Genomic DNA, 47,387 nt, shown 5'->3' with positions numbered 1-47,387 from the left:
CCATCTTCTTCCAGAACGAGCTGCCCTACGACCCGCCGTCGGCCGCCGCCTGGTCCCACGACGGGATCACCGGCTACGCCGCCTACAAGGTCGCCGAGAACGTCACCTCGCACGAGGCGTGGGGCATGGGCAGCTACTGCGTCTTCACGACCGACTCGTCGATCGCCGCGTACCACTCGTTCGAGGCCCCGGTGAACCCCGGCGTCAAGTTCCACAGCATCCTGACCGTGTCGCTGGGCAAGGGCTCCATCACCCACGTCATCAACGACACCGGCGACGCCGCCCTGCCGAGCAAGGTGACGCCGCACACGGTGGTCAGCTACCCGTGATCGTCCGGGCGCCCGGCGGCCGTGCGGCCGCCGGGCGCTCATCGTGCTTCTCGCCCGCGCGGGGTGACCAGGCCGGACTCGTACGCGATGACGACGAGCTGCGCGCGATCCCGGGCGTGCAGCTTGGTCATGGCCCGGTTGACGTGCGTCTTGGCCGTCACGGGGCTGATCGTCATGCGGGCGGCGATCTCGTCGTTGGCCAGGCCGTGCGCGACGAGGGTGACGGCCTCGCGCTCGCGGGCGGTCAGCTCCGCCAGCGCGGCCGTGGCACGGTCCAGCGGGGGCTGGGTGACGTACCGGTCGATGAGCTTGCGGGTGATCGAGGGCGCCAGCAGTGCGTCGCCGCGCGCCGCGACCCGCACGGCGTGCAGAAAGTCCTCGGGCAGGATGTCCTTGACCAGGAAGCCGGCCGCCCCGGCGCGCAGGGCCGTGAAGACATACTCGTCCAGGCCGTAGTTCGTGAGCACCACCACGTGCACCCCGTCCAGGCTCGGGTCGGCCGCGATGCGCCGGGTCGCCTCGAGCCCGTCGACCACGGGCATGCGCACGTCGATGAGGACCACGTCGGGCCGCAGCCGCGCGGCGAGCGCCACCGCCGCCCCGCCGTCGCCGGCCTCGGCCACGACCTCGATGTCGTCCTCGGCGTCGAGCAGGGCCCGGAACCCGCTGCGGATGAGGGGCTGGTCGTCGACCAGCAGCACGCGGATCACGCGACGGGCAGTTCGGCGTGCACGGCGAAGCCGCCCTCGGGGCGCGGCCCGGCGTGCAGCGAGCCGCCGAGCGCGGTCACCCGCTCCCGCATGCCGAGCAGGCCCACGCCGGGCGCGACGGGCGCGGCCGGGGTGGCGGTGCCGTCGTCGACGACGCGGATGCCGAGCTGGCCGGGGCGGTACTCGATGGTGACCGCGGCGGTCGCGGCCGCCGCGTGCCGGGCGACGTTCGTGAGCGACTCCTGGACGATGCGGTAGGCGGTGCGCTCCAGCGCGGCGGGCAGCCCGGCCCGGTCGCCCTCGATCGTCAGCGTCGCCTCGACCCCGCTCGCCCGGGCCCGTTCGACCAGCTCGGGGACGTGCTCGAGGCCGTTGGGCCCGGACGCGTCGTCGTCGCGCAGCGCCTCGAGCGTGGCGCGCAGCTCGCGGGCCGCCTCCCGGCCGGCCTCGCGGATCGCGAGCAGCGCGTCCGGCACCGCCTCGCCCCGCTTGCGGGCCACGTGGACGGCGGCCTCGGCCTGCACCTTGATCACCGAGATCTGGTGGGTGAGCGAGTCGTGCAGCTCGCGGGCGATGTGCAGCCGCTCCTCGTCGGCGCGGCGGCGGGCGATCTCCTCGCGGGTCCGCTCGGCCTCGTCCGCGCGCCGCTCGGCCTGGCGCAGCGCCTCGCCGGCCGCCCCGGCGGCGATCAGCCACGCGATCTCGAGCACGCCGCGGGACTGGGCGAACGCCGCGGCGGTGCTCTGGCCCGCGGCCAGGGCCGCCAGTGGCAGCGCGGCGAGCATGGCCACGCTGACGGCGACGGTCGCGGCCCGGCGACCGGCGCGCATCGCGGCGTACACCGCGACGAGATAGGCGACGGCGAACACGTCGAACCCGGCCGCGTGGTAGCCGACCGCGCACAGGCCGGTCGCGACGAGCACGACCACCGGCGCCCGCCGGCGCGCGGCCAGGGCGAGGCCGCCGGCGACCAGCAGCGCGTACCCGACCTCAGGGCCGGGGCGGTGCTCGGAGACCCCGGTGATCAGCAGGATCGCCGCGATGCCGACGGCGATGCCCCAGTCCGAGATGCGGCCCATGCGGGCACCTTAGCCGGGCCCGGGCTCGGGCGACTCGTCCACGCGGACCGCATCGGCCTACTGCGCGCGCAGCAGGCGCCCGGCATCTGCCGCGGCCGCGGCACCCCGCAGAGCCGTCCCCCGGCGTCCGCGCCGGCCTACTGCGCGCGCAGCAGGCACCCGGCATCTGCCGCGGCCGTGGCAGCCCACAGAGCCGTCCGCGAGCCGATGCGCCGCGACCGCCGCGGCGGCCAGGATCGGTGGCATCCCATTCGCACAAGTGAAGGAGTCGACCATGACCGTCGACCGGGCCGTGGCCACCCTGGCCGCCATCGTCGCGCTGGCCGCCATCGTCATCGGCGCCCGGCCCTGCGCCGGGCCGGCCGGGGCGCGACCGTCGCCCTGGCGGCCGGAGCGGCCGGCCTGTTCACCGGCGTCATCGTGCTCGCGACCGCGGACGGCGGCCCGGGCACCGGCAACGGCGTCATCGGCGCCGGCGCGGCCGTGGCGCTCGGGCTGGCCGCGATCGCCCTCGGCGTCCTCGCCCGACGCCGACGATTCGCATAAAGCCGGCGCTCGCCCTCGGCCGGCTCGCCCGGCACCGGCGCTCGCCCCCGCCTGCTCGCCCGACACCCGCGATTTGCATAAAACTGATTTGATGTATTCTGCGGGCGTGGAGGAGTTGCCCCCGTTCCTGCAGGCCGCGGCGCACCCGCTGCGGTGGCGGCTGCTCGGCGAGCTGTCCCGCAGCGACCGCCAGGTGCACGAGCTGACGGCGCTGGTCGGCGAGCAGCAGAGCCTGGTGTCGTACCATCTGGGCCACCTGCGCCGCGCCGAGCTGGTCCGGTCCCGCCGCAGCGCCGCCGACGCCCGCGACATCTACTACCGCCTGGACCTCACCCACTGCGGCGAGCAGCTGGCCGCGGCGGGAGGCGCGCTGCATCCGGCCCTGCGCTACGTCGCTCCGGAGCCGGCCGCGCCGGAACCGACGAGCGTGCTGTTCCTGTGCACCGGCAACAGCTCCCGGTCCCAGATGGCCGAGGCCCTGCTCCGCGCCCGCTCGAACGGGACGATCGCCGCGCACAGCGCCGGCAGCCGCCCGAAGCCCATCCACCCCGACGCGATCGCCGCGATGGCCGCCCGCGGCCTGGACCTGAGCGCCGCGCGCCCGAAGCACCTGGACGAGTTCGCCGACCGGCGCTTCGGCCACGTCATCACGCTGTGCGACAAGGTCCGCGAGGTCTGCCCCGAGTTCCCGGGGCACCCCGACACGATCCACTGGAGCATGCCCGACCCGTCCGCCGAGCCGGACGGCCGCCCCGCATTCGACCGCGCCGCCGACGAGATCGCCGAGCGCCTCGACCACTTCCTGCACACATGCGCGACGACGTAAGCCTCGCCACCGTCCTGAAGGAGTGGGGCCGCATCGGCTGCCTCGGCTTCGGCGGTCCCCCGGTCCACATCGCCCTGCTGCGCAAGCTCTGCGTCGAGGATCGCCGGTGGATCGACGCGCAGGAGTTCGAGGACGCCATCGCGGCGTGCAACCTGCTGCCCGGCCCGGCCTCGACCCAGCTGGCCATCTTCTGCGCCTGGCGGGTCCGGGGCCGCGTGGGCGCGCTCGTGGGCGGGGCCGCGTTCATCGTCCCGGGCCTGATCGTGATCCTGGCCCTGGCGGTGCTGTTCCTGCGCGGCGACCCGCCCACGTGGGTGAAGGCCGCCGGCGCGGGTGCGGGCGCCGCGGTGGCCGCGGTCGCCGTCCAGGCCGGGGTCAGCCTGATCCCCGCGGGATGGCAGCGTGCACCCCAGCAGAGCACCCGCGTCAGATGGATCCTGTACCTCCTGGCCGGCACCGTCGCCGCCGCGACCATCGGCCCCTGGCTGGTGCTGCTCCTGGTCGTCGCGGGCATCGTCGAGCTCCTGGCCCAGCGGGTCCCCGCCCCCCGCCGGCCGCTGACCCCGGCCCTGGCGATGACCGGTCTCGGCGGCGGGGTCCTGCTGTCCGTGGCCTGGGTCGCGCTCAAGGTCGGCGCCCTGTCCTACGGCGGCGGCTTCGTCATCATCCCGCTCATGCGCGCCGACGCGGTCGACAACTACCACTGGATGACCGGCGCCCAGTTCCTCAACGCGGTCGCCCTAGGCCAGATCACGCCGGGCCCGGTCGTGCAGACGGTGGCGGTGGTCGGCTACGCCGCGGCCGGGCTGGGCGGCGGCCTGCTGGCCTCGGCCGTCGCCTTCAGCCCGTCCTTCGCGTTCATCCTGCTGGGCGCCCACCGCTTCGACCGCCTGCGCGGCAACCGGGCCGTGCGGGCCTTCCTGGACGGCGCGGCCCCGGCCGCGATCGGCGCCATCCTGGGCTCGGCGATCCCGCTGGCCCTGACCCTCACCCAGACCTGGCAGTGGTTCGTGCTGGCCGCGGCCGCGGTGCTCCTCCTGGCCCTGCGCCGCGGCCCGGTCCTGACCCTGCTGAGCGCCGCCGCGGCCGGGACGGTCATCGTCCTGTCCGGCGGCCCGCTGGGGTGATCCAGTGCCCGTCGGCCGCCGCCACCATCTGATCCTCGACTGCCCCGACCCGGCCGCCGAGGCCCGCTTCTGGAGCGCCGTGCTCGGCGACCCGATCACCCACGACGACGGCGACTTCGTGGTCGTCTCCCCCGACACGGCGACGTCCGGCCTCGCCTTCCAGCGAGCACCGGACCACCGCCGCCCGACCTGGCCCGATCCCGCGGTCCCGCAGCAGATGCACCTGGACGTGATGGTGGACGACCTCGCCGGGGCCGCGGCGGCGGTCGTCGCGCTCGGCGCCACCCGGCTGCCCGGCGACCATGTGTTCGCCGATCCGGCCGGCCACCCCTTCTGCCTGATCCGCCGCCCGGGCTGGGCCCCGCCCGTGAGCTAGCGCCGAGCGCTTCGCGCGCTCGGCCTCTGCTAGCGCGGTGACCGAGAACCTCGCAGCGGCGGATCGGCCAGACGGTCACACATCCCCGCCGTGCCGTCCCGCGACAGCGGCGAAGCGTTCAGCGGTCCGCCGTCATCGACAACGTCGCCGTGACGGTCCCGGCGGCGGCCGACGCTGGTCGGCGGCGGCACGGTTGCGTTTGCCGTCATGGCGGCCTTGGGTGCACCAGCCGCCGTCGTCAGGGATGTTGCCGAGCTCCTTGACGTCGAGTGGACCAGGCCGCCGGGTGGAGATGCTCGACAAGATCTAGCCGCCGTAAGACCGGTCCCCGGAACCGGTCAGGACGACGGCCGCGGCGGGCGGACCGTCGCGGCGATCATCGCGGCCACGGCCAGCAGGACGGCCACCACGGTCAGGGCGCGCAGCACGGTGATGTGGTCGCCGAGGAAGCCGATGGTGGGCGGCCCGCCGAGGAAGGCGCAGTAGCCGATCGAGGCGATGACGCTCACCCGCCCGGCGGCCTTGCGGGGATCGTCGCCGCCGGCGCTCATGCCGACCGGGAAGCCCAGCGAGGCGCCCAGGCCCCAGAGCAGAGTGCCCGCGTAGGCGTAGACCGGGCCGGGGCCGAAGACGAAGAGCGCCACGCCGGCGATGCCGATCAGGGCCAGGACGCGCACGACCCCGGTGCGGCCGTAGCGGTCCAGGAGGCGGGGGCCGAACCAGCGGCCCGCGGTCATCGCGGTCAGGAAGAGCGCGAACGCGATGGTGCCGAGCGTGGCGGACACGTGGTGGCCGTCGATCGCGGCGACGCTGATCCAGTCGTTGCCGACGCCCTCGGCGAAGGCGAAGGCGAGCACGAACAGGCCGATCAGCAGCGTGCGCGGCTCCTTCCAGGCGGCCAGGGCGCCGCCGGGGGCGGACTGCTCGGCGGCGGGCTCGGTGGGGTCGTGGTCGGCGATGAAGCGCCGCGCCTGCCACGTGACCACGAGCACGACGAGCACGGCGACGGTCACGAGGTGCGCGGCCACGGGGACGTGCAGGGCGACCATGGCCGCGCCGACGAGCGCGCCGGCGACGGTACCGAGGCTGAATCCGGCGTGGAAGCGGGACATGATCGATCGGCCGAGGTGGCGCTCCACCACGGTGCCCTGGACGTTCATCGCGACGTCCCACGCCCCGTTGGCGAAGCCGAGCAGCGCCAGGCCGGCGACGACCGGCGCGATGCCGGCCTGCGAGCCGAGCGCGGCGACGGCGAGACCGACGCCGAGCAGCACCGCCATCGCGCCGACGACCCGGGACGAGCCGAAGCGGGTCACCAGGGGGCCGGACAGCGGGAGCGCGACCAGGGAGCCGGCGGCGATGGCCAGCAGGACCAGGCCGAGGGCGGCCGAGTCGAGCCCGAGGCGGTCACGGACCTGCGGGATGCGGGCGGCCCAGCTGGCGAACGCGAAGCCCGACCCGATGAAGGCCGCGTAGGTCGCGGTGGTGGCGGTGCGGACCGCGGGCGGGGTGGGCGCCGCGACGATGGTCGAGGGGAACATGGCAGCGAACATAACAAACAAGATCCGCGTTTGAAACGTTGTCTTTACCGCGCCAGTGGTGTTCAATGGCGGGCATGACGCTCAGCGACCGCCACCGGCGGATCCTTGACGCGGTGCAGCAGGCCGGGCAGCTCGGCGTCCCGCGGCTGGCCGAGCTGACGGGCACCTCCGAGATGACCGTGCGCCGGGATCTGGAGCAGCTGGCGGACCAGGGCATGGTCGAGCGCTACCGGGGCGGCGCGCGCAGCCTCACGCTGCGCGGCGAGGAGCCGCCGTTCGCGGTGCGGACGCACGAGGGGCTGGACGCCAAGCGGCGCATCGCCGAGGCGGTCGCGGACCTGATCGCCGACGGGGAGGCCGTCGTCCTCGACAGCGGGACCACCTGCCTCGAGGTCGCCCGCCTGCTCGCCCCGCGCCGGCTCACCGTCATGCCGCTGTCGATGCACGCGGCCAATGCCCTCACCGGCGCCCCCCAGCTGCGGCTGCTGCTCCCCGGCGGCGAGCCCCGCCCGGACGAGCTCGCGCTCACCGGCCCACTCGCCGAGGCGTCCCTGGCCGCGCTGCGCTTCGACACCGCGATCCTCGGCTGCTGCGGGCTGACCGCCGCCGGGTTGACCGCCTACGACCTCGCCGACGCGGCGATCAAGCGCGCGATCATCGCCTCGGCCCACCGCGTGATCGTGGTCGCCGAGCCGGCCAAGCTCGCCCGCACGGCGCTGGCGTTCGTGGCGCCCGTGTCCGCGTTCAGCCTCGTGGTCACCACCGGCGACGCGGCCGAGGACGACACGAACGCGCTCACCGCCGCCGGCACCGTCGTGCGGAGGGTCTGAGCGCCGTGCCCGACGTCATCCTCTTCGACCTGTTCGGAGTCATCGCCCGGCACCAGTCGCAGGCCGGTCGCGACACCCTCGTCGAGATCGCCGGTCTCCCCGAAGCCGATTTCTGGCAGTCGTACTGGCACCAGCGCGTCGCCTACGACACGGGCCACGTCACCGGCGCCGAGTGCTGGCGCCGGGTCGCCGGGTTCACCGAGGAGCGGATCGCCGCCCTCATCGAGGCGGACATCGCGAGCTGGAGCGAGGTCGACGAGGAGATGGTCGGCCTGGTCGAGCGGACCGCGGCCGCGGGGGTGCGCCTGGCGCTGCTGTCCAACATCCCCGAGGAGCTCGCGGCCCACTACGAGCGGCACCACCGGCGGTGGCTGCGCCACTTCGAGCTCGTGGCCTTCTCGTGCCGGATCGGGCTGGCCAAGCCGGACCCCGCGGCATATCGCTGGTGCTGCCGCGAGCTCGGCCTGGCCCCCGATCAACTGCTGTTCGTGGACGACCGCGACGAGAACATCGCGGCCGCCCAGCGCGTCGGACTACACACGCACCTGTTCGTCGGCCTCGGCCTGGACCTCGTCCAGCGAGTCGGGGATCTCGGCACCCGCTGAGGCGTCCGGCAGGTCGTCCTCCATCCGGTGCAGGGGCCGGTAGGCGAGGCCCAGCGCGCCCCAGACCACCAGCAGCACGCCGCAGGCAAGCAGGATCAGCCCCGTACCGCGGGCATCCCCGACCCCCACGACCCGCCCGACCGTGTCCGCGAGCGCACCCCCGGGCCGCAGCAGCGGCGCGACCGCGTCCGTGAACGGCGGCGCGGTCAGGAACGCGACCGGCGTCATCGCCACGGCCAGCATCTGGTTCGTGGCGAGCACCCGGCCCTGCAGCTCCAGGCCGACCTTGACCTGGATGATCGCGAGCCAGTGGGCGTTGAGGATGGTGAGCGAGCCGTACCAGATGAGACTGCCCACCGCCGCGAGCGCCGTCGACGGCCGCAGCCCGACGAGCGCGGCCCCGAGGCCGACCCCGATGACGAAGCCCACCATGCCCGTGGCCCGGCGCTCGGCGCCGCCCCACAGCACCATGGCCAGCGCGCCGAGGCCGGCCCCGACGCCGCTGAACGCGGTGACGACGCTGACCCCCGCCGTGCCGCCGAACGCGTACACGGTCGGCACGGTCACGGCGAGGGCGAGCATCGCGAGGTAGTTCTCGACCACGAAGAACACGATCATGATCATGAGCGGGCGGCGCCGGACGAGGAACCGCCAGCCGCCGACGATCGCGCGGACGAAGGTCTCCTCCTGCCGGCGGAAAAGCCGGTCGGGCAGGCGCACCAGCAGCAGCGTGCCGACGCCGAGGAGCAGCGACAGCACGTCGACCGCGACCACCCACGGCATGCCCAGCGCCGTGATCAGTGCGCCGCCGGCCAGCGGGGCGATGAGCATGCCGATGCCCGGGCCGAGGTTCGCCAGCGCGTTGGCCTGGCCCAGGTAGGGCTTCGGCACCAGCTGCGCGACCGCGGCCAGGTACGCGGGCCGGTGGAAGGCGGTCACCGCGGACAGCAGCCCGGCCAGCAGCCCGACGCTCCAGATCTCCAGCCGGTCCAGCGCCAGCAGGGTGACCACGGCGGACATGACCACCGCGCCCGCGCCGTTGCAGGCCAGCATGATGCGCCGCCGGTCGATCCGGTCCGCCACGGCCCCGCCCACCGGTAGCAGCAGGATCGAGGGCAGCAGGGCGAGCATGGTGACGAGGGCGTAGTCGGCGACGCGGCCGTTCTGCTGGTACGCCCAGACGCCCAGGGCGAACGAGCTCAGCGCGGCACCGATCAGCGAGGCGGTCTGGCCGGCCGTCATGACGTAGAACTCGCGCAGGTCGCGGCGGGCCCGGCCGCCGGTGACCGCGGTGCTGACCTCCTCCGGCGCCCGGCCCGCGCCCCACTCCCGCAGCGCCCCGGCGATCTCGTCGGCCGCGGCCGCCGCCTGGTGCTTGAGGAAGTAGTGCCCGGCCCGGGGCAGGACCGCCAGCGCGACGCGATCCGCGAAGGCGCCCCATTCCGCATAGCGTTCCTGGTACAGCTCCGTCGAGCGGTCCCGCGCCCCGATCAGGCACAGCACGGGCGCCCGCAGCCGCCGCCGGTCGGGCCGGGTCAGCTCGCGGGTGAACCACGTCTGCGACTCGTCCACGTCGTGCCGCAGGCTGCGCAGGATCACGTCGGCGTCGAGGCCCTCGTCGTCGTCGAGCCCGCCGAGCGTGCGCAGGAAGTCGCGGTACGCCCGGTCGGAGGTGAACCACGTGGCGTGGAAGCGCCGGTGGAACCAGGACGACACCCGCCCCGGCAGCCGGGCCGCCGGGAAGCTGCCGGCCACGACCAGCCCGGCGACCTCGCGGCCCTCGGACTCCAGGCGCAGGGCGAGCTCGGTGGCGGCCGCCGAGCCGACGCAGTGGCCGTAGACCAGCACGGGGCCGGTCGGCAGGTCAGCCACCACGCGGTCGATCAGCTCGGCCATCGGCAGCGGCGGCTCGTCCGGCCGGGCGGGGTCGTGCCCGGGCAGCTCGATCGCCAGCACGGCCGCGCCCGGCAGGCGCTGCGCGAGCTCGGTGGCGAGCGGCCCGTACGCCGCGGCCGAGCCGCCGCCGTAGGGCACGCAGACGACCGTCAGCGTCGCGTCGGCCGGGCCCGCGAGGCGGTGCAGCAGCCCGGTCGAGCCGGTGTCGCCGTCGAGATAGGCGGCCAGCTCGCGCACGGTCGGGCGGGTGAACAGATCGATGACGCGCAGCTGCGGGTCGATGGCCCGCACGGCGCGCACGGCCTTGAACGAGTCGCCGCCGAGGGCGAAGAAGTCGTCGTCCAGCCCGATCTCGACGCCGTCGAGGACCTCGGCCCAGGCCGCGGCGACCCGCAGCTGCGTCGGGGTCTCCGGCGCGACCCGGGTGGCGGCGCCCGGCGGCTGCGGTGCGGGCAGCGCGGTCCGGTCCACCTTGCCGTTGGCGGTCAGCGGGAGCCGGTCGAGCACAACGAACGCCGACGGCACCATGTAGTCCGGGAGCCGGTCGCGCAGCGCGGCCCGCACCACCCCGGGATCGGCCGTCGCGGGCGTGATCCAGGCGGCCAGCCGGCGCGTGTGCGCCTCGCCGACGGGCAGCACCACGGCCTCGCCGACGCCGGGGACCCCGCGCACCGCGGAGGCGACCTCGTTGAGCTCGACCCGGAAACCGCGGATCTTCACCTGGTCGTCGACCCGGCCCAGGATCTGCACCAGGCCGTGGGCGTCGACGCGGACGCGGTCGCCGGATCGGTACCACCCCTGCTGAAAGCGGTCGTCGACGAGGTTCAGGTATCCGCGGGCCACGCTCGGCCCGCCGATGCGCAGCTCGCCCGGCACCCCGTCCGGCACCGGCCGGCCCGCCCGGTCGGTCACCCGGCACTCGACGTTCGCGAACGGGCGCCCGATGGGGACGGTGCCGATGCGGCGCTCGGCCGGAACCTCGCGCACGTCGCAGCCGAGCACGGAGACCGTCGTCTCGGTCGGGCCGTAGTGGACCTGCACCTCGAGGTCCGGCCGCACCCGCTCGATGCGGTCGACCAGCTCCCACGGGCACGGCTCGCCGGCGAGGATGAGCAGTTCGCGGGGCAGCAGCGCGGCGAGGTCGCCGTGCGCGGCCAGCAGCTCCAGGTGGCTCGGGACCAGCTTCATCGCGTCGACCCGGTGCTCGGCCAGGTAGGCCGCGAACGCCTCCGGATCCGTGGCGACCTCGCGGTCCACGAGGTGCGCCACGCCGCCGGTGGCGAGCGCCCCGAACAGGTTCGTCATGCCCAGGTCGGCCGCGTGGGTGGACACCAGGGCGTAGGACCCGTGGTGCCCGATGCGGTCCGCCACCGCGTGCAGGTAGTGCGCGATGTTGCGGTGCTCGACCATGACGCCCTTGGGCCGCCCGGTCGAGCCGGACGTGAAGATGAGGTACGCGAGGTGGTCCATCGGCACCACCACGGCCTCGGCCGGCTCGCCGGTCACGTCCGCGACGACGATCGCCTCGCGGCCCGGAACGCGGCACGGCTCGCGGCCCGCGAACGCGGCCTCGGTGAGCACGAACCGGGCCTGCGCCGCGTCGAGGATCTCCGCCACGCGGCCGTCCGGGTAGCCGGGGTCGACGGGCAGGTAGACGGCGCCGGCCTTGAGCGCGCCCAGCATCGCGACGGGCAGGGCCGTCCCGCGCTCGGTGAGCACCGCGACCGGCTCCTCGGGCCGCACGCCGGCCGCCAGCAGCCGGGCCGCCACCGCCCCGGCGCGCCGGTCCAGCTCCGCGTACGACAGCCGCCCGTCGGCCGCGACCACCGCGGTCGCGTCGGGCGCCGACCCGGCGTGGCGGGCGATGAGCTCGTGCAGCGGCCGGTCCAGCGGGTAGGACGCCGGTGGGCCGTCCGGGCCGGGCCGCACGCCGGGCTCCAGCGCCAGCTCGCCGACGGGGCGGTCGGGCTCGGTGACCAGGCCCGTCAGCAGCGCCAGGAACCAGTCCATCAGCCGCCGGGCGGTCTGCTGGTCGAACAGGTCGGCGCGGAACACCAGCGAGCCGCGGTAGCCGTCGTCCCCGCGCGACAGCGCGAGGTTGAGGTCGTACTTGGCCGTGTGGGTCGGCAGCTCCATGCCCTGCGCGTCCAGGTGCGGCAGGCGCAGCGGCGCGGCCGGCTGCTCCAGCACGTTGAGCAGCACCTGGAAGATCGGCGTGTGGGCGAGGTTGCGCTCGGGCTGCAGCCGCTCCACGATCCGCTCGAACGGGGTCTCGGACTGCGCGAGCGCGTCGATCGCCATCTCGCGGACCCGGGTCAGCAGCTCGCGGCCGGTCGGGTCGCCGGAGCAGTCGGTCCGCATGACCAGCGTGCCGATGAAGCAGCCGATCATCTTCTCGAGGTCGGGGTGGTGCCGGCCCGCGACCGGGACGCCGATCGGGATGTCGTCCGTGCCGCACACCCGGGCCAGCAGCGCCTGGAACGCGGTGAGCAGCACCATGAACGGGGTGGCCCCGCAGGACGCGGCGAGCCCGGCGATCGGGCCGGTCAGCGCCGCTGGCACGTGCACGTGCACCTGCCCGGCCCCGTGGCCGGCCACCGCGGGGCGGGGCCGGTCGGCCGGCAGGTCCAGCACCGGCGCCAGGCCCTGCAGCCGCTCGACCCACCGGTCCAGGGCCGCGGCCGACGGCTCGAGGCCGGCCTGCCAGCGGGTGTAGTCGGCGTACTGCAGCCCGGGCGCGTCCGGCGCCGGGCGGCCGTCGAGGCGGGCGGCGTACAGGTCGGCGATCTCGCTCAGGGCCAGGTCGATCGACCACGCGTCGAAGGCGATGTGGTGGACCACGAGCAGCAGCACGTGCTCGTCCGGCCCGTCGCGGCGGATCAGCGCCCGCAGCGGCGGCTCCTCCTCGAGCCGGAACGCCCGGTGCCGGAACGCGTCCAGGTCCCCGTCGGTCTCGACGGGCACGTCGTCCGCGCCGCCCAGCACCGCGGTCGGCACGCCGTCGCGGTCCACGAACCGGGTGCGCAGCACGTGGTGACGCATGGCCAGGTCCCGGATCGCGGCGGTCAGCGCGGCCACGTCGAGCCGGCCGGTCAGCCGCACGGTGGCCGTCACGTGGTAGGCGCCGCTGTCCGGCTCCAGCTGGTGCAGGAACCACAGCCGGGCCTGGGCCGGCGACAGCGGCGCCGGCGCACCCGGATCGGAGGACGCGGGAATGGTGCTCGCGGTGCGGGCGGCGTTGCGGCGCGCCCCGGCCAGCCGCTGTTGCAGCAGCGAGCGCTGGGTGTCGGTGACCGTCACGCCTGCGTCACCTCGGCCAGCAGCAGCGCCTCCAGCGCGGCGGCGAAGTTCGCCAGCACCGGCTGCTCGAACTGCAGCCGCACCGGCACCGCGAAGTCCAGCGCGTCGCGGAGCCGGCCCACGACCAGCGTCGCGGACAGGGAGTGCCCGCCCAGCGCGAAGAAGTTGTCGTACACCGACAGCTCATCGCGCTTCAGCACGGCGCTCCACACCTCGGCGACCAGCTGCTCCGCCTCGGTGCGCGGCGCGACCCGCTGCTGCACCTCGTCCCGCGGCTCGGGCAGCGCCGTGCGGTCGACCTTCCCGGACGCGTTGACCGGCAGCGCGTCCAGCGTCATCCAGCGGCGCGGCACCATGTAGTCGGGCAGCGCCGCCCGCAGCAGGGTCTCCAGGGCCTGCGTGTCCGGCGTCGAGCCCGGCCGCGGCACCACGTAGCCGACGAGGTGCGCGTCGCCGGTCGGGTCGGCGACGGTCACCACCGCCTCGGCCACGTCCGCCGCCGAGCGCAGCTGCGACTCGATCTCGCCGAGCTCGATGCGGTGCCCGCGCACCTTCACCTGGTGGTCGCGGCGGCCGAGGAAGTCCAGCAGCCCGTCGGTGCGCCAGCGCACCAGGTCGCCGGTGCGGTAACAGCGCTCGCCGGGCCGGACCGGGTCGGCGACGAACGCGGCCTCGGTCAGGTCGGGCCGGCCGTGGTAGCCGCGGGCCACACCGGCCCCGCCGATCCACAGCTCGCCGATGGTCCCGGGCAGCGCGAGGCGGCCGGCGGGGTCCACCACGTACACCCACTCCCCCGCCATCGGGGTGCCGATGGGCACGGTGTCGCCGACGGGGGCGGTGAGGCGGTACATCGTGGACACCACGGCGGTCTCGGTCGGGCCGTAGCCGTTCCAGGCCTCGCCGAGCCGGACCGTGAGCTCGCGGGCGAGCACGGGGTCGAGGGCCTCGCCTATGGCGATCCCGCGCACCTCCGGCGACTGCCAGCCGGCCGCGACGAGCATCCGGAACGTGGTCGGGGTCGCGGTCATCACGGTCACCTTGGACTCGGCGATGCGCTGCGCCACCAGGTGCCCGTCGACGGCCACGCCGCGCTCCAGCAGCACCAGGCGGGCGCCCTTGCCGAGGCCGCACCACAGCTCGAGCCCGGCCACGTCGAACGAGAGCGCGGTCAGGCCGAGCATCACGTCGTCGGGCGTCACCGGCACCAGCTCGCAGTTGGCGGCGACGAACGCGGCGACGGCGCCGTGGTTGAGCTCCACCCCCTTGGGGCGGCCGGTCGAGCCGGAGGTGTAGAGGATGTACGCGAGGTCGTCGGGGCCGGGCGCGGGGAGCTCGCCGGGCTCGGCGGCCAGCGCGTCGGTCAGGTCGACGAGGACGGCGCCGGTGCCCTCGACGAGCGGGCGGGCCACGTCGAGCGTCTCCGCGGCGGCGAGGACGACCTTGGCGCCGGAGTCGCTCAGCTGGTAGCGCAGCCGCTCGGCCGGGTGGTCGGGCTCCAGGGGCACGTAGGCCGAGCCGGCCTGCCAGACGCCGACCAGCGCGGCGGGCAGGTGCCGGTCGCGGGGCAGGCAGATCCCGACGGGCGCGCCGGAGCCGGCCCCGTGCTCGCGCAGCGCGGTCGCGATCCTGGCCGCGGCCGCGGCCAGGTCGCCGTAGCTCAGGGTGCCGTCGGAGGCGTCGACGGCGACGGCCGCGGGGCGGGCGTCGGCCTGGGCGAGGACCGCGTCGAGCACCGTCGCGGGCGCGCCGGCGGGCAGGTCCGGGCCGGTGCCGAGGGCCACCAGCTCGGCCCGCTCGGCCTCGCCCAGCAGGTCGAGCTGCGAGAGCGGGCGGTCGGGCTCGGCCAGCATCCCGTCGAGCAGGGCGAGCAGCCAGCGCGACCAGCGCTCGACCGTCGCCCGGTCGAACAGGTCGAGGCGGTAGTGCAGCTCGCCCTCGTAGCCGCCGTTCTCGGCCTGCAGCGACAGGCTCACGTCGAACTTGTTGAAGTCGAGCGGGGCGTCGAGCCGCTCGGCGCGCACGCCGGGCAGCACCGGGTCGCGCTGGGCGGCCTCGAGCAGGTACAGCATCGACTGGAAGATCGGTGTCGTGGCGGTGGAGCGCTCGGGCGCCACGGCCTCCACGACCCGCTCGAAGGGCGCGGTGGCGTGCGCGAAGGCCTCGAGGGTGGTCTCCCGGACGCGGTCGAGCAGCTGCCGGCCGGTCGGGTCGCCGGACAGGTCGGTGCGCATCACGAGCGTGTTGATGAAGCAGCCGACGACGCCCTCGGTCGCGCGGTGGTGGCGCCCGGACTCGGGCACGCCGACGGCGACGTCCTCGCTGCCGCAGAGCCGGCCCAGCAGCGCCTGCCAGGCCGCGAGCACCACCATGAACGGCGTCGCGTTGCACTCGTGGGCGGTCTGGCGCACCCGCTCGGCCAGGGCCGGGGACAGGTTGAATGGCAGGTAGCCGCCGCTCCAGTCGGCCACCGCCGGGTAGGGCCGGTCGACGGGGAGGGCGAGCACGGGGGCGAGCCCGGCCAGCCGCTCGACCCACCAGCCGACGTGGTCGTCCGCGGTCCGCGTGGCCTGCCACTCGGTGATGTCGGCGTACTGCAGCCGCGGCGGGGCGGGCGGCGTGCCCTGGCCGAGCCGGGCGGCGTAGAGCGCGCCGATCTCGTCGAGCATCAGGTCCCGCGACCACGCGTCGGTGGCGATGTGGTGCACGGTCAGGGCCAGCACGTGGTGCTCGGCGCCGAGCCGGAAGAGCACGGCCCGCATCGGCGGCTCGCGGTCGAGCTCGAAGGGCCGGCTCACCTCGGTCCGCAGCGCCGCGTCCAGCCCGGGTTCGCCGATGTCCACAAGGGACAGTTCGATCCGGTCGGCCGGGCCGGCGACGGCGTGCGCGGGCGGCGCGATGACGCTGCGCAGGACCTCGTGCCGGGCGGCGACCTCGCGGATCGCGGCCAGCAGCGCGTCGGCGTCGAGCGGGCCGGTCAGCCGCAGCACCGTGGGCACGTGGTAGATCGACGTGTTGGTCTCGAACTGCGCGTTGAACCACAGCCGGGTCTGCGACGGTGACAGCGGCTGCGGCGCGTCCGGGTCGGACCGGCGCGGGATCTCCGCGTCGGCCCGGGCGGCGGCGCGGGCAGCCGCGACCCGCCGCTCCATGAGGGCCCGTAAGCTGTCCTGGTCAGACAAGGTCATAGTCGTTCCCTAATTGCCGGTGGCCGGTTCGGCCACGATGTCGTCCATAACAAGCCGCTCGAGTTGCCCCGCGAAGTTCGCGAGGACCGGGTGGTCGAACAGCAGCCGCACGGGGACCGCGCAGCCGAGCGTCTCGCGCAGCCGGCCGGCGACCCGGGTCGCGGCCAGCGAGTGCCCGCCGAGACCGAAGAAACTGTCGTCGGCACCGATGCGATCGGTGGTGAGAATCTGGGCCCAGACGTCGGCGACCAGCTGCTCCATCATCGACTTGGCCGGCCGGTGCGGCCGGTCCTCGCCGGGTTCGGGCAGCGCGCCGAGGTCGACCTTGCCGCTGGGTGTCATCGGCAGCGCGTCGAGCACCACCCAGCGGTGCGGCACCAGGTAGGCGGGCAGGCTCGCCCGCAGGTGGGCGGCGGCCTGCTCGGCGGTGACCGGGCCGGCGACGTAGCCGACGAGGTGCGCCTCCGCGCCCTGGCCCCGCGCGGTGACGACCGCGTGCTCGACGCCGGGGTGGGCGCGCAGCACGGCCTCGATCTCGCCCAGCTCGACGCGGTAGCCGCGAATCTTCAGCTGGTGGTCGCGCCGGCCGCAGAACACGATCTCGCCGTCCGGCCGGCGGCGGACCAGGTCCCCGGTGCGGTAGCACCGCCCGCCGGGCACGACGGGGTCGGGCACGAACGCGGCCTCGGTCAGGTCCGGCCGGTTGTGGTAGCCGATGGCCGGGCCGGCGCCGCCGATCCACAGCTCGCCCGCGACGCCCGCCGGGACGAGCCGCTCCAGCGGATCCATGACGTAGAGCCGCTCGCCGAGCATCGCGTGCCCGATCGGCACGGCGTCGCCGACCTCGAGGACGCGGTACACGGACGACAGCACCGTGGCCTCGGTCGGGCCGTACACGTTCCACAGCTCCCGCACCACCGGCAGCAGCTCGCGGGCCAGGGCCGGGTCGAGCGTCTCGCCGCCGGCCCACACGCGCAGGTCCACCCCGCCCGTCCAGCCCGCCGCGAGCAGGGTGCGCAGGATCGTCGGCGGCACGTTCATCACGTTGACGCGGTGCTCGGCGATCTGGCGGCCGAGGCGGTACCCGTCCACCGCGCTGTCCCGGTCGACGACCACGCAGCAGGCGCCGACGCCGAGCGCGGACCAGATCTCCGCGCACGAGATGTCGAAGCTGAGCGTGGCCACGGCGAGCATCCGGTCCCCGGGCCCGAAGCCGGGCTCGAAGGCCAGCGCCTCGGTGAGCGCGGCGATGCTGGCCTGCGCGACGGCCACGCCCTTCGGCTTGCCGGTCGAGCCCGACGTGTAGAGCAGATAGGCCCGGTCGCCGGGCCCGACGGCGGGGAGCTCGGCCGCGGACGCGGCCGATGCCCGGTCTGAGTCCAGGTCCAGGTCCAGTGCGCCCGGCCCGGCCGCGGCGGCGGTCGTGGACCGGCAGAGCACGGTCTTCGCGCCGCCGTCCGAGGCGAGCCAGGCCAGGCGCTCGGCCGGCAGCTCCGGCTCCAGGGGTAGGTAGGCCGCCCCGGCCCGCCAGATCCCGAGCAGCGTCGCCGGCATCCGGTGGTCGCGCGGCAGGCACACGCCGACGACGTCGCCGGGCTCGATGCCCCGGCCCCGCAGGACCGCCGCGATCGCGGCCGAGTCGTCCCACAGCTGCCGGAACGTCATCTCGCCGTCGGCGCCGACGACGGCCATCTCGTCGGGGCGCTCCCGCACCTGCCGCTCGATCGCCTCGACCGCCGTGGCCGGCGCGCCGGCCGGGATCGGCGGACCGGCGGCCAGCTCGAGCAGCTGCGCCTCCTCGGCCGCGGTGACCAGCGGCAGGCGGTGCAGCGGGCGGTCCGGGTCCGCGGTGACCTCGGCGAGCATGCGCAGGAGCCGGTCCGCGAACGCCTCCACCCACTCGCGATTCGTGAGGCCGGTGTCGTACTCCACCTGAAGCTCGACCCCGTCGGCCGTCTCGTTCACGAAGACGGTCAGCGGGTTCTGCGCCCCGCCGCACCCCAGCTCGCCGAGCAGCTCCAGCCGCACCGCGCCCCGCTCGACCCGGACCGGCATCCCGGTCGGCTGGGCGGAGAGCACCACCGGGGTGAGCATCGCCCCGCGCGACTGGGTGCCGACGGCCGCGAACAGGTCCTCCGTGGACGGCCGGGGCCGGTCCAGCGCCCGGGCCGTCGTCGCCGACGCGGCCGCGACCGTGTCCCGGACGGTGGCCGCGGGCTCGAGCCGCAGCCGGATCGGCAGCACGTCGACGAGCGGGCCGATGACCCGGTCGAGCTCGGGCCCGGCGCGCCGGGCGGCGACCACGCCGACCAGCACGTCCCGGCGGGCGGTGAACCCGGCCAGCAGCAGCCCGAGCGCGGTCAGCCAGTCCGCGAAGACCGCGGTGGCGCTCGCCGGCGGGACCGGGCGGGTGATCCGCTCGCCGCGGAAGCCTGCGGTGCCCGAGAACAGCTCGCTCGGCGGCGACGCGCCGGCCAGCTCGTCCCGCCACGCGTCCGTCGCGCCGTCGGGGGTGAAGGCGAGGTCGCCGACCTGCACCGGCGGCGGCGCGACGGTGCCGGGCGCGGCCAGCTCGGTCGCGAGCTCGTTGAGGAACGTGCCGGTGGACCAGCCGTCGAAGGCCATGTGGTCGGCGACGACCACCAGCTCCGATACCGTCTCGGTGAGCCGGATCAGGTCGACCCGCAGAAGCGGTTCGGTGCCGCCGAGGTCGAAGGCGTGCCGGGCGGCCTGCTCGGCGATCGCGTCCGCTGGCCGCTCACGGGCGTCGTGCTCCGTCACCGGGACCGACGTCCAGGAGCCCACGACCGCGATCGGCTCGCCGTCGCGCTCGACGATCCGGCTGCGCAGCACCTCGTGCCGCGACACCAGCGCGGCCAGCGCCGAGCGCAGGGCGGGCGCCTCGACCGGCCCGGTGAGCCGGACCCGGAACGCCACCGTGGTCACGGCCGGCACCGAGCCGACCTGCCGCAGCGTCCACAGGCCGCGCTGGGTCGGGGTGAGCGGGTACTCCAGGACGCCCTCGTGCCGCACCGGGCCGCTCGCGACCGGGGCCGAGCCCTTGTGGACGAGGTTGGCGAGGGCGGCAACGGTCGGCTCGGCGAGGAACGCGGCCAGCGGCACCGTGGTCGCGAACTCGCGGCCGGCGAGCGCGCAGACCCGGGCCGCGGCGAGCGAGTGCCCGCCGAGGTCGGCGAAGCGGTCCTCGACCCCGATCTCGCCGATGCCGAGCACGTTGCCGACGATCGCGGCGAGCCGCTCCTCGGCGCGCGTGCGGGGCGCGACGAACGCGGTCTCGGTCCCGCGCCGGGCCGCGAGCGCGGGCAGGGCGGCCCGGTCGATCTTGCCGTTCGGGCTCAGGGGCAGCCGCTCGGTGATCGCGAGCCGGGTCGGCACCAGGTGCTCCGGCACCCGGCGGCGCAGCCACGCGCGCAGGCCGCGCTCGTCGAGGCCGGTCGCCTCCACATGCCCGACCAGGTAGGACACGCCGTCCTCGTCGGCGGCGGCGACGACACCGGCGCGGCGCACGGCCGGATGGCGCACGAGCACCGCCTCGACCTCGCCGGGCTCGACCCGGTAGCCACGGATCTTCACCTGGTCGTCGGCGCGGCCGGCGAACCGCAGCACGCCGCCGTCGGTGCGGACCAGGTCGCCGGAGCGGTACCAGCCGTCGCCGAACCCGCCGCTGTCGCGGTTGAGGTAGCCGCGGGCGACCACCGGGCCGCCGATCCACAGCTCGCCCAGCTCGCCGCCGGCGACCGGCTGCCCGTCGGCGTCGCGCACGGACATGACGGCGCCCGCGATCGGGTGCCCGATCGGCGGCTCGCCGGTGTCGTCGCGGCCGACCTCGGCGATCGCGCAGGTCGTGGTGCACTCGGTCGGGCCGTAGAGGTTGAGCACCCGGCGCACGCCGGGGTTGGCGTAGATCCGGTCGACCAGCGCCCGGGTCAGCGGCTCCCCGCCGGCGAACACGGCCCGCACGCCGCTCGGCAGCGGCTCGCGCAGCAGTGCCGCGAGCGCCGACGGCACGCCGTAGACGGTCGTGACCTCGTCGCGGGCCGGCAGCGCGGGCAGGGCGAGGACATTCTCGGCGAGGATGACCGTGCCGCCCGTGACCAGGGGCAGGAACAGCTGGGTGATCGAGGGGTCGAAGCAGATCGACGCGGTGGCGAGCAGGCCGCTCAGCTCCTCGGCGGTGTACGCCTCGGCCTCGTACCGCAGCAGGTTCATCGTGTTGCGGTGCTCGACGACGACGCCCTTGGGGCGGCCCGTGGAGCCCGAGGTGTAGATGACGTAGGCCGCGTCGGCGCCGTCACCGGGCCGGTCGAGCGGGGTCGCGTCGGCGTCCGCGGCGATCTCGTCGACCGGCACCGCGACGGCTTCCAGGCCGGGAAGCGTCGTGGCCCGGGTGGTGGCGACGAGCCGCATCTTCGTGTCGGCGGCGATGTACGCCAGCCGCTCGGCCGGGTACGCCGGGTCCATCGGCACATAGGCGGCGCCGGTCTTCAGCACGCCCAGCAGCGCCGGGAGCAGGTGCTCGTCGCGGCCCAGGCACACGCCCACGAGTTCACCGGCACCGGCCCCGGCCCGGACCAGCTCCCGGGCGATCCGGTTCGCGCGGGCGTCGAGCTCCGCGTAGCGCATGCGGACGGTGCCGGCGATCACGGCAACCCGGTCCGGTGTGCGCCTTGCCTGCTCTTCGACCTGCTCGTGGACACGCTGAAACACGCGCAGCCCTCCCCAATATCAGACGGCCGTGCGTTAGCCGTTTTCCTGCCGGAAATAATGCCGCACCAATTCAAGGCCATTCTCGTGTACATCCACCGAGGTCAAAGGGTCTTCGATCACGGGAAACGCGGCCCCACCTCGCAGAACCGGCGCCGATCGGCGCGCGGGGAGGGCAAACCCTACTCAGCACCCTAGGGATGATTTGGTGGGGATCGCCCGACGTGCGAGTCTGAGCGCATGGCACGAATTGGGGTTGTAGTGCCGCGGGATCTCCCCGCGGATCGGGTGCTGACCTATGCCCGCCGGGCCGAGCGGCTCGGATTCGACGAACTGTGGGTCGTGGAGGACCTCGGGTTCCGCGGCGGCGTGGCCCAGGCCGGCGCCGTGCTCGCGGCCACGGAGCGGATCACGGTCGGCATCGGCATCCTGCCGGCCGGGGCACGCAACGCCGCCTTCGCCGCGATGGAGCTGGCGACGCTGACCCAGCTGTTCCCGGGCCGCGTGATCGCGGGCATCGGCCACGGCATGCCGGACTGGATGCGCCAGGCCGGCGCGCGCCCGGCCAGCCCGCTCACCCTGCTGCGGGAATACACGATCGCCGTCCGCGCGCTGCTGCGCGGCGAGCCGGGCCCGGCCGCGGGCCGATACGTCGCCGTCGAGGGCGTGGTCATCGGCGAGATCCCGGCGGCGCCGCCACCGGTCGTGCTCGGCGTGCGCGGCCCGAAGTCGATCGCGATGGCCGGCGAGGTCGCCGACGGGCTGCTGCTGGCCGAGCCTTGCGCGCCGCCCTACGTCGCCGACGCGGTCTCGCGCTTCGCCGCGCCGTCGCCGATCGTCGTGACGTACGACGCCGCGGCCGTGGCCGACGACGGCCGGGCGGCCCGCGACCTGGTGCGCCCCGGCCTGGCCTGGATCGGCGAGCCGGACTGGGCCCCGCACCTGGCCCCGCTGCCCTTCGCCGCCGAGCTCGCCCGGCACCGCGCGGCGGCGGCGAGCCGCGAGGAGTTCGCGGCCACGCTGCCGGACGAGTGGGTGCGCGAGCTGTCCCTGGCGGGCACGCCGGACGAGGTCGCCGAGCGGATCGCGGCGCGCCATGCCGCGGGCGCGACGAGCGTGGTGCTGCTCCCGGCCGAGCCGGACCCCCTGGACGCCCTGACCCGCCTGGCCGGGGTGCTGCCCCGGGTCAGCCACGCTTGAGCTCCTCCAGGTACACGCTCTGATCGCCGGCGGCCCGGTCGATGACGATGTCCAAGCCGTAGCCGTCCCGGCCGCCGTTCCATTCCTCGTAGATGCCGTCGGGAACGAACGTCCAACCGTCGAAGGCCCGCCGGTCCTGCAGCAGTGCGCATCCCGGGAGCGCGACGGTGAAGGCATCGGCGCTCCGCTCAGTTGCAGGTCCAACTCGAGGCACCCAGACAATACCGGCCGACACCGATGAAGGTCGATCCGATCATCGGGAACTCCCGGACGATGCCGAGCTTCGGCATGCCCGCGAAGTAGGCGGTGGCCGTCGCCTGGCGGCGGGTCAACACCAGGGTGACGGCGTCGATGGCGAGGGTGCCGGTGCCGTGCTGGTCGGAGGCGATGTATCACCTACTCCGGCCACGTTGCGTGGTCCAGCAGATCGGCCAGCTCCTTCGGGCGGCCGAGGGCCGCGCAGTGGCCGGCGTCGAGCTCCGCCGGCGTGATCCCGAGCCGCTGCGGCACGAGCCGGCGAAACAGCGCCGCCGGGAAGCAGCGGTCCCGCCGCAGCAGCACGAATCGCGTCGGTACCGCCGGCCACCGCTCCAGCGGCCAGGGCTGCTCGTAGGCCACCGCGGACGGATGCTCGCGCTGGCGGCGGAGGGCTTCCTCGGCGAGCGGGCGCGGCACGTCGTGGTAGTAGGTGACGAAGGGGTCTTCCTCGCCGCTGCCGACGTAGCCGACGTTGTCCCACCAGTCCGAGGGCCGCTCGCCCGGCGCCGGAACCATACCCGCCACCAGCACCAGCCCGTCGGCCGCGAGCCGCCCGGCCACCAGCGGGGCCGTGAACGCGCCGAACGAGTGCCCGACGACGACGGCGTCACGCCGGTCGCCGACAGCCGCGATCACGGCGTCGGCGTAGGCGTTCAGATCCGCCGCCGGGTCGTCGGGCAGGTCGGGCGCGATCGCGTCGTGGCCGCGGGCGCGAAGCTCGGCGGCGACGAGGTGCCAGGCCCAGCCGGAGTCGCCAGCGCCGTGAATCAGCACGAAAGTGGCCATGCCCCTGACGCTAGCCACGCGAAGGCATGCGCAAAAGCGATCGTTTCCGATCATTTCCATCGTACTTCCCGATAGACTCGAGACCGTGGCCGACATCGACCTGCGCCACCTGGCCACCCTGGCCGCGATCGCCGACGAGGGGTCGTTCGGGCGCGCCGCGGCCCGGCTCGGATACACGCAGTCGACGGTCAGCCAGCACATCGCCGGGCTGGAACGGTCCGTGGGCGGCGCGGTGTTCGACCGGCCGGGCGGGCCGCGACCGGTTCGCATCACGCCGCTCGGCCGCGTCGTGCTGGACCACGCCCGGCAGCTGCTGGCCGGGGCGCGGGCGATGACCGACGCGCTCGACCGGTTCCGGGCCGGCGAGGGCCGCATCGACATCGGCACCTTCCAGAGCCTGTCGACCACGATCCTGCCGCGGCTCGTGCGGCGGCTGCGCGAGGAGCACCCGGACTGCGACATCCGCCTCTTCGAGGAGGAGACCGACCCGCCGCGCGTCGACGACCTGGACCTCGTGTTCTTCGACGGGCGCACGGCCGGCGAGGTCGAGCACCGCAAGCTGCTCGACGACCCGTACGCGCTCGTCGCCCGCCCCGGCGACTTCCCCGACGGGCCGGTGCCGCTGAGCGCGCTGGACCGCGCGCCGATGGTGGCCTGGCCCGCGGCCTGCGACCAGCCCCGGGTCGAGGACGCGTTCGCGGGGGCCGGGGCGCGGCCGCGGACCGTGTTCCGCACGACGAGCAACGAGGCGGTGCTGGCCATGGTGCGGGCGGGCATCGGCTCGGCGGTCCTGCCACGGCTGGTCCTCGACGACCTTTTCGGCCCCGACTCGACGCTGTCGGTGCACGAGCTGCGGCCGGCGCCGCCGCCGCGCGAGATCTACCTGCTCTGGCCGGCCGGGCGCACACACTCCCCGCTCGCCGCCCGCGCGATCGAGATCGCGCTGGAGGTCACGGCCGGCTACCGGTAGGGGCGGAAGTTTCACGGCGCTCCAGGCCGCACGCGCAGCCGTTGGCGAATCGTGTTATGCCGGCGGCCCGGCCCGCATCTGCAAGGCGACGCGACGCACACCCCCGTCAGAGAGGTCGCCATGTCTCCATCACGTTCCCGAACCCGCCGAGCGCTCCTCGCGCTCGGCACCGCCACCGCGACCGTCGCGGTCGCCCTCGCCGGCCTCGACCGGCCGGCCAACGCCGCGACGGTACCGGCATTCCCGGGCGCCGCCGGGCCGGCCATGTACGCCACCGGCGGCCGGGGCGGCGACGTCTACCACGTCACCGACCTCACCGACAACGCGAGCACCCGCAGGCCGGTTCGCTGCGCTACGGGCTCGCCACCGCCCCGAGCAGCGGCCGGACGATCGTCTTCGACGTGGCCGGCACCATCAGGCTCTCCCCCGCCGGCCGGCAGGGCTGGCTGTCCTTCGGCACCAGCAACGTCACGATCGCCGGCCAGACCGCGCCGAAGCCCGGCATCACGATCATGGGCCAGGCGACCAAGGTGACGGGCAACAACGTCGTCATCCGGCACGTGAAGTTCCGGCCCGGCGAGGACCAGGCGAACCCGGGCACGGCCACGAACGATGGGATCTGGATCACCGGCAACAACGTGATCGTCGACCACGCCTCGGTGAGCTGGGCCGACGACGAGGGCATCAGCTCCAGCGACGGGGCCGGGCAGGTCACGGTGCAGTACTCGATCGTCTCCGACGGGCTGAACTACAAGGGCCACAGCTACGGCGCCCTCGTCGGCAGCGACGTGACCGGGTCGAACATCGCCTACCACCACAACCTGTTCGCCCACAACCTGAGCCGGCTGCCGAGGCTGGGCAACGAGACCGGGGCGGTGAACAACGTCGACTGGAGCAACAACATCATCTTCGAGGGCAAGGGCTACAGCGGCGACAACCAGAACGCGTTCGGCAACTTCGTCGGCAACACCTACCTGCGGCACAACTCCAGCAGCCCGGCGGTCTACACGGGCGCGACGGGCACCAGCCTGTACCAGTCGGGCAACATCGTCGACTATGACGGCGACTCGAACCTGACCAACGGCCGGGCCGCGACGTGGACCGAGTACGCCTCGGTCCCGACCCACCAGTCCGCGCGCTTCAACGTGCCGAACATGACCTACGACTCGGCCTCCACGGCGGTACCGAAGATCCTGGACCGCGCGGGCGCCTTCTGGTGGTCCCGCGACGCCGTCGACACGCGCGTGGTGAGCGAGACCCGCACGACCACGGGCACGCTGATCGACTACCCGAACGCGACCGAGTGGAACAGCCTCTGGAACGCCGCGCCGGTCAACGCCCCGAGCGGCTGGGACACCGACCGCGACGGCATGCCCAACGCCTGGGAGATCGCCAACGGCCTCAACCCGAACGCCGACGACCACAACGGCGACGCGGACGGCGACGGCTACCGCAACCTCGAGGAGTACCTCGACTACGCGGCCCAGGGCGGCCAGACCACCCCGTCCACCTCTCCCAGCCCGTCCACGTCGTCTCCCGGCCCGACCCCGAGCATCTCCCCGACGGGCGGCGGCACCGGCGGGTGCACCGCGGCGTACGCGACCACGAACACGTGGGAGGGCGGCTTCCAGGGCGAGGTGACGGTGAAGGCGGGCGGCGCGGCCATCACCGGCTGGACCGCGAGGTGGACCCTCGCGAGCGGGCAGTCCGTCAGCCAGGTCTGGAACGGCCGGCTCACCACGAGCGGCTCGACGGCGAGCGTGGCGAACGAGTCGTACAACGGCGCCCTGGCCGCGGGCGCCTCGACCACGTTCGGCTTCCTCGCCACGGGCACGGCCACGACACCGGCGGTGACCTGCACGAGCGCCTGAGCCCGGCCCGCCGGGACCGCCAGTGCGGCCGCGGACGGTCGAGTACGGTCGCATGATGCGTACTCGCCCGTCCGCGCCGTTGCGCGGCGACGGCGTCGTGCGGCGGTGGGACGCCGAGGCCGGGTGGGGCGTGGTCGCCCTGGACCGCGACGGGCTCCTCGTGTGGACCCACTACTCCGCCGTCGTCGCCGAGCCCGGGGCGTACCGCTCGCTCGAGCCCGGCCAGCGGGTGCGCTGCTGGTTCGAGATCCCCGGCCAGGACGGCTACGCGGCGCGGGCACTCCGCGTCGAAGCCCGGGATTGACCCGTCCTCCGGCGTCGACGATGTCGCGTATCGTGACCGCATTCAACGCCGAAGGGCCCTCGCTTCTGGGGCCATGTGGCCCTACTATGGCGGCGCAACGACGAGAAGGGGCGGGGATGACGCGACCGGAGTGGGCACCGGAAGACATTGACATCAGCGTGCCGAACGCGGCGCGGATGTACGACTACTCGCTCGGCGGCTTCCACAACTTCGCGGTCGACCGCGAGATGGTCGAGCGAGTCGTGTCGATGTCGCCCAACGCCAGGCAGATCGGCCTGGCCAACCGGGCCTTCCTCGGCCGGGCCGTGCGCCGGCTCGTCGCGAGCGGCGTGCGCCAGTTCCTCGACGTGGGCTCGGGCATCCCGACGCTCGCCAGCGTGCACGAGGTGGCGCAGCAGGCCGATCCCGAGGCCCGGGTGATGTACGTCGACATCGACCCCGTCGCCGTCGCGCACGGCCGCGCCATTCTCGCGGGCAACCCCAACGCCGACGTGATGCTCGGTGACGTGCGGCGGCCGGACGACATCGTGCGTGACCCGGCGGTGAGCGGCCTGCTCGACTTCACCGAGCCGATCGCCGTCATGCTCATCGCGGTGCTGCACTTCGTGCCCGACTCCGACGACCCGGCCGGGATCGTGCGCCGGTTCCGCGAGGCCGTCAAGCCCGGCAGCTACATCGCGCTGTCGCACGGCTCCCCGCCGCCGCAGCACGAGGAGGACGCCGCGAAGGTCAGCACGGTCTACCAGCGCACCTCGACGCCGTTGCACCTGCGCAGCAGCGCCGAGATCGGCCGGCTGCTCGACGGCCTGGAGATCGTCGAGCCGGGCGTGGTGCCGGTGACCGCCTGGCACCCCGACGACACCGGCGTCGAGCCGCGGCCGGAGGTGCTCGCCGCGGTGGGACGTAAGCCGTAAAGCTGGCATTCAGCGCGGTCTTTGCCTCATAATCGTCCGCGTGATCCCGTCTGACGGCCGGACGGCCGGCATCGACGCGTTCACCCGGGCCTGGGCGCGTGTCGTCACCGGCCACACGGTCCTGCGCCACAGCCCCGACGAGGTGTATTCGCTGCTCGAGCGGTTCGCGCTGCGGCTCGCCGAGGCGCTGCTCGCGGAGCCGTTCTCCGCCGGCCCGGGCCGGCGTCTCGGCGCCGACCTGGTGGCGGCCGGCATCGCCACGCCCGAACTGCTCGGCCGGACGACGACGCTCATCGGGCGGCGGTTCCTCGAGGACATCCGCCTGCGGCGCCCCGACGGCCGGGCGCGCCTCGACGAGCTGCTCGGCGCGGTGGCGACCGGCTACACGGGCGCCCTCGTCGACCAGTCGGTCGGCGCGCAGGAGGAGCTGCGGCGGGCGGAACTGCGGCGGGACGAGCTCGCCCGGCAGTGCCGCATCGAGCGGACGCACGACCTGCCCAATCAGCGGGCCGCGCTGCTGCGGCGGCTCGGCGAGGCGCTGGCCGGGGACCCGCGGGGCCGGCTCGGGCTGTGCCTGATCAACCTGGACCGGTTCCGGACCGTCAACGAGAGCCTCGGCTACCGCGCCGGCGACCAGGTGCTGCGGACCGTCGCGCACCGCCTCGAGCGGCTCGCCCAGCGGGCCGGACACTTCGCCGCGCACCTCGACAACGATACGTTCGTGCTGCTCGTCGGGGACACCGGCGGGATCGACGAGGTGACGAAGGCCGCGGAGGAGGCGCTCGCCGCGATCGCGCACACGTTCCCGATCAACAACGGCTACACCCTGCCGATCCGGGCCAGCATCGGCGTGGTCGAGCGGGCCGCCGCCGACACCGATCCGGCGGCCCTGCTCGGGGCGGCCGAGCAGGCGCTCGGCTGGGCGAAGCAGGAGCGGCGCGGGCATTGGATGGTGTACGACACCGAGCGCGCGGCCGCGGAGACCGCCCGCCATGCGCTCAGCGCCGAGATGCCCGACGCGCTCACCCGCGGCGAGTTCGTCGTGGACTATCAGCCGCTGGCCGACCTGGCCACCGGGCGGATCGTCGGCGTCGAGGCGCTGGTGCGCTGGCGGCATCCGGTGCACGGGCTGCTGACGCCGGGGCGGTTCATCGACCTGGCCGAGCACACCGGCCTGATCGTGCCGCTCGGCGAGGACGTGCTGCGCCGCGCCTGCGTCCAGGCCGCCGCGTGGCGCGACGCCGACCCGGACCACCCGGTGTTCGTGAGCGTCAACGTCGCCGAGGCCCAGCTGCGCCGGCCGGGCCTGCCCGCGCTGGTCCGCACGATCCTGGACGAGACCGGGCTGCCGGAGGGCCTGCTGCAGCTGGAGGTCACCGAGAACGTCCTGCTCGACCCGGAGGGGCTCGGCACCCTCGACGACCTGGCGCGCATGGGTGTGCGGATCTCCCTGGACGATTTCGGCACGGGCAACTGCCGGCTGGCCGAGATCAGCAACCTGCCCGCCCACACGATCAAGATCGCCGGGTGCTTCATCGGCTTCCTGAACAATCAGCACGCGGCCGACGGCGCCGACCACACGGTGCTCACGGCCATGATCGAGCTCGGCCGCGAGCTGGGCCTGACCGTCACCGTCGAGGGCATCGAGACCGAGGTCCAGGCGCGGCGGCTCCTGGACCTCGGCTGCGACATCGGCCAGGGCTACCACCTGGGCCGCCCTCAGCCCGCGGACGACATCACCGGCCTGCTCACGGCCCGGAGCTGAACGGGATCCGGCGGTCGGTCCGCGACGCCCAGTAGGCCAGCTGCGGCGCGACGAACCAGCACGCCAGCAGCGGCAGCGACCACACCAGCGCCGGCGGGTTCTCCAGCTCGATGCCGACGGCCAGGGCCACCGACAGCGCGCTGGCCGGCGCCATCGTCCGCCAGCGGGCCGCCGCACCGCGACCGACGGCCCGCACGGCCGCCACGGAGCTGGTCCACTGCAGGATCAGGCGGCGGCTGACGAAGGTGCGGTAGATCGCCCGGGCCGTGGCGTCCAGCGTGAACACCGTCCGGTCGGCCAGCAGCACGACCCAGATCGGCGCGCGCAGGGCCTCGACCCGCAGCAGCCACCACGCCAGCGAGCCGCGCATCCGCAGCGTCCCGGCCAGCCAGGCGCGCCGGGACATCCGCGCCGGGCGGGGCGAGCGGCCCAGCAGGACCATCAGCGGCAGCACGAGCAGCGGCTGCAGGAGCAGCCCGGCGACGACGGCGGTGTAGACGCCGACCTGCGCGGCCGGGGCCGCGAGCCAGGCGAGGACGAGCAGCCCGGCCATGGCGACCGGCTGCAGGTGCGCGAGCAGGTCGTTGGTGAGCATCCAGCGGGCCATGAGCGGCAGCGCGCGGCGGCCCCGGGCGGCGATCCACGGCAGCAGGTGCACGTCGCCACGGATCCAGCGGTGGCAGCGTTTGCGGTACGCGAGGTAGTCCTCGACGTTGCCCTCGACGACCACGGCGCCGGCGATGCAGGCGGTGCGGGCGTACATGCCCTCGAGCTTGTCGTGGCTGAGCACGGTGTTGTCGGGGATGCGCCCGTCGAGCGCGGCCCGCACGGCGGCCACGTCGAAGATGCCCTGCCCGAGGAACAGGTCCTGGCCGAAGAGGAGCTGGCCGAAGGAGGCCTGCCCGGTCGGGGCGGAGTACGGCTGCCACGACCACTCGAAGAAGCTGCGCGGCGGGGACGGCACGTGGCAGGGGCGGACGTAGCCGAAGCCCGACGTGATCCGGCCGGTGCCGGGGTCGGCCTCGGCGCGGTTGTCCGGGTGGGCCATCGCGGCGACGAGCTGGCGGGCACCGCCGTTGGGCAGGCGGTTGCCGACGTCGATGGTGATGACGTACCGGATGCCGGACAGCGCCGGCGCCGGGCCCTCGAAGCTGGTCTCGGCGGCGGGGTCCTGGACGAGGGCGGCGAACTCGACGAGCTTGCCGCGCTTGCGTTCCCAGCCCATCCAGACGCGGTCGGCCTCGTTCCAGCGGCGGGAGCGGAACAGTGCCGAGAGCGGGGCGGTGCCGGAGGCGGCGGCGAGCTTGGCGAGCACCTCGGCGCGCAGGGCGGCGTCGGTGGCGAGCTCGGCGGCGGGGCCGTCGGCGAAGTCGACGAGCGCGATGTGCCCGGCGAATCCGGGGCCGCTGTCGCGGGCGGCGGCCCGCATGGTGTCGACGAGCGCGTCGACGTCTTCGCTGTCGTAGACGATGGCGGGGTACACCACACACGTCGAGCCGACGAGGGGGCCGGGCGGGGCCAGCGGCACCTGCGGCAGCGCCGCGGACGGGGGCAGCGCGGCCCGCAGGACGAGGTGCACGACGGTGCCGCCGAGCTGGAGGGCCAGCGGCACGCCGAGCGCGAGTGCGGTGACGAGGAACGCGGTGCTCGTGCCGGCCTCGGCCATCAGGAGGCCGGCGAGGATGAGCAGGACCGCCGAGACTGCGACGATGGACCAGACGTAGGCCGGGCCGGATCGTTTGCCGATGTTCTTCCGCTGCCGGCGGGCAGTCGTGGACACATTGGCCTCAGGCATGGGTCAGTCCAGGGCCCGCCTCATGAACCCGATGATGCCCACCCACGTGAAGACGACTAAGGCCGCGCCGAGCACGGAGATCGAGACCCACAGCGGCAACGACTCGACGGCCCTCGGCGCGATGATGGCACGCATGGCCTCGCTCATGTACGTGCACGGGTTGAGCCCGCACACGATCTGGAACCAGAGCAGGCCCTTGATGCCCAGGAACGGGAACTGGGTCGAGCCGGTGAAGATGAGCGGGGTCAGCGCGACGGTCAGCATGATCTCGATGCGCCGCGAGGACACCAGCGTGCCGAGCACCATGCCGAGCGCGGACGCGACCAGCGCGCCCAGGATCAGGACCCCGATCACCGGCAGGTACGTGTGCGCGGGCCAGCTCATGTGCAGCAGCCAGAAGCCGAGCGGCACGATGAACAGGCCGGCGACGAGGCCCCGGATGGCGCCGAACACGATCTTCTCGACCGCCACCAGCCCCATCGAGACCGGCGCCAGGAGGCGGTCCTCGATCTCGCGGGTGTAGGAGAAGTCGAGGACGAGCGGCAGCGCGGTGCTCTGCAGGCCGGCCAGGAACGCGTTGAGGGCGACGAGGCCGGGCAGCAGGATCTGCCCGAAGACGTTGTCGGTGTAGCCGAGGTCGGACAGCACCTTGCCGAAGATCAGCAGCGAGAACAGCGGCTGCACGATGACCTGGGCGAAGAACGGCAGGAACTCGCGGCCGGTGACGAAGACGTCCCGCCACAGGAGCGAGAAGAACGTCTCGATCTGGCTCGGCAGCGAAACCGAGCGCAGCCGCAGCGGTGGGGTGGCGACGGTCACCGAAGGTCCCTTCCGGTCAGGTGAATGAAGACGTCCTCGAGGCTCGGCTTGCCGACGGTGAGGTCGCGCACCTCGTGGTTGCCGTCGGCCATCGCCCCCAGCACCGCGGGCATCGCCGAGACCGGCTTGGACTCGGTGAAGACGCGGAACTGCACGAGCGTCTCGGCGTCGGGCGCGACCAGCTCGGGCGGCGGCGCCGGCGGGCCGACCCGCTCGACCCGCTCGACCTCCGGGACGTCGCCCAACAGGGTGCGGATCTCGTCGGTGGTGGCCGAGCCGAGGTTGACGGTCAGCGTCAGGGTGGTGTTGCCGGGCAGCATCCGGGTCAGCGCCTCGGGCGTGTCCAGCGCGAGGAGCTTGCCGTGGTCGATGATGCCGATGCGGTCGCAGAGCTTGGCCGCCTCGTCCATGTCGTGCGTCGTGAGCATGATGGTGACCCCGGCGGAGCGCAGTTCGGCCACCTTGTCGTGGACGAAGAGGCGCGCCTGGGGGTCGAGTCCGGCCGAGGGCTCGTCGAGGAACATGACCTTCGGCTCGTGCATGAGGGCCCGGGCGATCATCACGCGCTGGGCCATGCCGCCGGAGAGGTAGTCGACCCGGCCCTTGGCGTGGGCGGTCAGCTCCATCTGCTCGAGCAGGTCGTCGGCCCGCTTGGCGCGCTGCGCCCGCGGCATCCGGTGGTAGGCGGCGTGGAACATGAGGTTCTGCCGCACGGTCAGCGACCGGTCGAGGTTGTTGCGCTGCGGCACCACCGCCAGCAGCTGCCGCGCCGCGGTCGCGTTCTTGACGACGTCGACGCCGTGAATCACGCCGCGGCCGGACGTCGGCCGGACCCTCGTCGTCATCACGCCGATCGTCGTCGTCTTGCCGGCGCCGTTCGGCCCGAGCAGGCCGAAGATCTCGCCCGCGTTGACCTGGAAGCTGAGCCCGTCAACGGCCGCGGGCGTCTTCGGTCGATACGTCTTTACCAGATCCGTAACCACCATCGCGTCGTCCACGGGGCCTGACACTACCGATCCGCATATGCATCGGAACCGTTGTGCGGCCCCGCATTCCGGCCCCGGACGACATTGAGGGGGTCACCCCGAGAACTGGGGACCCGGTAGGGGCAGCGAGTCGTCGTCGAGGTGGGAGCAGGCCGCGCTGAGGGGCAGCCCGAGGGCCCGGGCGGCGGCGTCGACCTCGGCGAGGGTCAGCTCGGCGCGGCGCGGCGCCAGGTCGGACCACAGCCGCCGCACGCGCTCGTCCTCGTCGGCCCGGCCGCTGTGCCAGCTGCGGTCGTGGCGCCCGAGGGCCCGCAGCAGCGTCGACGGTACGGCCTGCTGCGGCGCGGTGTGCCGCCGGAACACGTCGCAGACGGCCTCGACCGGCACCCGCTCGTCCACGCCGGCCCGCGGCCCGGCGGCGAACGTCACCGGCGAGGCGGACCAGTCCACCGTCCCCGCGGCGGCGGCGAGCCCGGCGACCACCGCGGCGAGCTCGTCGACGAGGCGCTCCTCGTCGACGTCGAGCAGCGGGCAGCCGACGAGCCGGCCGGTCTGCTCGAGGTAGCCGGTCGCCACGCAGGTGACCCAGATCAGCGACAGCGTGGTGAAGACGGCGCGCACCTCGGGCGCGCCGATCTCGCCGAAGCGGCGGAACCACTGCGGCCGGCCGTCGCGGACGGCCTGATAGGTGGCCCAGGGCGAGGGCAGGTACTGGCTCAGCGCGCGATGCCCGTACTGCTGCACGAGACCGGCGGCCGTGCGCGCGTCCCGCAGCGAGCGGCTGACGAGCGAGCGGACGTCCTCGTCGACGTGGTGCACGGCCGGGGTACCGCCGCTGAGCCAGCCGATCGACCGCCCCGCCGCCCGCAGGCGCAGAGCGAGATCGGAGTCCTCGCCGGCGTGCCGGCCCGGGTCGAACGGCGGCCCGTCCGGGGCCAGGTCCCGGCGCAGGCCCGCGTTGGCGGTGATGAGCAGCCCGCCCGGTGCCCCGTCCAGCGGGGTGGCGTCGAACATCCGCAGGTGGTCCATGAACGCGGTGACCGGCCCGCCGACCGCCACGCGGATCGGGCCGCCGACCGCGGCCGCCCCCGAGCCCAGGGCCTCGGCCATCCGGTGGCACCAGTCGGGCGGCACCAGCACGTCGTCGTCGGCGAAGAGGACGGTGTCGTGGCGCGCCGCGGCGACGCCGGTGTTGCGGGCCGCCGAGACGCCGGCCGGCTCGGAGGTGAGCACACGCAGCATCGGGTCGGCCGGGCCGTCGAAGCCCGTGGTGGCACCGGGCCCGTTGGCGACGAGCAGGACCTCGGCGTCGGGGCCCAGGCCGCGCGCGGCGGTGAGTGCCGCGTCGACGCACGCCGCGACCGTGTTGCGCTGCAACGTACTCGGGATCACCACGCTGACTGACACGTGCATGATTATCGGTCGCGCGACGACACGGACGGGTGCGGCGCATCCCCTAATATCGGGTTCGCGCGGCAGGGGTTGTCCGCTTTGTCACCCGCGTCCTAGCGTGAGTCGTGACCAGCGGCAAGCACATCGCCTTCTTCACCGCTCCCTCACACGGGCATGTCTATCCGATGCTCGGCATCGTCGAGGAGCTGGCCGGTCGCGGCCACCGGGTCAGCTACGCCACCACGACCGACTTCGCCGGTGCGGTCGGTGCCGCGGGCGCGCACCCGGTCCTCTACGCCTCGACGATGCCCTCCCCCGGTGACCGGAGCCGCCGATGGCCCGAGACCATCACCGAGTCGATGACCCTGTTCCTCAGCGAGGCCGCGGCGACGCTGCCCGCGCTGCGCGAGGCGTTCGCCGCGGACCGGCCCGACGTCGTCGCGGTCGACGACCTCGCCGGGGCCGGTGCGGTCCTGGCCGCGGCGTGGGGCGTCCCCGTGGTGCAGATCTGGCCGTTCTTCGCGGCCAACGCGCACTGGTCGCTGCCCCAGCACGCCCCGGCGGCCCAGCGGCCGAAGCCGGCGGCGATGTTCCGCTACGGCACCGACCTGACGGCGCTGCTGCGCTCGGCGGGCCTGCGGACGTCGGTGCCCCAGTACTTCGCGAGCCGCCCGACCGGCGGCGTGGTGCTGCTGCCGCGTGCCTTCCAGTTCCGGGGCGAGACGTTCGGCCCGGAGTTCTCGTTCGTCGGCCCGTGCCTGGGCTCCCGCGGCTTCCAGGGCGAGGCCGCGCCGGCTGCGGCGGACCGGCCGACGCTGCTCATCTCGCTGGGCACGTCCTTCAACGACCGGCCGGAGTTCTACGCCATGTGCCTGGAGGCGTTCGCCGGCGAGCCCTGGCACGTGGTGATGGCCGTCGGCGACCGCATCCGCCGGGAGCAGCTGCCGCCGGTGCCGGACAACATCGAGGTGCACGCGCGCGTCCCGCAACTGGCGGTGCTGGCCCGGGCCGGCGCCTTCATCACCCACGCCGGCATGGGCTCCATCATGGAGGGTCTCGCCCACGGCGTGCCGCTGATCGCGATCCCGCAGGTGTTCGAGCAGGAGGTGAACACCGAACGACTCACCGGGCTCGGGCTGGGCGTGTCGCTGCGGCGCGACGCGATCACCGCCGAGGGCCTGCGCGACGCCGTGCGCCGGGCCGACGGCGCCGAGGTCCGGGCCGCGGTCGGCCGGATGCGGGCCCAGGTGCAGGCCGGGGGCGGTGCTCCGGCCGCCGCCGACGTCATCGAGAAGATTGCCGGCTGACGGGCACGGCGAACGCACCGGATAGGCCGCTTCGCGCACCGGCCGAGGCCTCACGGTTGCCGCAAGGAAAACGATCCGTGACGCCGGGAAGAATCGCCTTTCGGATCCGAACGATGATAACCACCGCACCGGCCGTGACATGCGACGCCACGACGATGCGGACAGACTTCACCGCCCCTTTCGACCTGCTTAACTTAGGCACTGAAGGGCCGGGGGTCAAGACCAAACCATCGTCGAGTGTCAACCCCTAACCGACGTTACGGCGCGGTGACATCTCAACTAGGGGCGTCGATCCGTTGCCCCGGATTGAACCCCGATGGCAGACTTCCCTTTCGAAGGTGAAGATCGTTCGGGCTGATGCCAGTTCGAGCAACTTGGTTACATGCGAGGCGGTCCGTTCCGGGCAAACGGCCGTCACGCTGAGGGGAACAGTCCACAGTGGGCGCCAGCACGCGTGGGTCCGGACGCGCAGCGATTCTCGACCCCGGATTGGCACCCCTTCCGGCGGTCGAACGGCGGGCCGGCCTGGCATCACAGGCGAGTCTGACCGCAGCCGCGCTGACGCACACGCGATCGGTGCGTGGCAAAGGGAGGGCGACGCGTCAATGCTGCTGGTCGAACGGGACGAACAGTTAACACGCTTAGGAGAGGCGTTCCGCGCCTGCACCGATGGGCGAGGCCAGGTGACTCTCGTCAGCGGCCCGGTGGGCAGCGGCAAGACGGCACTTCTGCTGGCCTTCGCGCGGCAGGCCGTGAATGACGGGGCAAGAGTCATCGGCGCCGGGGGATCCCGGGCCGAGCACAAGTTCCCGTTCGGCATCATCGGCCAACTGCTGCACGACGCCGGATTGGCGCCGAACAGTGACGCCTACGCGGCGGTGCTGAAGGCGCGGTGCGCGCTCGCCGGCTCATTAGGCGACCCGGGATCCGACGGCTCCGTCGACGATCAGGTCCACCTGCCGTACTTACAGACAATCAGCGGCGCATTCGCGGCCATGGCGTCAGAGCAACCGCTGGTGATTGCGGTCGACGACCTGCACTATGCGGACCTTCCCTCACTGCATTGCCTACTGTACTTGATCCGGCGCCTGCGCTCGACCCGCATCATGGTCGTGCTGAGCGAATCCAACCGGGCGCAACCGACCCACGTGCTGTTCCGCACCGACATCCTGAGCCAGCCACACTTTTCCCGGGTGTCGCTGGCGCCGCTGTCGCGCCGCGGGGTCAACCAGCTCATCGAGGCCAGCCTGGAGCAGCCGACGGCGCCCGAGCTGGCAACGGCCTGCTTCGACGTGAGCGCCGGCAACCCGATGCTGACCCGCGCGCTCATCGACGACCAGGTGCGGGCCGCTCGCGAGCCGGACGGCCAGACCACGGCCGAGCTGCGCATCGACGACGCCTTCGAGCAGGCGGTCCTGAGCTTCCTCTACCGGCACGACCCGTCGGTGCTGGCCGTGGCCCAGGCGGTCGCGGTGCTGGGCGAGCCCGGCTCGCCGCAGGTGCTGGCCCGCATGGTCGACATCGTGCCGGAGAACGCGGCCCAGATCCTGCGGGTCCTGGAGAGCTCGGGCCTGCTGAGCACGGGCCGGTTCCGCCACCCGCGGGCCCGGCGCGCGCTGCTCAACCACCTCCCGGCGGCCGAGCGGCGGGCCCTGCACCGCAAGGCGGCCGAGCTGTTGCAGGAGAACGGGGCGGCGCCGGGCAGCGTGGCCGACCACCTGGTGGAGGCCGCGTACGACGACGCTGCCTGGGTGGTGCCCGTGCTGCGCGACGCGGCCCGTCACGCCCTGGCCGACAGCCGGCCCGAGCACGCCTCCGCGCCGCTGCGGCTGGCGCTGCGGGCCGCCCGCGACGACCGGCAGCGGGTCGCGGCCCGCACGGCGCTGATCGGCGCGGAGTGGCAGACCAACCCGCTCATGGTGACGCGCCACCTCGGCGATCTGCTCAGTGGGGTGCGGGCCGACCCGGCCCACGCCGGCGACGCGCTCGCCGCGCTGCCCTACCTGCTGTGGCACGGCCGCGTCGACGAGTCGGTCGAGCTGCTCACCGCGGCCGCCGACGCCTCCGGCCCGGCCCACGTCGAGCTGGCCTCGGAGCTGCGCGGGGCCCGGCAGTTGCTCGCCTCCGCGTTCCCGGCCCGGGCCGCCTCGGTGGCGTGCCAGAACCCCGACGCCGCCACCGTGAGTGCGGCACCGCGGCGGCGCTCGCCGATCCGCGGTTTCTCCGAGGGCAGCACCTGCGCTGAGGAGACGGCGATCAGCGCCCACCTGCAGCCGACGACGCTGCTGACCGCGGTGCTGGGCAACGGATCCCGCGCCGACGCGATCGGGGCCGCCGACCACGTGCTGCAGCGGTGCAGCTCGCAGAAGACGGCCCCCGAGCCGGTGGCCGCGGCGCTGCTGGCCCTGATCTACGCCGACCGCCCCGACCGATGTCTGGCGTGGTGCGAATCGCTGGCCTTGGCCCGGCCCGCGCCGAGCCTGCCCCCGGCCTGGCAGGGCGTGCTCAAGGCGATTCAGGCCGAGGGCGCGCTGCGCCTGGGCAACCTGACGCTGGCCGAGCGGGCGGCCACCGAGGCCCTCGCCATCATGCCGCCCGCGGCCTGGGGCTTCATCATCGGCGGGGTACTGGCGACGCTCATCAGCGCCACCACCGAGATGGGCGCCCTCGACCGGGCCCGCGAGCACCTGGCCACGCCCGTGCCACAGTCGCTGTTCGGCACGCCACTGGGCCTGCACTACCTGCAGGCGCGGGGCCGCTACTACCGGGCCACCGGCCGGCTGCAGGCCGCGCTGACCGACTTCCGCTCCTGCGGCGAGCTGATGAGCTCGTGGCAGCTGGACCTGCCGACGGTGGTGGCGTGGCGGCTCGAATCGGCCCGCACGTACCTGGCGCTGGGCCGGGCCGACCACGCCGTCGAGCTGGCCCGCGAGCAGCTGCGCCAGCTCGGCCCGCTCGACGGGCGGACCCGCGGCGCAACCTTGCGCACGATCGCGGCCACCTACGCGCCCGAGCAGCGCACGACCGCTCTGGACGAGGCCGTGGACCTGTTGCACGGCACCGGCGACCGCCTCGAGCTCGCGCACGCGCTGGCCGACCTGGGCCGCACGTGGCAGGCACTGGGCCAGTCGGGCCGGGCGCGGCTGCTGATCCGGCGGGCGCACCACATCAGCGTCGAGTGCGGCGCCGAGCCGCTCAGCCACAGCCTCTCCCACGACGACCCCGAGGCCGGTCTGGTCGTCGAGGCGCCGAAGCCGGGCGCGGGCGAGGTGACGCTGGAGCTGCTCAGCGACGCCGAACGGCGGGTGGCGGCGCTGGCGGTGCAGGGGTACACCAACCGCGAGATCGCGAGCAAGCTCTACGTCACCGTGAGCACCGTCGAGCAGCATTTGACGCGGGTGTACCGCAAAGTCAACGTCAAGCGCCGGGCCGACCTGCCCGTCGGGCTCGCCCCACCGGCCACGGTGCAGTCCGACCCCGGCATGCGGGCCTGCTGAGCCACCACCCGGAGGGCCGGCGCGAGCCGGTCCTCAGCGGGGGGCGAGGAAGAAGTCGGAGATGGTGTTGACGACCTCGGACTGGTTGGTGAGCACGAAGAAGTGCCCACCGGGGACGACCAGCAGCTCGAACGGGCCCTCCGTGTGCTCCCACCACGCGACGACGTCCTCGGCGACCACGGTCGGGTCGTCCTCGCCCACGAACGCGATGATCGGGCACCGCAGGGCGCTGCCGGGCTCGTAGACGTACGTCTCGTCGGCGCGGTAGTCGTCGCGGATCGCCGGCAGCATGAGCTGCAGCAGCTGCGCGTCGTCGGGCAGCGGCGACTGCGTGCCGCTGACCGCCTGCAGGTGCGCGACGATCCCCTCGTCGTGGCGCAGGTGCACGAAGCCGGCGGCGGCGCACGAGGGCGCGGCCCGGGCGGACGGGAACAGCACCATCGGCACGGTGCCCTCGCGCTCGAGGCGGCGGGCCAGCTCGAAGGCGACCAGGGCGCCCATCCCGTGGCCGAAGAGGAGCAGCGGCCGGTCCATCCACGTGCCCAGGGCCGCGTGGATCTTGCGGGCCAGGTCCTGGATCGTGAGCACGTGCGGCTCACTCCAGCGATCCTGCCGTCCCGGGTACTGCACCGCGAGCACCTCGATGGAGACGGTCATCTCGTCGGACAGGGAGAAGTAGAAGCTGGCCGACTGCCCGGCCGGCGGCAGGCAGACGAGCCGGGCCAGGCAATCCGGGCGTGGGTGGAAGCGCCGGATCCAGCTGGAGCCGGTGGCGTCGCCATCGTGTTCCTGCACAGGCAGTCCTCCCTGGCCACACGGCTGGACCGGAGAACGGACGAAAGAGAGAAATCGAACTAGGCGTGAGCGTAGGAACACGCCGAACTTGATCACACCCCTAGCGGCCCCAGATCTTGAACGGTTCCAGCTCGCGACCTCCCCGGCCGCGAGCGGTGCGCGAGCCGGCGCCGGGCGCGGCCGCGAACCCCGCTGGGGTCCCGGTTCATAGGGGTTGTCGCCCGTTTCGCGCGGCCGTTAGCGTCGGCGCCGCACGGACTTCTCCGCGGCGATGCGCCGCCCACCTTCGACCATGGATGGTTTCCCATGTCGGTCGACGCCCAAGGTACGCTGAGCGACCGGTCGCTGCTGCGGCTCGACGACGAGGAGAACGCGGCGCTGGCCGCGCTGGCCGCCGAGTTGTGCGGCACCGCTCCCCACCTGATCGACGCCGCCGAATGGGTGGCGGCGGCGCGGCGGCTGTCGTGCGCGCTTCCCCCGCGGCTGAGTCGCACGCTGCGCGAGTTCACCCACGACTCCGGCCCCGACGGGATGCTGTTGCTGCGCAACCTCCCGGTGGACCCGGACGGCCCGCCGCCGACCCCGATCGTGTTCGGCTCGGTCCAGCGCGCGAGCACCGTGCCGGCCTCGGCCCTCATGCTCGTCGCCATGGCCATGGGCGAGGTGATCGCCTACGACAAGGAGAAGCACGGCGCGCTGGTGCAGAACGTCGTGCCCGTGCCGGGCATGGAGGAGTACCAGGGCAACGCCGGCTCGACGCGGCTGAACATGCACACCGAGAACGCGTTCCACGACTTCCGGCCCGACTTCGTCGGGCTGATGTGCCTGCGCAACGACCACGACAACGTCGCCGGGCTGCGCACGTCGTCGATCCGCAACGCGCTGCCGCTGCTGTCCGAGCCGATCCGGGCAATCCTGCACGAGCCGCGGTTCGTCACGACCGCGCCGGCCTCGTTCGACCTCGGCGACCGGCTCGAGGAGCCGCACGGGGTGCTCAGCGGCGCCGTCGAGGACCCCGACCTGAAGGTGGATTTCAGCAGTACCACGCCCATCGACGACGAGGCCGCCGGCGCCCTGGCGCGGCTGCGCGACGCCATCGACGAGGCGGCGTACACGCTGATCCTGAGCCCCGGCGACCTCGCGTTCGTGGACAACCGCGTGACGCTGCACGGCCGCAACTCCTTCCAGCCCCGCTACGACGGCGCGGACCGCTGGCTGCAGCGGGTCTTCGTCCACCTGGACCTGCGCCGGTCCCGCGCGCTGCGCGGCGCCAACGGGCAGGTCCTCAGCAGCACGCCGGCCTGACCCGAGCGCACCTGAGAGGGCACCATGCCAGTCGGAACGCCAGTCGGAAGAGACGGAAACTACAGCCGGCCGGTCTCGGCGACCGAGGCCTGGTTCCTGGTCTATCCGGCGTGGCTGCCGGGCGTGATCCAGGTCGTCGTCGAGGGCACCGGCCCGCTCGGGGCCGATGAGCTCACCGCGGCCGTCGCGGCCGCGTCGCAGGCGTGCCCCGGCGCCCGGCTGACCCGCATGGGCCGCCGCTGGGTCGACAGCACCGTGGCCCCCGCGGTCCGGGTGCTCGACGCGGACGCCTTCGACCCGGACGCGTTCACCGGCCTGCCCGAGCTGCACCAGCCGCTGACCGGCGAGGCCGGCGCCCCCACGTGCGAGGTGCTGCTGCTGCCCGGCACCGCCGCCCGCCCGACCAGCATCGTCTTCCGCGCCAACCACGCGGTCATGGACGGCAAGGGCGTGCTGATCTGGATCGACGAGATCTTCCGGGCGCTGCGCGGCGACGAGCCGATCGGCGCCCCGTCGCGCATCACCGAGCACGAGCTGCTCGAGCGGATCACGACCCCGCGGACCCCGGCGATCGAGGCCGACCTCGAGTGGCCGTCCGCGCTGGGCTCCCGCCCGGCCGGGCCGCAGGGCTTCTTCTGGCGCCGCAAGACCGTCGACGGCGTCCACCCGGCCCTCGTGGCCAAGATCGCGCTTGCCGTCACCGCCGCGTGCGACCTGCCGACCGGCCGCTTCCGGATCCCGGTCGACCTGCGCCGATACGACCCCGCGATCCGCTCGACGGGCAACCTCACGCACAACCCGCTGCTGGACGTCACCGCGGGCTCGGCGTGGGAGGACGCGCACGAGCGGCTGCTGACCATCCTCAGCTCGGGCCAGGACCTCGCGGCCGGGACCGATCCGGCGCTGGCGAACATCCCCCGCGACCACCTCCGCCGGCAGCTGATGGCGCTGGACGACATCTCCGCGAGCCGCGGCCGATACGGCAGCGTGGCCACCATCTCCCACGTCGGGCGCATCGACCTGAACACCCTGCGCGGGCGGGAGTTCCACGCCACGACCATCTACTCGCTGCCCAACTCCGGGCCCGTCGGCCCGCCGGAGATCAACGCCGTCGAGTGCGGCGGGCGCACGGAGATCACCCTCGGCTGGTACGACCGCCCGGAGCTGGTCGAGCGGGCCGTCGCGCTGCTCGACGCGATCGAGGAGGCGCTCTCGCCGCGGCACCGCCGGATCTGGGCCGGCAACGACAACGCCCGGCCGCTCGCCCGGCCCGGCACCGTGGTCGAGCAGTTCGCCGCGCAGGTCTCCCGGACCCCGGACGCGATCGCCCTCACCAGCCCCGAGGGCAACACCACCTACGCCGAGCTGGACCGCTACTCCAGCGCCGTCGCCGCCGACCTGCAGCGCCGCGGCCTGGGCCGCGACGACGTGGTCGGCCTGTTCGCCGGGCGCACCGTCGCCGCGATGGCCGCCATCTGGGGCATCCTCAAGGCCGGCGCCGCCTACCTGCCGCTGGACCCCCAGCACCCCGACCACCGCCTCGCCGGCCTGCTCGCCGACGCCGGGGTCACCGTCTGCCTGACCGAGGCGCGCCACCGCCACCGCGGGTTCGCCCCGCCCGGCTGCACGCTCGCCGTCATCGAGGAGCTCGCGGCCGGCGACGGCACGCGCGAGCCGGTGGAGATCCGCCCCGAGGACCTCGCCTACGTCATCTACACCTCGGGCTCGACGGGCCGGCCCAAGGGCGTGGAGATCGAGCACCGCAACCTGGCCACGTTCGTCAGCTGGTCGACCCGCGTCTACGGCGTCGACGAGCACACCCGGTTCCCGCTGTTCAGCTCGCTCGCCTTCGACCTGTCCAACACCGCCATCTTCCTGCCGGTGCTGGCCGGCGGCTCGATCGCGCTGGTACCGGACGAGCTGAACCACATGGTGCTGCAGGACATGCTGTTCAACCGCGGGGCGAACAAGCTGAAGCTGACCCCGACCCACCTCGACCTCATCGGGCGGCTCGGCCTGCGCCCGGAGGGGTTCACGGCCGTCATCGCCGGCGGGGAGCTGCTGCGCACGTCGGTGACGGCGCGCGCCCAGGAGGCGTTCGGGCCGCAGTGCCGCATCTTCAACGAGTACGGGCCGACCGAGACGACCATCGGCAACATGACCCGCACGTTCGACGCGGAGGCCGACGCCGGTCTCGCCTCGGTGCCGATCGGGGTGCCGACCGACAACAGCACCATCTATCTCGTCGACACCGAGGGCCGGCTCGTGGAGCCGGGCGAGGTCGGCGAGATGCTGCTGGGCGGCGCGCAGCTCTGCCGGGGGTACCGCGGCCGCCCCGACCTCAACCGCGTGCGCTTCACGGTGATGGCCGGCGGCGAGCGCGTGTACCGCAGCGGAGACCTGGCCCGGCAGCTGCCCAGCGGCGAACTCGAGTCGGTGGGGCGCAACGACGAGCAGATCAAGATCCGCGGCTACCGCATCGAGCCCGCCGAGGTCGCCCGCGCGCTGGAGGAGCACCCGGCCGTGGCCCGCGCGTTCGCCGTCGGCCGCACGCGGGACGGCAGTCCGGACAAGATCCTGTGCGCGTACGTGGTGCCGGCCGCCGAGGTCTCCGTGGAGGCGCTCGACGAGCATGTCGGGAAGCTCCTGCCGCCGTACATGGTGCCGAGCGCGACCGTGCTCGTCGCGGAGCTGCCGCGCACCGCCAACGGCAAGGTCGACGTGGCCGCCCTGCCGGACCCGTTCGCCGACCAGGGCACCTCCGCGGCCTCGGTGACCGCGCTGAGCGGCGAGGTCGAGACGGCGGTCGCCGGGATCTGGGCCCGCACCCTCGCCGTGGACGTGCAGCGGCTCAGCGGCGACGCCGACTTCCACCGCCTCGGCGGCGACTCGGCGAAGCTCCTGGCCATGCTGGCGGCCGTGTGCAACGACATCGTCGGCCGCGGCCGGGAGACGGCCTTCATGTCCGACCTGAGCAAGATCATTCGGGAGCCGACGATCACCCGCATCTCGGACCTGGCCCGCCAGGCGCGCTCCGCCGTCTGAAAACCTTCGAACCGCCCCAGGTGTACTTCCCTGGGGCGGTTCGCCGTTCCCGCGCCCACCGCTCCCGGTGCTACTCCCCTGGGGCGGTTCGCCGTTCCCGAGCGCTAAGGCCGCTTGGGGCGGTCCAGCCGTTCCCGAGCGCTCAGGCCGCGCCCATGCGCCGGTCCAGCAGCGCGAACAGTTCGTCGTCGGTGGCCTCGTCGATCTCCCCGGCCGCCGCCGGCCCGGCCTCGGACGCCGTGAGCGTGTCGAGCAGCCGCCGCAGCCGCGCCACGACGACGCCGCGGGTCTCCTCGTCGTGCCCGGCCACGGCTCCCTCGAGCCGCGCGAGGTCGTCGAGCAGCCCGCCCCCGGCGGCCGGCGCCGGGGCGGCCAGGTCCAGCAGGTGCTCGGCCAGCAGCGCCGGCTTCGGGTAGTCGAAGACGAGCGTGGCCGCCAGCCGCAGCCCGGTCGCCGCGTTGAGCCGGTTGCGCAGCTCGACCGCGGTGAGCGAGTCGAACCCGAGCTCGGAGAAGGCCTGGTCGGCGCCGATCGCGTCCGGCCGGGCGTGCCCGAGCACCGCCGCGACGTGCGTGCGGACCAGGTGCAGCACGTGCCGCGGGCGCTCGGTGTCGGCCAGCAGCGCGAGCCGCTGGGTGAGCGTCCCGGCGGTCTTGGACTCGCTCTCCGTCTGCGGCCGCGGCCGGGTGCGGATCAGCGCGCGCAGCAGCGGCGGCGGCAGCTCGGTGCGGGCGGCGCGGCGCAGCGCGGCGAGGTCGAGGCGGGCCGCGACCGGGGCGGGTTCGGCGCCGCGCACGGCCCGGTCGAACAGCTCCAGGGCCTCCCCCGCCGCCATGGGCAGCAGGCCGTGCCGGGCCAGGCGGCGCCGGTCGGTCTCGCCCAGCCCGCCGGTGATCCCGGTGGCGTCCGCCCACAGGCCCCAGGCGATCGAGTGCGCGGGCAGCCCGGTGCGGCGACGCTCGTGGGCGAGGGCATCGAGGCAGGCGTTCGCCGCCGCGTAATTGCCTTGCCCGGCCCCGCCCAGGACGCCCGAGATCGAGGAGAACAGCACGAACAGCTCCGGCCGCGCGTCGATGGTCAGCTCGTGCAGGTGCCGGGCCGCGTCCGCCTTCGGGCCGAACACGGCGCCGACGCGCTCAGGCGTCAGCGCGGTGATCGTGGCGTCGTCCACGACCGCGGCGGTGTGCACGACGCCGGCGAGGCGGCCGTCGGCGGCGATGACGTCGAGGAGCGCCGCGACCTGGGCGCGGTCGGTGAGGTCGCAGGCGACGGGCCGCAGCACGACGCCGTCGCGGGCCAGTTCGGCGGCGAGGTCACCGGCCCCGGTGGCGGCGGGCCCACGACGGCTGGCCAGCACGAGGCTGCGCACCCCGTACCGGGCCGCCAGGTGCCGGGCGACGTGCCCCGCCAGCCCCGCCGGGTTGCCGGTCACGAGCACGGTCCCGTCCCCGAGCGACGGCGGCTCGACCGGCTCCGCGTCGGCGGGCTGGAGCCGCGGCACCAGGAACTCCCCGCCGCGCAGGGCCAGCTGGGGTTCGTCGAGCGCGAGGGCCTCGGACAGGCGGGCCGCGTCCTCGGGGTCCTCGGGGTCAGCGGCGTCCTCGAGCGCGATCAGGCGGATGCGGCCGGGGTGCTCGGACTGCGCGGAACGGACCAGCCCCCACACCCCGGCGGCGGCCGGGCCGGTGCCGCGGGTGACCACGGCGAGGCCGGCGCCGGTCGCGTCCGGGCGGCGCACGAGCTCCTGGATCGCGCTCAACGCCGCCGCGACGGCGGATCGGGCGTCGTCCGAGCCGATCCGCAGAACGGCGACGTCGGCGGGGACCGCCCCCGGCCCGGAGCCGGAGGACGCGGAACCGGAGGACGCGGAACCGGAGGACGCGGAACCGGAGGACGCGGAACCGGAGGACGCGGAACCGGAGGACGCGGAACCGGAGGACGCGGAGCCGAGGGGCGCAAAGCCGGTGGACGCGGAACCAAGAGGCGCGGAACCAAGAGGCGCGGAACCAAGAGGCGCGGAACCAAGAGGCGCGGAACCAAGAGGCGCGGAGCCGGAGGAAGGGGCGGCGGGGAGCCAGGCCACGCGCAGCAGGGCGTCGCCGGCCGCGGCGGCCGGGAGCTGGTCGGTCGCGATCGGGCGGGTCACCAGCGACTCGACCGTGCCGATCGTGGCGCCGGTGGTGTCGGCGACGACGATGGTGACGCCGTGCTCGGCCGGGCTCAGGCGGGCGCGCAGGACCGACAGCCCGGACTCGCCGGTCGGCAGCGCCACGCCGGACCACACGAAGGGCAGGCCCGCGGGGTCGGTTGCGCCGCCGACCCCGCGGGCGACGTCGTGGAGGGTCGCGGGGTCGGTTGCGCCGCCGACCCGGCCGAGGCCGTGGAGGGTCGCGGGGTCGGTTGCGCCGCCGACCCGGCCGAGGCCGTGGAGGGTCGCGTCGAGCAGGGCCGGGTGCAGGCCGAAGCCGCCGGTCGGCACGCCGTCGGGGAGGACGGCCTCGACGTACACGTCGTCACCGCGGCACCACAGCTCGCGCACGCCGCGGAAGACCGGCCCGTAGTCGAGGCCGGCGTCGGCGAGGCCGTCGTAGAGGCCGTCGCGGTCGACGGGTTCGGCGCCGGTGGGCGGCCAGACGGCCAGCTCGGCGCCGGACGCGGACGGCCGGGCGACGCCGAGGGAGCCGGTGGCGTGCCGGGTCCAGGGGGCCTCGGGGCCGTCGGCGGGGTGCGAGTACACCTCGATGGCGCGCCGACCGTGCTCGTCCTCGGCGCCGACGGTCAGCTGCAGCGTCACCGCGCCCGTGGCCGGCAGCGCGAGGGGGGTGTCGAGGACGAGTTCCTCGACACCGGGGCAGCCGGCCTTGGCGCCGGCCGCGAGGACCATGTCGAGCAGCGCCGTCCCGGGCACGACCGCGGTGCCCAGCACCCGGTGGTCGCCGAGCCACGGCAGCGCGGCGAGGGAGAGCCGGCCGGTGAACACGTACTGGTCGCCGCCCGCGAGCCGGACCATCGCCCCGAGCAGCGGGTGCCCGCCGGGTTCCTGCCCGAGCCCACCGGCGTCGGCGCCGGGCGCGCTGCTGAGCCAGTAGTGCTGGTGCTGGAACGCATACGTCGGCACCGGCACGGCAGCGCCACGATGGTAGGCCGCGAAGTCGATCCCGGCCCCCCGCACATGCGCCTGCGCAAGCCCGTTCAGCAGCGCCCGAGACTCCGCCTGACCGGACCGCAGCAGCGGAATGAACGCGGCATCCTCGACACAATCCGGCCCCAGCGCACTGAGCGCACCACCCGGCCCGACCTCAA

At 74.3% G+C, this 47,387-nt stretch carries 30 protein-coding genes and 1 pseudogene; 17 read left to right on the top strand and 14 right to left on the bottom strand.

Annotation, left to right across the window (positions count from 1 at the left end; all coding sequences use genetic code 11):
* A pseudogene (locus tag ABT369_RS54355) lies at window positions 1–329 on the top strand (discoidin domain-containing protein); the annotation flags it as partial.
* Between the two features lie 38 nt (window positions 330–367).
* On the opposite strand, the gene ABT369_RS54350 reads toward ABT369_RS54355, so the two are convergent.
* Window positions 368–1,039, bottom strand: coding sequence for a response regulator (locus ABT369_RS54350; protein ID WP_350625997.1), 672 nt, complete (start codon window positions 1,037–1,039; stop codon window positions 368–370).
* Window positions 1,036–2,118: a sensor histidine kinase gene (locus ABT369_RS54345; RefSeq protein ID WP_350625995.1), complete on the bottom strand. Its 1,083-nt coding sequence runs from the start codon at window positions 2,116–2,118 to the stop codon at window positions 1,036–1,038. The genes ABT369_RS54350 and ABT369_RS54345 overlap by 4 nt, the downstream gene beginning before the upstream one ends.
* Window positions 2,119–2,325: 207 nt before the next feature.
* On the opposite strand from ABT369_RS54345, the gene ABT369_RS54340 reads away from it, so the two are divergent.
* The 4 genes from ABT369_RS54340 (at window position 2,326) to ABT369_RS54325 (ending at window position 4,993) form a co-directional block, all read left to right on the top strand.
* The gene (locus ABT369_RS54340; protein ID WP_350625999.1) at window positions 2,326–2,664 is read left to right on the top strand and encodes a DUF6223 family protein; all 339 of its coding nucleotides are present in this window, start codon (window positions 2,326–2,328) and stop codon (window positions 2,662–2,664) included.
* A 106-nt stretch (window positions 2,665–2,770) separates the two neighbouring features.
* A complete protein-coding gene (locus ABT369_RS54335; protein ID WP_350625993.1) occupies window positions 2,771–3,490 on the top strand; it encodes an arsenate reductase/protein-tyrosine-phosphatase family protein in 720 nt (239 codons plus the stop codon).
* Window positions 3,475–4,617, top strand: coding sequence for a chromate efflux transporter (chrA, locus tag ABT369_RS54330; RefSeq protein ID WP_350625991.1), 1,143 nt, complete (start codon window positions 3,475–3,477; stop codon window positions 4,615–4,617). Before ABT369_RS54335 ends, chrA begins: the two co-directional genes overlap by 16 nt.
* Before the next feature lie 4 nt (window positions 4,618–4,621).
* Window positions 4,622–4,993, top strand: coding sequence for a VOC family protein (locus ABT369_RS54325; RefSeq protein WP_350625989.1), 372 nt, complete (start codon window positions 4,622–4,624; stop codon window positions 4,991–4,993).
* Window positions 4,994–5,331: 338 nt separating this feature from the next.
* On the opposite strand, the gene ABT369_RS54320 is transcribed toward ABT369_RS54325, so the two are convergent.
* Window positions 5,332–6,534: an MFS transporter gene (locus ABT369_RS54320; protein WP_350625987.1), complete on the bottom strand. Its 1,203-nt coding sequence runs from the start codon at window positions 6,532–6,534 to the stop codon at window positions 5,332–5,334.
* Between the two features lie 74 nt (window positions 6,535–6,608).
* Between ABT369_RS54320 and ABT369_RS54315 the strand changes: the two genes are divergently transcribed.
* A complete protein-coding gene (locus tag ABT369_RS54315; protein ID WP_350625985.1) occupies window positions 6,609–7,364 on the top strand; it encodes a DeoR/GlpR family DNA-binding transcription regulator in 756 nt (251 codons plus the stop codon).
* Between the two features lie 5 nt (window positions 7,365–7,369).
* Window positions 7,370–7,969, top strand: coding sequence for an HAD family hydrolase (locus ABT369_RS54310; protein WP_350625983.1), 600 nt, complete (start codon window positions 7,370–7,372; stop codon window positions 7,967–7,969).
* Here ABT369_RS54310 and ABT369_RS54305 read toward each other — a convergent pair.
* The 3 genes from ABT369_RS54305 to ABT369_RS54295 are packed head-to-tail and all read right to left on the bottom strand — an operon-like array spanning window position 7,898 to window position 21,078.
* On the bottom strand, window positions 7,898–13,165 hold the full coding sequence (locus ABT369_RS54305) for a non-ribosomal peptide synthetase/MFS transporter (protein WP_350625981.1): 5,268 nt from the start codon (window positions 13,163–13,165) through the stop codon (window positions 7,898–7,900). The two genes, ABT369_RS54310 and ABT369_RS54305, sit on opposite strands and share 72 nt — an antisense overlap.
* Window positions 13,162–16,350, bottom strand: a complete 3,189-nt coding sequence (locus tag ABT369_RS54300) for a non-ribosomal peptide synthetase (RefSeq protein ID WP_350625979.1) — start codon at window positions 16,348–16,350, stop codon at window positions 13,162–13,164. The genes ABT369_RS54305 and ABT369_RS54300 overlap by 4 nt, the downstream gene beginning before the upstream one ends.
* Before the next feature lie 9 nt (window positions 16,351–16,359).
* On the bottom strand, window positions 16,360–21,078 hold the full coding sequence (locus tag ABT369_RS54295) for a non-ribosomal peptide synthetase (RefSeq protein ID WP_350625977.1): 4,719 nt from the start codon (window positions 21,076–21,078) through the stop codon (window positions 16,360–16,362).
* A gap of 258 nt (window positions 21,079–21,336) precedes the next feature.
* Between ABT369_RS54295 and ABT369_RS54290 the strand changes: the two genes are divergently transcribed.
* On the top strand, window positions 21,337–22,275 hold the full coding sequence (locus ABT369_RS54290; protein ID WP_350625975.1) for an LLM class flavin-dependent oxidoreductase: 939 nt from the start codon (window positions 21,337–21,339) through the stop codon (window positions 22,273–22,275).
* Here ABT369_RS54290 and ABT369_RS54285 read toward each other — a convergent pair.
* Window positions 22,262–22,489, bottom strand: a complete 228-nt coding sequence (locus ABT369_RS54285) for a hypothetical protein (RefSeq protein WP_350625973.1) — start codon at window positions 22,487–22,489, stop codon at window positions 22,262–22,264. The genes ABT369_RS54290 and ABT369_RS54285 overlap by 14 nt on opposite strands.
* 182 nt (window positions 22,490–22,671) lie before the next feature.
* Entirely contained in the window at window positions 22,672–23,319 is a 648-nt protein-coding gene (locus tag ABT369_RS54280; protein ID WP_350625971.1) for an alpha/beta fold hydrolase, read from the bottom strand.
* Between the two features lie 85 nt (window positions 23,320–23,404).
* Here ABT369_RS54280 and ABT369_RS54275 point away from each other — a divergent pair, with 85 nt between their 5' ends.
* The 5 genes from ABT369_RS54275 to ABT369_RS54255 all read left to right on the top strand — a co-directional run bounded on the left by ABT369_RS54275 (window position 23,405) and on the right by ABT369_RS54255 (window position 29,143).
* Window positions 23,405–24,289: a LysR family transcriptional regulator gene (locus tag ABT369_RS54275; RefSeq protein ID WP_350625969.1), complete on the top strand. Its 885-nt coding sequence runs from the start codon at window positions 23,405–23,407 to the stop codon at window positions 24,287–24,289.
* Between the two features lie 401 nt (window positions 24,290–24,690).
* Window positions 24,691–26,160: a cellulose binding domain-containing protein gene (locus ABT369_RS54270; protein WP_350625967.1), complete on the top strand. Its 1,470-nt coding sequence runs from the start codon at window positions 24,691–24,693 to the stop codon at window positions 26,158–26,160.
* Window positions 26,161–26,215: 55 nt separating this feature from the next.
* The gene (locus ABT369_RS54265) at window positions 26,216–26,464 is read left to right on the top strand and encodes a cold-shock protein (RefSeq protein WP_350625965.1); all 249 of its coding nucleotides are present in this window, start codon (window positions 26,216–26,218) and stop codon (window positions 26,462–26,464) included.
* A gap of 116 nt (window positions 26,465–26,580) precedes the next feature.
* Window positions 26,581–27,378 (top strand): SAM-dependent methyltransferase, encoded by a 798-nt coding sequence (locus tag ABT369_RS54260; RefSeq protein WP_350625963.1) that lies wholly within the window; start codon window positions 26,581–26,583, stop codon window positions 27,376–27,378.
* 40 nt (window positions 27,379–27,418) lie between these two features.
* On the top strand, window positions 27,419–29,143 hold the full coding sequence (locus ABT369_RS54255) for a putative bifunctional diguanylate cyclase/phosphodiesterase (RefSeq protein WP_350625961.1): 1,725 nt from the start codon (window positions 27,419–27,421) through the stop codon (window positions 29,141–29,143).
* On the opposite strand, the gene ABT369_RS54250 is transcribed toward ABT369_RS54255, so the two are convergent.
* The 4 genes from ABT369_RS54250 to ABT369_RS54235 all read right to left on the bottom strand — a co-directional run bounded on the left by ABT369_RS54250 (window position 29,127) and on the right by ABT369_RS54235 (window position 34,150).
* Complete coding sequence (locus ABT369_RS54250; protein ID WP_350625959.1) at window positions 29,127–30,938, bottom strand: hypothetical protein; 1,812 nt, start codon at window positions 30,936–30,938, stop codon at window positions 29,127–29,129. The genes ABT369_RS54255 and ABT369_RS54250 overlap by 17 nt on opposite strands.
* Before the next feature lie 3 nt (window positions 30,939–30,941).
* The gene (locus ABT369_RS54245; protein ID WP_350625957.1) at window positions 30,942–31,757 is read right to left on the bottom strand and encodes an ABC transporter permease; all 816 of its coding nucleotides are present in this window, start codon (window positions 31,755–31,757) and stop codon (window positions 30,942–30,944) included.
* Window positions 31,754–32,755, bottom strand: coding sequence for an ABC transporter ATP-binding protein (locus ABT369_RS54240; RefSeq protein ID WP_350625955.1), 1,002 nt, complete (start codon window positions 32,753–32,755; stop codon window positions 31,754–31,756). Before ABT369_RS54240 ends, ABT369_RS54245 begins: the two co-directional genes overlap by 4 nt.
* A gap of 81 nt (window positions 32,756–32,836) precedes the next feature.
* Window positions 32,837–34,150: a glycosyltransferase family 2 protein gene (locus tag ABT369_RS54235; protein ID WP_350625953.1), complete on the bottom strand. Its 1,314-nt coding sequence runs from the start codon at window positions 34,148–34,150 to the stop codon at window positions 32,837–32,839.
* Between the two features lie 110 nt (window positions 34,151–34,260).
* Between ABT369_RS54235 and ABT369_RS54230 the strand changes: the two genes are divergently transcribed.
* Together ABT369_RS54230 and ABT369_RS54225 are read left to right on the top strand one after the other, a co-directional pair.
* Window positions 34,261–35,442: a macrolide family glycosyltransferase gene (locus ABT369_RS54230; RefSeq protein WP_350625951.1), complete on the top strand. Its 1,182-nt coding sequence runs from the start codon at window positions 34,261–34,263 to the stop codon at window positions 35,440–35,442.
* A gap of 605 nt (window positions 35,443–36,047) precedes the next feature.
* Window positions 36,048–38,939 (top strand): helix-turn-helix transcriptional regulator, encoded by a 2,892-nt coding sequence (locus ABT369_RS54225; protein ID WP_350625949.1) that lies wholly within the window; start codon window positions 36,048–36,050, stop codon window positions 38,937–38,939.
* 33 nt (window positions 38,940–38,972) lie between these two features.
* Here the strand turns inward: ABT369_RS54225 and ABT369_RS54220 are convergent, their stop codons facing one another.
* Window positions 38,973–39,734, bottom strand: coding sequence for a thioesterase II family protein (locus ABT369_RS54220; RefSeq protein ID WP_350625947.1), 762 nt, complete (start codon window positions 39,732–39,734; stop codon window positions 38,973–38,975).
* 306 nt (window positions 39,735–40,040) lie between these two features.
* Here ABT369_RS54220 and ABT369_RS54215 point away from each other — a divergent pair, with 306 nt between their 5' ends.
* Both ABT369_RS54215 and ABT369_RS54210 read left to right on the top strand, forming a co-directional pair.
* On the top strand, window positions 40,041–41,039 hold the full coding sequence (locus ABT369_RS54215) for a TauD/TfdA family dioxygenase (RefSeq protein WP_350625945.1): 999 nt from the start codon (window positions 40,041–40,043) through the stop codon (window positions 41,037–41,039).
* Window positions 41,040–41,063: 24 nt separating this feature from the next.
* Window positions 41,064–44,084 (top strand): amino acid adenylation domain-containing protein, encoded by a 3,021-nt coding sequence (locus ABT369_RS54210; protein ID WP_350625943.1) that lies wholly within the window; start codon window positions 41,064–41,066, stop codon window positions 44,082–44,084.
* A 142-nt stretch (window positions 44,085–44,226) separates the two neighbouring features.
* Here ABT369_RS54210 and ABT369_RS54205 read toward each other — a convergent pair.
* Window positions 44,227–47,387, bottom strand: a 3,161-nt coding sequence (locus ABT369_RS54205; protein WP_350625941.1) for an SDR family NAD(P)-dependent oxidoreductase, incomplete at its 5' end; no start/stop codon positions are given.

The organism is Dactylosporangium sp. NPDC000244 (genome assembly GCF_040300725.1).
In the GTDB taxonomy this organism is placed as follows: domain Bacteria; phylum Actinomycetota; class Actinomycetes; order Mycobacteriales; family Micromonosporaceae; genus Dactylosporangium.
Note: the sequence above shows the minus strand (reverse complement) of the source record. Positions and strands in the feature narration are given on the sequence as shown.

Coding starts and splice junctions, on each gene's coding strand:
- ABT369_RS54345 (WP_350625995.1), bottom strand. CDS start 2,118: ATGGGCCGCATCTCGGACTGGGGCATCGCCGTCGGCATCGCGGCGATC.
- ABT369_RS54340 (WP_350625999.1), top strand. CDS start 2,326: ATGCGCCGCGACCGCCGCGGCGGCCAGGATCGGTGGCATCCCATTCGC.
- chrA (WP_350625991.1), top strand. CDS start 3,475: ATGCGCGACGACGTAAGCCTCGCCACCGTCCTGAAGGAGTGGGGCCGC.
- ABT369_RS54320 (WP_350625987.1), bottom strand. CDS start 6,534: ATGTTCCCCTCGACCATCGTCGCGGCGCCCACCCCGCCCGCGGTCCGC.
- ABT369_RS54315 (WP_350625985.1), top strand. CDS start 6,609: ATGACGCTCAGCGACCGCCACCGGCGGATCCTTGACGCGGTGCAGCAG.
- ABT369_RS54300 (WP_350625979.1), bottom strand. CDS start 16,350: ATGACCTTGTCTGACCAGGACAGCTTACGGGCCCTCATGGAGCGGCGG.
- ABT369_RS54280 (WP_350625971.1), bottom strand. CDS start 23,319: ATGGCCACTTTCGTGCTGATTCACGGCGCTGGCGACTCCGGCTGGGCC.
- ABT369_RS54265 (WP_350625965.1), top strand. CDS start 26,216: ATGCGTACTCGCCCGTCCGCGCCGTTGCGCGGCGACGGCGTCGTGCGG.
- ABT369_RS54260 (WP_350625963.1), top strand. CDS start 26,581: ATGACGCGACCGGAGTGGGCACCGGAAGACATTGACATCAGCGTGCCG.
- ABT369_RS54250 (WP_350625959.1), bottom strand. CDS start 30,938: ATGCCTGAGGCCAATGTGTCCACGACTGCCCGCCGGCAGCGGAAGAAC.
- ABT369_RS54225 (WP_350625949.1), top strand. CDS start 36,048: ATGCTGCTGGTCGAACGGGACGAACAGTTAACACGCTTAGGAGAGGCG.
- ABT369_RS54215 (WP_350625945.1), top strand. CDS start 40,041: ATGTCGGTCGACGCCCAAGGTACGCTGAGCGACCGGTCGCTGCTGCGG.
- ABT369_RS54210 (WP_350625943.1), top strand. CDS start 41,064: ATGCCAGTCGGAACGCCAGTCGGAAGAGACGGAAACTACAGCCGGCCG.